Source organism: Mesorhizobium sp. CA15, assembly GCF_020165215.1.
Lineage (GTDB): Bacteria > Pseudomonadota > Alphaproteobacteria > Rhizobiales > Rhizobiaceae > Mesorhizobium.
Genome location: NZ_JAIUHQ010000001.1, coordinates 448,339 through 506,009, shown reverse-complemented (window position 1 = coordinate 506,009; position 57,671 = coordinate 448,339). Strand labels below are relative to the sequence as shown.

General features: G+C 59.2%; 42 protein-coding genes and 1 pseudogene (2 of these 43 only partly in view). 23 read left to right on the top strand and 20 right to left on the bottom strand.

Annotation, left to right across the window (positions count from 1 at the left end):
- The 5 genes from LB515_RS02470 to LB515_RS02450 form a co-directional block, all read left to right on the top strand.
- Positions 1–3,143: the 3' portion of a helicase-related protein gene (locus LB515_RS02470; protein ID WP_224706642.1), read on the top strand. 361 nt of this gene lie to the left of the window's left edge; 3,143 of the gene's 3,504 nt are visible here — the last part of the coding sequence; the start codon falls outside the window, past its left edge; it ends in the stop codon at positions 3,141–3,143.
- A 78-nt stretch (positions 3,144–3,221) separates the two neighbouring features.
- Positions 3,222–6,116: a DUF1156 domain-containing protein gene (locus LB515_RS02465; protein ID WP_224706641.1), complete on the top strand. Its 2,895-nt coding sequence runs from the start codon at positions 3,222–3,224 to the stop codon at positions 6,114–6,116.
- Between the two features lie 39 nt (positions 6,117–6,155).
- On the top strand, positions 6,156–6,905 hold the full coding sequence (locus LB515_RS02460; RefSeq protein WP_224706640.1) for a hypothetical protein: 750 nt from the start codon (positions 6,156–6,158) through the stop codon (positions 6,903–6,905).
- Between the two features lie 14 nt (positions 6,906–6,919).
- The gene (locus LB515_RS02455; RefSeq protein ID WP_224706639.1) at positions 6,920–10,258 is read left to right on the top strand and encodes a DUF499 domain-containing protein; all 3,339 of its coding nucleotides are present in this window, start codon (positions 6,920–6,922) and stop codon (positions 10,256–10,258) included.
- Between the two features lie 251 nt (positions 10,259–10,509).
- Positions 10,510–11,433: a PD-(D/E)XK nuclease family protein gene (locus LB515_RS02450; protein ID WP_224706638.1), complete on the top strand. Its 924-nt coding sequence runs from the start codon at positions 10,510–10,512 to the stop codon at positions 11,431–11,433.
- Between the two features lie 63 nt (positions 11,434–11,496).
- Here LB515_RS02450 and LB515_RS02445 read toward each other — a convergent pair whose 3' ends face one another.
- On the bottom strand, positions 11,497–12,810 hold the full coding sequence (locus LB515_RS02445) for an McrC family protein (RefSeq protein ID WP_224706637.1): 1,314 nt from the start codon (positions 12,808–12,810) through the stop codon (positions 11,497–11,499).
- 2 nt (positions 12,811–12,812) lie between these two features.
- Positions 12,813–14,993 carry an AAA family ATPase gene (locus tag LB515_RS02440; RefSeq protein ID WP_224706636.1) on the bottom strand — a complete coding sequence of 727 codons (2,181 nt, stop codon included), beginning with the start codon at positions 14,991–14,993 and terminating at the stop codon, positions 12,813–12,815.
- A gap of 204 nt (positions 14,994–15,197) precedes the next feature.
- On the opposite strand from LB515_RS02440, the gene LB515_RS02435 reads away from it, so the two are divergent.
- Genes LB515_RS02435 through LB515_RS02425 form a run of 3 tightly spaced genes read left to right on the top strand, consistent with a single transcriptional unit; the run spans position 15,198 to position 17,430 of the window.
- Positions 15,198–15,929: a hypothetical protein gene (locus LB515_RS02435; protein ID WP_224706635.1), complete on the top strand. Its 732-nt coding sequence runs from the start codon at positions 15,198–15,200 to the stop codon at positions 15,927–15,929.
- 47 nt (positions 15,930–15,976) lie between these two features.
- Positions 15,977–16,594 (top strand): hypothetical protein, encoded by a 618-nt coding sequence (locus LB515_RS02430; protein WP_224706634.1) that lies wholly within the window; start codon positions 15,977–15,979, stop codon positions 16,592–16,594.
- Between the two features lie 32 nt (positions 16,595–16,626).
- Positions 16,627–17,430 carry a hypothetical protein gene (locus tag LB515_RS02425; RefSeq protein ID WP_224706633.1) on the top strand — a complete coding sequence of 268 codons (804 nt, stop codon included), beginning with the start codon at positions 16,627–16,629 and terminating at the stop codon, positions 17,428–17,430.
- A gap of 43 nt (positions 17,431–17,473) precedes the next feature.
- On the opposite strand, the gene rmuC is transcribed toward LB515_RS02425, so the two are convergent.
- From rmuC to LB515_RS02410, 3 genes are read right to left on the bottom strand one after another with little or no spacing between them, the layout of a single operon-like run.
- Positions 17,474–18,985, bottom strand: a complete 1,512-nt coding sequence (gene rmuC, locus LB515_RS02420; RefSeq protein WP_224706632.1) for a DNA recombination protein RmuC — start codon at positions 18,983–18,985, stop codon at positions 17,474–17,476.
- Between the two features lie 47 nt (positions 18,986–19,032).
- Positions 19,033–19,296 (bottom strand): DUF4258 domain-containing protein, encoded by a 264-nt coding sequence (locus LB515_RS02415; protein WP_224706631.1) that lies wholly within the window; start codon positions 19,294–19,296, stop codon positions 19,033–19,035.
- 58 nt (positions 19,297–19,354) lie between these two features.
- Positions 19,355–22,717: a TM0106 family RecB-like putative nuclease gene (locus LB515_RS02410; RefSeq protein ID WP_224706630.1), complete on the bottom strand. Its 3,363-nt coding sequence runs from the start codon at positions 22,715–22,717 to the stop codon at positions 19,355–19,357.
- 78 nt (positions 22,718–22,795) lie between these two features.
- Here LB515_RS02410 and LB515_RS02405 point away from each other — a divergent pair, with 78 nt between their 5' ends.
- The 8 genes from LB515_RS02405 to LB515_RS02370 all read left to right on the top strand — a co-directional run bounded on the left by LB515_RS02405 (position 22,796) and on the right by LB515_RS02370 (position 33,621).
- Positions 22,796–23,791 (top strand): helix-turn-helix transcriptional regulator, encoded by a 996-nt coding sequence (locus LB515_RS02405; protein ID WP_224706629.1) that lies wholly within the window; start codon positions 22,796–22,798, stop codon positions 23,789–23,791.
- A 237-nt stretch (positions 23,792–24,028) separates the two neighbouring features.
- Positions 24,029–25,189 (top strand): hypothetical protein, encoded by a 1,161-nt coding sequence (locus LB515_RS02400; RefSeq protein ID WP_224706628.1) that lies wholly within the window; start codon positions 24,029–24,031, stop codon positions 25,187–25,189.
- Positions 25,186–25,833 carry a hypothetical protein gene (locus LB515_RS02395; protein ID WP_224706627.1) on the top strand — a complete coding sequence of 216 codons (648 nt, stop codon included), beginning with the start codon at positions 25,186–25,188 and terminating at the stop codon, positions 25,831–25,833. Before LB515_RS02400 ends, LB515_RS02395 begins: the two co-directional genes overlap by 4 nt.
- Positions 25,834–25,901: 68 nt before the next feature.
- Positions 25,902–27,149, top strand: coding sequence for an MBL fold metallo-hydrolase (locus LB515_RS02390; RefSeq protein WP_224706626.1), 1,248 nt, complete (start codon positions 25,902–25,904; stop codon positions 27,147–27,149).
- Positions 27,150–28,085 carry a hypothetical protein gene (locus LB515_RS02385; RefSeq protein WP_224706625.1) on the top strand — a complete coding sequence of 312 codons (936 nt, stop codon included), beginning with the start codon at positions 27,150–27,152 and terminating at the stop codon, positions 28,083–28,085.
- A 111-nt stretch (positions 28,086–28,196) separates the two neighbouring features.
- Positions 28,197–28,850 (top strand): hypothetical protein, encoded by a 654-nt coding sequence (locus LB515_RS02380; protein ID WP_224706624.1) that lies wholly within the window; start codon positions 28,197–28,199, stop codon positions 28,848–28,850.
- Positions 28,843–29,454, top strand: coding sequence for a hypothetical protein (locus LB515_RS02375; protein ID WP_224706623.1), 612 nt, complete (start codon positions 28,843–28,845; stop codon positions 29,452–29,454). The genes LB515_RS02380 and LB515_RS02375 overlap by 8 nt, the downstream gene beginning before the upstream one ends.
- A gap of 483 nt (positions 29,455–29,937) precedes the next feature.
- On the top strand, positions 29,938–33,621 hold the full coding sequence (locus LB515_RS02370; RefSeq protein WP_224706622.1) for an SIR2 family protein: 3,684 nt from the start codon (positions 29,938–29,940) through the stop codon (positions 33,619–33,621).
- A gap of 316 nt (positions 33,622–33,937) precedes the next feature.
- Here LB515_RS02370 and LB515_RS02365 read toward each other — a convergent pair whose 3' ends face one another.
- The 4 genes from LB515_RS02365 to LB515_RS02350 form a co-directional block, all read right to left on the bottom strand.
- Positions 33,938–34,405 (bottom strand): hypothetical protein, encoded by a 468-nt coding sequence (locus tag LB515_RS02365; RefSeq protein ID WP_224706621.1) that lies wholly within the window; start codon positions 34,403–34,405, stop codon positions 33,938–33,940.
- A 298-nt stretch (positions 34,406–34,703) separates the two neighbouring features.
- Positions 34,704–35,597, bottom strand: a complete 894-nt coding sequence (locus LB515_RS02360) for a hypothetical protein (RefSeq protein ID WP_224706620.1) — start codon at positions 35,595–35,597, stop codon at positions 34,704–34,706.
- 123 nt (positions 35,598–35,720) lie between these two features.
- Positions 35,721–36,437, bottom strand: coding sequence for a hypothetical protein (locus LB515_RS02355; RefSeq protein ID WP_224706619.1), 717 nt, complete (start codon positions 36,435–36,437; stop codon positions 35,721–35,723).
- Between the two features lie 196 nt (positions 36,438–36,633).
- Positions 36,634–36,888, bottom strand: coding sequence for a hypothetical protein (locus LB515_RS02350; protein WP_224706618.1), 255 nt, complete (start codon positions 36,886–36,888; stop codon positions 36,634–36,636).
- 92 nt (positions 36,889–36,980) lie between these two features.
- Between LB515_RS02350 and LB515_RS02345 the strand changes: the two genes are divergently transcribed.
- On the top strand, positions 36,981–37,154 hold the full coding sequence (locus LB515_RS02345; RefSeq protein ID WP_224706617.1) for a hypothetical protein: 174 nt from the start codon (positions 36,981–36,983) through the stop codon (positions 37,152–37,154).
- 198 nt (positions 37,155–37,352) lie between these two features.
- Here the strand turns inward: LB515_RS02345 and LB515_RS02340 are convergent, their stop codons facing one another.
- The 8 genes from LB515_RS02340 to LB515_RS02305 form a co-directional block, all read right to left on the bottom strand.
- Complete coding sequence (locus tag LB515_RS02340; RefSeq protein WP_224706616.1) at positions 37,353–38,609, bottom strand: tyrosine-type recombinase/integrase; 1,257 nt, start codon at positions 38,607–38,609, stop codon at positions 37,353–37,355.
- Between the two features lie 266 nt (positions 38,610–38,875).
- On the bottom strand, positions 38,876–39,415 hold the full coding sequence (locus tag LB515_RS02335) for a hypothetical protein (protein ID WP_224706615.1): 540 nt from the start codon (positions 39,413–39,415) through the stop codon (positions 38,876–38,878).
- Positions 39,416–39,544: 129 nt separating this feature from the next.
- Positions 39,545–40,300: an ABC transporter permease gene (locus tag LB515_RS02330; RefSeq protein WP_224543806.1), complete on the bottom strand. Its 756-nt coding sequence runs from the start codon at positions 40,298–40,300 to the stop codon at positions 39,545–39,547.
- A complete protein-coding gene (locus tag LB515_RS02325) occupies positions 40,297–41,070 on the bottom strand; it encodes an ABC transporter ATP-binding protein (protein ID WP_224706614.1) in 774 nt (257 codons plus the stop codon). The genes LB515_RS02330 and LB515_RS02325 overlap by 4 nt, the downstream gene beginning before the upstream one ends.
- Positions 41,070–42,122 carry an ABC transporter substrate-binding protein gene (locus LB515_RS02320; protein ID WP_224706613.1) on the bottom strand — a complete coding sequence of 351 codons (1,053 nt, stop codon included), beginning with the start codon at positions 42,120–42,122 and terminating at the stop codon, positions 41,070–41,072. The genes LB515_RS02325 and LB515_RS02320 overlap by 1 nt, the downstream gene beginning before the upstream one ends.
- A 67-nt stretch (positions 42,123–42,189) precedes the next feature.
- On the bottom strand, positions 42,190–42,624 hold the full coding sequence (locus LB515_RS02315) for a VOC family protein (protein ID WP_224706612.1): 435 nt from the start codon (positions 42,622–42,624) through the stop codon (positions 42,190–42,192).
- Positions 42,625–42,626: 2 nt separating this feature from the next.
- A complete protein-coding gene (locus tag LB515_RS02310; RefSeq protein ID WP_140840225.1) occupies positions 42,627–43,361 on the bottom strand; it encodes a FadR/GntR family transcriptional regulator in 735 nt (244 codons plus the stop codon).
- The gene (locus tag LB515_RS02305) at positions 43,358–44,794 is read right to left on the bottom strand and encodes an FAD-binding oxidoreductase (RefSeq protein ID WP_224706611.1); all 1,437 of its coding nucleotides are present in this window, start codon (positions 44,792–44,794) and stop codon (positions 43,358–43,360) included. The genes LB515_RS02310 and LB515_RS02305 overlap by 4 nt, the downstream gene beginning before the upstream one ends.
- A gap of 183 nt (positions 44,795–44,977) precedes the next feature.
- On the opposite strand from LB515_RS02305, the gene LB515_RS02300 reads away from it, so the two are divergent.
- A complete protein-coding gene (locus tag LB515_RS02300) occupies positions 44,978–46,156 on the top strand; it encodes a M24 family metallopeptidase (RefSeq protein ID WP_224706610.1) in 1,179 nt (392 codons plus the stop codon).
- Positions 46,157–46,245: 89 nt separating this feature from the next.
- On the opposite strand, the gene LB515_RS02295 is transcribed toward LB515_RS02300, so the two are convergent.
- Positions 46,246–47,526: a M23 family metallopeptidase gene (locus tag LB515_RS02295; protein ID WP_224706609.1), complete on the bottom strand. Its 1,281-nt coding sequence runs from the start codon at positions 47,524–47,526 to the stop codon at positions 46,246–46,248.
- Positions 47,527–47,824: 298 nt separating this feature from the next.
- Between LB515_RS02295 and LB515_RS02290 the strand changes: the two genes are divergently transcribed.
- Positions 47,825–48,826, top strand: coding sequence for a sterol desaturase family protein (locus LB515_RS02290; protein WP_224706608.1), 1,002 nt, complete (start codon positions 47,825–47,827; stop codon positions 48,824–48,826).
- Positions 48,823–49,959, top strand: coding sequence for a GNAT family N-acetyltransferase (locus LB515_RS02285; RefSeq protein WP_224706607.1), 1,137 nt, complete (start codon positions 48,823–48,825; stop codon positions 49,957–49,959). The genes LB515_RS02290 and LB515_RS02285 overlap by 4 nt, the downstream gene beginning before the upstream one ends.
- Positions 49,960–50,000: 41 nt before the next feature.
- Here the strand turns inward: LB515_RS02285 and LB515_RS02280 are convergent, their stop codons facing one another.
- Positions 50,001–50,468 (bottom strand): peroxiredoxin, encoded by a 468-nt coding sequence (locus LB515_RS02280; protein WP_140840217.1) that lies wholly within the window; start codon positions 50,466–50,468, stop codon positions 50,001–50,003.
- A gap of 95 nt (positions 50,469–50,563) precedes the next feature.
- On the opposite strand from LB515_RS02280, the gene LB515_RS02275 reads away from it, so the two are divergent.
- Positions 50,564–53,962 carry a DUF3971 domain-containing protein gene (locus LB515_RS02275; RefSeq protein ID WP_224706606.1) on the top strand — a complete coding sequence of 1,133 codons (3,399 nt, stop codon included), beginning with the start codon at positions 50,564–50,566 and terminating at the stop codon, positions 53,960–53,962.
- A gap of 272 nt (positions 53,963–54,234) precedes the next feature.
- On the opposite strand, the pseudogene tyrS reads toward LB515_RS02275, so the two are convergent.
- Positions 54,235–55,476 (bottom strand): annotated as a pseudogene (tyrS, locus tag LB515_RS02270) (tyrosine--tRNA ligase); the annotation flags it as partial.
- Positions 55,477–55,765: 289 nt separating this feature from the next.
- Between tyrS and LB515_RS02265 the strand changes: the two are divergent.
- A complete protein-coding gene (locus LB515_RS02265) occupies positions 55,766–57,409 on the top strand; it encodes an ArnT family glycosyltransferase (RefSeq protein WP_224706605.1) in 1,644 nt (547 codons plus the stop codon).
- Positions 57,410–57,451: 42 nt separating this feature from the next.
- A protein-coding gene (locus LB515_RS02260; RefSeq protein ID WP_224706604.1) for a phosphatase PAP2 family protein crosses the window boundary here: on the top strand, positions 57,452–57,671 show its start. The gene runs 644 nt beyond the window's last position; only the first 220 of its 864 coding nucleotides appear in the window; the start codon lies at positions 57,452–57,454; its stop codon lies off the right edge, out of view.

Sequence of the window (57,671 nt, the reverse complement as noted above, 5' to 3'; positions counted from 1 at the left end):
CCCTGCGTTTCCTGCTGGCAGACGATCCAGGCGCCGGCAAGACCGTCATGGCTGGTCTCCTCATCAAGGAACTTCTCATACGCGGCGACCTGGAGCGATGTCTGATCGTGGCACCAGGCAGTCTGGTAGAGCAATGGCAGGAGGAGATGGCCGAGAAGTTCGCCCTCCATTTCGACCTACTCACGCGTGACCAGATCGAGGCCTCCGTAACGGGGAATCCTTTCGTCGAGGACAACCGACTGATTCTCCGGCTCGACATGGCCGCACGCTCCGACGAGCTAAAGTCGAAGCTCGAAGCTGCTGCCGACTGGGACCTGATCATCTGTGACGAAGCGCATCGGATGGCCGCCTCCTATTTCGGCGGTGAGGTAAAGGAAACCCAGCGCCACAAGTTCGGCAAGCTCCTCGGAACCCGAACCCGCAATTTCCTTCTGATGTCTGCCACGCCGCACAACGGCAAGGAAGCCGATTTCCAGCTCTTCATGGGGCTGCTGGACGCGGACAGGTTTGAGGGGCGCTTCAGGGAAGGTGTCCACAAGGCCGATGTGTCCGACATGATGCGCCGGCTCACCAAGGAAGAACTCTACCGTTTCGATGGCACTCCGCTGTTCCCCGAGCGCCGCGCCTACACAGCCAGTTATGAACTGTCGCCGACTGAGGGGGATCTGTACCAGGCAGTCACGACCTATGTGCGGGAAGAGATGAATCGCGCGGACCGCACGGGCGATGACAAACGACGTTCGAGCGTCGGCTTCGCCCTTCAGATTCTGCAGCGCCGTTTGGCTTCGTCCCCCGCGGCAATCCATCGGTCCTTGGAACGGCGCCGCAATCGCCTTGAGGAGCGATTGCGGGAGGAAAAGCTGATGCGGCAGACGGGCTCCGCTCGGTTGGCTGCGGGTCCGAGCCTGCCTTCCTATGACCCTGACGACGCCGACGACGTTCCGGGTGTTGAGGCAGAGGCCGCCGAAGACCAGATCGTGGACCAGGCCACTGCGGCTGCAACGCTCGCGGAGTTGGAGACCGAAATCGCGATCCTGTCCGACCTGGAGAAGCGTGCACTGCGCCTCAAGCTATCGGGCCAAGACACCAAGTGGCGGCAGCTGGAATCGATCCTCGACGAGCCGATGATGGTCGACCCGATGAGCGGCGCCCGGCGCAAGGTGCTGATCTTCACGGAGCCCAAGGACACGCTCGAATATCTGCAGCAGAAGATTGCCGCAAGCATCGGCGATCCGGCCGCGGTGGTCGTGATCCACGGCGGCATCGCCCGCGAGGCGCGCCGGGCTGCGATCGCGGCGTTCAATTCGGATCCCGTGGTTCGGGTCATGATCGCCAACGACGCAGCTGGCGAGGGTGTCAACCTCCAGCGTGGCGCGCATCTAATGGTCAACTACGATCTGCCATGGAACCCGAACCGCCTGGAGCAGCGCTTCGGTCGCATCCATCGCATCGGCCAGACTGAGGTCTGCCATCTGTGGAATCTGGTTGCAGCGAACACCCGTGAGGGCGAGGTCTATCGCCGGCTGCTGGAGAAACTGGAAGAGGCACGCACGGCGCTAGGCGGCCGCGTCTACGATGTCCTCGGTGAGCTGTTCGAGGGACAGGCTCTCCGCGACCTCTTGGTCGCCGCGATCCGTTACGGAGACCGGCCGGAAAAGAAGGCCGAGCTGTTCCGCAAGGTAGAAGGCGCGGTCGATGTCGAAGCCATCGAGAAACTAGTCGCGGATCGGAAACTCACCTCGGAAGGAATGTCAGCAGCGGCCGTCGCGGAAATCCGCGAACAGATGGAACGGGCCGCGGCGCGACGCCTCCAGCCGCACTTCATCGGTGGGTTTTTCCGTGAGGCGTTCATAATGCTCGGAGGTCGGATTGCGGAGCGTGAGAAGGGCCGATATGAGATCCTGCGGGTCCCCTCCATTCTCAAGGAACGCGACCGGCTGATCGGCCGCTCCGATCCCGTCCTCGACCGCTACGCGCGGATCACCTTTGACAAAGCCTTCATTGTCGGCCAGCCGCAGGCCGAGCTCGTGGCTCCGGGCCATCCGCTCCTCGAATTCTTGGTCGATGTCATTCTCGAAAGGTTTCAGCCGCTCCTTGCCGAGGGCGCGGTGCTCGTCGACGATACCGATGAAGGATTGGAGCCGCGGCTGCTCGTCTATCTGGAACATGCTATTCGGGACGGGCGCACCGGCCGGTCCGGCGAACCACGCGCGATATCGCAGCGCCTGCAGTTCTTGTTCCTGAAGCCGGACGGGATGGCGATCGACGGTGGACCGGCGCCTTATCTCGACTGCAGGCCCGCGACCGAGGAGGAACTGAAGCTGGCTGCCGACCAGATTGCCGCTCCCTGGTTGTCCGGGAATATCGAAGAGCAGGCGCTCGGGTTCGCGGTGCGCACCTTGGTGCCCGAACATCTGAGAGAAGTCCGCGTCCGGAGAGTAGCGGAGATCGACAAGATTGACCGCGAGGTCCGTGCGCGCCTGAATCGCGAGATCAACTATTGGGATGCTCGTGCGGCACGGCTGCGTGAGGAGGAGCGCGCCGGCAAGGAGCAGCGCCTCAACGCCCAGAACGCAGAGGCGATGGCGGCTCGGCTCGTCGAGCGCCTGCATCTCAGGCAGTCAGAGCTCGAGCGTGAGCGGCAGATTTCAGCTCTCCCGCCGGTCCTCAAGGGCGCGGCGCTCGTCATTCCGGGTGGTCTGCTACGGGCGAAACAGCCTGCGCCTCCTACCACGCCATCGGAATTTGCCGAGGATCCGATTCAACGCGCCGAAAGTGAGCGCTTGGCCATGGAAGCGGTATTCGAAGCCGAGCGTGCGCTTGGACACGAGCCGCGGGACGTGTCCGCCGAGAAGAAGGGCTGGGACATCGAGAGTCGACACGGCAATACTGGCCGCCTCCGCTTTATCGAAGTGAAGGGCCGTCATTCGGACGGTCGCGAAGTAATCCTGACCAAGAACGAAATCCTGGCCTCGCTCAATGCGGCTGACGCTTTCATCCTCGCCATTGTGCGGATCGACGCAGGATTTGTGCGCAAGCCTGTTTATGTCCGGAAGTTTTTCAACAGGGAACTGGGGTTTGCCGAGACGGCAGTGGTGTTCAACGTCGCCGATCTGCTATCGATCGGCACCGGGCCGAACTGAGGCCCCGATTCCTTGGAGGATTCCGTGAACGCGTAAGCCGAACCGGCCGCCCAACAGGGAGAGCATGAAGGTTTCGGTATGATGACAACGGCTCCGCGTAAGAAGCTCATCGAGGTCTCGATCCCGCTCGAGGCCATCAACAAGGCGTCGGCGCGGGAAAAGTCTATCCGACACGGACATCCTTCGACACTGCATCTTTGGTGGGCGCGGCGGCCATTGGCGGCTTGCCGCGCGGTGCTGTTCGCCCAGCTCGTCGATGATCCGTCCTCCTGGCCTGAGAAGTTCGGCCACGACGAGGAAAAGATCGAGGCCGAGCGTCGACGGCTGCACAAGGTCATTGAGGAAATGGTCCCTTGGGAGGCGTCGAACGACGAGCACATCCTGAATGGAGCGCGTTGGGAGATTGCGCGCTCAGTCGCTTGGGGGCTAGGCGAAGAACCGCCGGCCAAGAGCGACGGTAAGGCGCTTCTTGCCTATCTGCAGGAGAAGGCGCCTCCGGTCTACGATCCCTTCTCGGGCGGCGGCTCAATCCCACTGGAGGCTCAGCGACTGGGTCTGCGCGCCTATGGTTCGGACCTCAACCCTGTCGCGGTATTGATCGGCAAGGCTTTGGTGGAGATCCCGCCGAAATTCGCTGGCCTTCCGCCCGTCAATCCGAAAAGCCAAGCGGAGCTAAAACGCGGCGGACGTTGGAACGGAAGGGGTGCCCAAGGCCTTGCCGAGGATGTGCGCTACTATGGCCGGTGGATGCGTGACGAAGCTGAAAAGCGCATCGGCCATTTCTATCCAAAGACGAAGCTGGAGGATGGTTCCGAGGCGACGGTTATTGCATGGCTGTGGGCGCGCACTGTGCGTTCGCCTGATCCGGCTGCCAAGGGCGCAATGGTGCCGCTAGTCTCCTCCTTCATGCTGTCTACGAAGGAAGGTAAGAAGGCATGGGTCGAGCCCGTGCTCGACCCGGCAGAGCCAGATGGCTGGCGTTTCGAGGTAAAGACCGGAAAGCTGGATAAGGCGGATGAGGATCGGCTAAAACTCGGCACCAAGGCAGGCAAAGGACAGGGCTTTGTCTGTCTACTCACTGGTTCGACTATTGAACGGAGCTACGCTCAAGCTGAAGGTAAATCCGATAGACTAGGCTCAAAGCTTATGGCCGTCATAATGGAGGGCGATCGTAGGCGAATCTATCTTGCCCCGGCCACGGCTGACGAGCAGCTTGCACGATCCGCAGGCGCGTATCCTGTCGTCAGTGAGGCCCGCGCCTCCTTTCTTTCACCGGAGACGCCAACGCGAGCACTAATCACCGGCGGTGTGTGCTCAGCCTATGGGCTTCGCACCTGGGGGCATCTTTTTACCGATCGTCAGATTCTAGCGCTCGTGACACTTAACAAGCTTGTCGAAGAGGCACGTCAAGTAGTGGGGTCAGATGCCAAGAACGTTGGAGCTTTGGCTGACGCTAACGGATATGCCGACGCAGTGGCGACGTACCTCGCACTAAGTGCCAGTCGGCAAGTTAATCGCAGCTGCACGCTAAATTTCTGGGACAATACTAGCCAAAAGATACAGCAAGTATTTGGCCGACAGGCTTTTGCAATGACATGGGATTTTGTAGAGACGAATATTTTTAGTAATTCTACTGGAAATTTCTTAGATCAGCTTGAATTTCCTGCAAAATCAATAGAGAGCTGGGTGAATGGAACCAGTCAATGCTATATAGAGCAACTAGATGCTGCTAAGAATAACTATCCGGTAAGACCCGTTGTCGTTTCAACCGATCCTCCATACTATGATAACATAGGTTATGCGACACTGTCGGATTTCTTCTATGTTTGGCTAAGGGTTTCGCTCGGAGGCATCTGGCCTGATCTCTTTCGAAGGCTCACTACTCCGAAGGACCAGGAGCTGGTTGCTACACCTTTTCGACACGGTGGGAAGGCTGAGGCTGAAGCGTTTTTCATGAAAGGCATAGGCAATGCGCTCATCGCCATTCGTGGCGCTGCAACAAATGATGTCCCCATAGCAATCTACTACGCATTCAAACAGTCAGAGGCTTCGGACGATGGGATAAGTTCGGCCGGATGGGCATCTTTCCTTCAAGGGGTTGTGGATGCGGGGCTGCTGATTGATGGCACTTGGCCTGTAAGAACGGAACTTACGGGTAACCTGAAGGGCAAGATCAATGCCCTGGCATCCTCAATCGTGCTCGTTTGCCGCAAACGCTCTGACACTTCCCAGACGGTGGACCGCGCAGGCTTTACGGCAGCGCTGCGTCGCGAACTCCCCGACGCCATTGCCAAGATCCGCGCCGCTGGCGTTGGCCCCGTCGACATGCAGCAATCGGTGATCGGTCCGGGTATGGGTGTTTTCACGAGGTTCTCGGAGGTGCTGGAGGATGACGATAGCGCCATGTCGGTGAAAACCGCGCTATCCGTTATCAACCGCGTCTGGGAGGAGATCGACAACGAAATTCTCGCCACCTTCGATGCCGAAACTCAGGTTGCGCTCGCTTGGTTCGCCTCCTATGGCTTAGATCCGCGCTCGTCCGGCGAACTGATTATGCTCGCCAATGCCAAAAACACCTCGACCGATGCGTTGTTCGACTCAGAAGTCTTTATCGATTTGAGGGGTAAAACTGCACTGAAGCCGCGCGACGAACTGAGCCCGAGTTGGTCGCCTCGAAAGGACAGACGCCTGACCGTTTGGGAATGCGTGCAGCATACGGCGCGCGCGCTTGACCTGAAGAACGAGCAAGGTGGTGCCCAGGCTGCTGCGCAGCTTGTCGCCGAGATGGGACCGAAAGCGACGGACGCTCGCGCGCTGCTGGACCGATTGTTCCAGATCGCGACCGACAAGGGCTGGGCGGCGGAGGCGCTGGTCTACAACCAGCTCGCGGAGGAATGGCCGCATCTCGTCGACCGCGCGGCGAACATTTCCGACGAACTGAAACCGACCGAAATGGGAGACCTGTTCGCGTAGCGACCGTTACGATGATGCTCGGGCGCGGGGGAGAACGCCATGGGCTGCAATGCCTGGAATCATCCGAAGAATTGTAGTTGCGGCTGGGGCGGCGTCTGGCACGGCAATACGCCGTATGGCAGCGGGCGGGGCGCAGCGCCGCCAAAGCCCGTAGAGCGGAGCTATCCTCGGGCGTTGCCACTCTCCATGCGCAGCGCCTCCCTCGACCTGCGCAGCCTGACCGTTCCCAATGCTCGGTGTCCCGTCTGCGGGATGTCGGTGTTCTTCTACAGGAATTCCCATGGCAGCCGCGTGTTCTTCGACGATCTCGGGCCTCCATGGCCCAAGCATCCCTGCACGGACACGAGCACTTGGCGTGAGAACAGATCAACGCAGATCACCGCTCCAGCCAAGAAGCCCAAGCACCGCGCGGACTGGCTCGGCCGCTGGCTTCCCTTCCTAATCGTTGGCTCCAGCAGACAGCAGCTCGATCTGCTGGGTATTGGAGACGGCAAGTCGATAACGCTGCGCCTCGATCGGGATTATCGGGGTTGCGCGGTCAATGTCGCCTATTTGCGAAGGGACCAATCCGGCAAGCTCGATGTGTCTATTCTCAGTGAGACGGGCGCACCGGAAACGTTCGCTGGGACAAGAATAAAGCAACCGGGCGCGAAGACACTGACAGGTTTCCTGCTCTATTGTCAGCGCGAACGCGAGATATGCAGGGCGATCGACGCCCGGCGTGAGCTTGCAGAGATCAAAGCTAACCGTCATTCCAACAGGAAGACGAACGGCAGACTGAACGGTTGAGAGGAAAAACGAGCGTGACACGCGAAAAGGATACCCTCAGGCGCGTCCAGGATGGATTATTCCATCTGCAGAAGGCGATCCAGCCGTTCATTGCCGAGCGCATGGAAGCCAAGTTCGGCAAGCGCTGGATCATGTATGCGAGCAAAGCTCAGGGGTCGAGCCAGCTCGATCCGCTGGACGTCTACGGCCTGCTGAAGACCATGATCGATCAGTGGCGAGACGCGTTTGATGACGCCTTCGCTCGCAATGAAAAATTCAAGGTTCGAAACTTCCTCTCGACGGCTTTCGACGCTCGCAACGCCACGGCTCATCTTGCCCTCCCGCTCATGGATGCCGAGGCGCTTCGATATCTCGACGCGATGGTCTGTCTCGCCCGGGCTGTGAAGGGACCTAAGAAGGAAGTCGATGAGCTTGAGCGGCTGTATGAGGCCCAACGTCGCGATGGAGTAACTGCGCCCGAAGGGGTCGCACCCACAGCCGCTCCCGCGCAACAGCCCCAGGCCGGCACGCTGTCGCTCGGTCTCGAAGACACGGCGGCGTCCGGCGGAAGTTCTCGCCCGTGGATCGAGGTTGCCTTTCCGCATCCGGATGTGCTGGCCAACCGATACAAACAGTCGGAATTCGCTGCCGACCTCGCCGCCGTGGACATGGGGCAAGCGAGCGAAGATTACGCGACGCCAGAAAATTTCTTCCGCATTACCTTCCTGACGGAGGGCTTGCAGCGCGTGGTGCGCACCGGCTTGGAGCGGCTGACTGGTGCCGGCGGCGATCCTGTTCTCGGTCTCCAGACTTCTTTCGGCGGTGGCAAGACGCACACGATGTTGGCGCTCTATCACCTCGCTAATGCAACTGATCTCAGAGTGCTCAAGGGCGTTGCCGAACTCGCCGAGACGCTCGGTATCAAGAATTGGCCCCGGATCAAGACCGCTGTGTTCGTAGGCACCGCAAAGGGAGTGGATTCTTCGCTGGTGCTGAGCAACGGGCCGAAGGTCCGAACTCTATGGGGCTACATCGCCTGGCGGCTGGCGGGCGATGATGGACTTGCGCTGGTTCGAGAGGCGGAGGATGCCGGCACCAATCCCGGGTCGGAACTCATGGTCGAGGTCTTCCGAAAGGCGGGATCGAGCCTGATCCTGCTCGATGAGGTGGTCGCATTCGCGCGCCAGCTTCCGGATGACCGCTTCGAGGCATTTCTGTCCTTTATCCAGTCGCTCACCGAAGCCGCCAAGATGGTTCCCGACGTCCTTGTGGTCGGTTCCTTGCCGGAAAGCGCGCAAGAAGCCGGCGGCGCAAAAGGACTAGAGGCGCTGCAGCGCCTGGAAAAGGTCTTCGGCCGCACCGGGTCCCCCTGGCTCGCGGCACACGGCAACGAGACCTACGAGATCGTGCGCCGCCGGCTCTTCCAGGAACTGGACAGTGAAGGCGAAAAGGCGCGGGACGAGACGGTTAAAGCCTTCCACGGACTATACAAAAGCAATCCAGGGGAGTTTCCAGCCCACGTGCGCGAGCAGCGCTACGCCGACTTACTACGTCTCTCCTATCCTATTCACCCCGAGCTCTTCGAGCGTCTCTCCAAGGATTGGTCGAGCCTGCCAAACTTTCAGCGCACCCGTGGCGTGCTGCGGTTCATGGCCAATGTCGTGAGCGTTTTGTGGCAGCAGCGGGCTCGTGACCCCCTGATCCTCCCCGCCCGTGTGCCGATTGCTGATGAGCGGGTAAAGGCCTCTGTCATTTATCCACTCGATCCGGCCTACTCGGCGGTGGTGGACAGCGAGGTCGACGGAGACGGATCCTTGCCGTCACGGATGGAAGCCGTCACCACGCGCCGCATCTCGCAGACGCGCGCCGCCACTCGTTCGGCGCGCGCCGTTTTCCTGTGCTCGGCGCCGACAGTAGGTCAACCCCATCATGGTGTCACTGGGCAAGGAATTCGACTTGCCTCCGCCGAGCCCGGCGACCAGCTGGCTATTTTCGGTGAAGCGCTCCGAGAACTGCATGAGCGGGCGACCTACCTCTACGAGGATGCCGGACGCTATTGGTTTTCCACTCAGCCGACCCTTAACCGTCTGGCCGACGAGCGCGCGAAGGCCTTGCCGCCCCACGGAGTCGACGCTGAGATCGTTCGGGTGCTTATGACCGAGGCAAACCAGCGCGGCGGGACAGGGTTCGCAAAGATTTACGCGGCGCCCGATGACCCTAGCGCTGTGGATGAAGCGAACGCGCTTTCCCTCGTCATCTTCGGTCCCAGTCACGTCCATAGCCGCGGAGCTGCCTTCTCGGCGGCAGTCGATCAGGCGACTAGTGCTCTTACCCGCTGTCGTACGTCGCAACGCAGATACAGAAACACTCTGGTTTTTTCCGCTCCGGACGAAGCAGCTCTAGAAACCGCCCGGGAGGTGGTCCGAAAAGCGCTGGCGTGGAAATCAATAGAGAAGGAAGCCGATAAAGGTGACCTTCGCAAGCAGCTCACTCAAGGCCAGATAGATGATGTAAAGGACCGGGCCAAGACGAGCGGAGACGCAGCCGAGAAGGCCATCCGGTCGGCCTGGACTCACATCCTCTACGCAGAAAAAGATGAAGCGGCGCTTGATGGTCGTCCTTTCGAGATTGCACAGACGACATTGCTGTCGCGCGAGCGCCCGTCAATCGCAGCTTCCGTGTACGAGAAGCTTTCATCGCGCGGTGACAGCATCATCAAGGATACGCTCGGCCCAAGAATGCTGATGGCGAAGCTGGCGAGCTTGTGGCCCGAACACGTCGATTTCCTGCCAATTGCCGATCTGAAGGAGTGGTTCGCCTCCTATGTCTACCTGCCGAAGCTGCGCGATCCGGCCGTGCTGGAGAGCGCGATTGCAGAAGGCGTTTCTACCTCTGATCCATTGTTTGGGTACGCGGATCGATATGATGAGGCAGTGGGAAGGTACGTGGGGCTGATCTTCGGCAAGCTCGCTCCTACGGTATTTCCTGCGAAGGGGGTCATTATTCGCAAGGAAGTCGCCGCCGAGGCTTCGCTCCCGTCTGACAACAAGGGAACCGCGGCGCCAACGCTGGGATCGAACGAACCTAGTAACCTTGGTGTTGGTGCCTATCAAACGACCCAGCCAACCAACCGCAAGCCGCGGCGCTTCTTCGGCACGGTCGAGATCGACACCGTGCGTCCTATCAAGTCATTTGAGACGATCGTAAATGCAGTAGTGGCCGAGCTGCAACGCCATCCGGGCGCCAAGGTTACGCTAACGCTGGATATTCAGGCTACCCACGAAGAGGGATTCGATGACAACGATGTCGGCGTGATCAGGGATAATACCAGGCAGCTGAAATTCAGGGTAGATTCGACCGGTTTCGACGATTAGTTTTTTTAGGGGCCGCCTGAACTCTTTGTTTTCAAGGTTGATACGTACGGATCATCCCTCAACGTAAAACACCATTTTCACACTGAGAGGTTCTCCAGACGTGAACTCGCTGTACTATTCTAGCCTTAAAACTAGGTCACTTCCCACTGGTTGCTGTTATTGTCAAACCGTGATGCGAGTGGGCTGAATGGGGAGGGGACGTGTCTAGCGTTTATGTGAGCAGTCGAACATTGAACCGAGTGGAGGAGGTTATGACCGACCTCGTCCTATGTGAACTGGCCGGCACAGAGCCTGAGTTTATCGTGGGTCTAGCTCACCATCTCGGGCTGGATGACACCTATCCAGTGCGATCAGTACGGCGGAGTGTTCATGAAAGCTCTCTCGGAGAAACAGATGTGGAGATCGTATTCGCAAACCAAGGGACGAGCCTAGCGGTCCTGATTGAAAACAAGATCCGCGCAACTAGGATGATCCGCCAATTTGAAAGATACCGGCTGCGTGGTGAAGAGGGTATCGCGAAATCCCTTTGGGACAAATTTCTCGTCGTTCTCGCGGCACCTCAAGGATACATCGACTCGTTGCCTTTACAGGAAAGGGAGCTTCTAGACGGGTGTCTGTCATACGAATGGATCGCCGATTGGCTTGAAGGTCACAATAGAGATCGGCACGCGTTCAAAATCCACATATTGCGCGAAGCGATCTTTGACTCTCACGCCGGCTACGTGAAGAAGCGCGACACGTGTATGACGGCGTTCCACCAAGGCGTGTACAAGATCGCAAATTCGGAGTTCCCAGGATTAAGGATGGCATGGGTCGACAAGGCTGGGCACGACGATTCTATCATTCATCTTCCTCATGCATTGCCAAGACGTGGCGACAAGCTCCTTCTGAAAGCAAAGATGGGAACGGCGGAGTTGCGCGTCGACACGAGAGATCCGATTGGTGCCGAAAGCGCTCTTCGTGAACTCATTGATCCGGGTTGGCGGACGACAATTGCAAAGAGTTATGCCGGCGTTGAGATCCCTGTCGCACATGTTGATCCGACCTTGGATTTCGTCGAAGTCGAACCGCACGTACGTCATTTTCTAGGGGCGCTTATCAAGCTTCAGGAATTTTACCTTCGGAGAGAGGTAGCGGAAGCAATTGAGGCAAACCGCGGCATGCGACGACCGTAGTATGGTCTCTGGGATGGCGATCGTTTCAGTTAGCGGACTGGAGGAGAAGGTTTGTTCAGCGGTTCATGCAGCTAGGAGATGGGGCAAGTTCACGGCCCCTGCCTCGTTGAAGATCAATCCATGGCATTGCTCTGCCGCCGATCGAGGCTGGGACAGAGAGAACGTAGCGAAGCCGAGCCGAGTATCAAGTGTACCAGCTATGTGGTGTGTGGCGATCAAACCTGCCTCTCGACCTAGCATATTGTGATGGGGGTAGAGCAGCATAAGGCGATCGCATCGATAGACGTGAGCATAAGCCATTAACTGATAAACATCCGCTTGGCTCACGCCGTGCTTCTGATCATCAATTTCGCTACTCAATCTTTTCCATTTTGTGTCGATGATAAGCACAGGGTTACCGTCACGAGAGACTATGATATCAGGGCGAGTCAAAAACGAGCGCCTCCCGCTATGGTAGTCGGTCAACGCGTGATCCGTTGGGCCTTGCAAAGAGACGGCATATTTCGTTTTTGAAAGCGCCTGCCTGACCTTACGACCGACGAACTCCTCGAAAAGAGTGTGCATTTCGAAGAGAAGCGAGAAACCTCGACCTTCTCCGCCGCTGGTATTTTGGTAGCGTCGACCAAGGAGTAGTTTGGCTAATTCTAGTGGCTGCGCCCAGGCGCGATTTGTCCTGTCAATCGCGACACGATCCCACGGCAATTGGGCCACGGGAACCGTAGAGATTTCTGAGAATGCGAAAGCGAGCTCCGCCAATCGTCGTTGATTGAGGGGCGATCTCGCGATGCTAGAGAGACGCGAGAGCGCGGCCTTCATTATCCTGTTAAGGGCGATATCGGGACTCAACTCGTCGAACCGACAAGCAAGCTTCTGTGGAGTGACGGACAACGTCGTGAATTGCCGCTTGAGGACGAGCCGACCACGGATAGCTGCGAGGTCATCTTCGTGTTCGACATATTGTCTTGGCATACCGCGGTGCAGCGCTTTGAACAGCTGATCGCAGAAGAGGCGAATAAGGATCTCGAGCAGATCGTCTTTCTGCCAATCAAGATCCGTGATGGCTCCGTCCGCGATTTCGAGATCGATGACAGCTGCAAGCATATGGATGAGGCTGCGACGCGTAGCGCCATCACTATCGGCCCCATCTATTTTGGGGAGAATCTCTAATGTGACTCCCGGGGCCGCCAACATTCCGACCACCTGTTGCGCCCGCAGCCGATGAGGATGATTAGTCAGGATACATTCGCCATCTTGACCGCCCAATGGATTGGTTCGACTAAGTTCCAGGAGCCTATCGGCGACTGTGCGGGTGAACTCTCCCTCACCAGATCGGTCGATTGGGAGGTATCCCCATTCGCGAATGGTTCGTCTAATCATGCCTAGAGCTGTTTGTATGCGGCCAAAGCAAATGCTGGCTGTAGCGTGTAGCGCCAGCGGTCATTGCCAAAATCGCCGTTGTTGCCACTAACCGGGGCTATCTTGCGGCGTCTGACGAACCCACCATCGTCGACGTTTTCTGCTAGGACGAGGCGAATTTTCTCCCAATCCTCATAGAAATATTCACCTAGGAGTGGGATGACCTTGGTTCGCATTACGTCGTCGAGATCCGCTTTGGACCGACAGCCCATGAAATAGGCATGTCCGATTTGATGCTCACGATCAAAAAGGCTCTCAATCCTTTCATTCAAATTGGACAGAACGGCACTGACGTTTATCCCGTCGAGGTTTGTGGGCAGTAGCTCGGGTTGAGGCATCATTTCGCGAAACTGAAAACGCCGCCTCAGTGCTGTATCCAACAGGGCGATCGATCGATCTGCGGTGTTCATCGTTCCAACGATATGCAGATTAATCGGCACTCCGAAACTCTTCCCGGAATAGGGTAGTGTGACTTTGAGTTCGTTATTCGCCCCGACTCGCTTGTCCGGTTCGATAAGGGTGATCAATTCCCCGAATACCTTAGAGATGTTAGCCCGATTGATCTCGTCGATCACCAAGACGTACGGTTCCGGCGTGCCGCCCGAAACATTGTCTCCGCTGCTTGCGACCAGCTGTTCTAGCGCGGGCCAACGGATCGCCTCTGAGTCCAACTGATAAAGCGACTGACGTCGAAACATCTTTCCGTAGATCAGATCCCGCTGTTGGCTTTCGTTCCCGTGCCACAGCCATCGGACGGTGCGACGGTGTGGATGGTAGTCGGCGTTCTTATCAAAGTAGTAAGGCCCACTAACCTGTGCGATCGCCCGAAACTTGTGCGCACCATCGGAGATGACCACGAGATCACCGTCTCGCATCAATCGGCGCAAGGCGTTCAGCTGTTCTATGTTTGGATCCTTGCCGGTTGCCTCCGGATGGTCGCGTTGCCACCGGTTCTTGATGGCCTCAAAGGATTCATATTCTTGGCCGGCCCAGTCGATATCTCCTCCCCAGCCCAGCGCGATAAAGCCGCCGTCAAGACTATCCTGTAGATATAGGTCGCCTTCCTCGCTCCAACTCCGGCCAAGAGCCATCTTGAAGACCTTTGTGGAGCCATCCATGGTTGGGGCATTGGAGGATCGGCCGCGGTTTTGTCCTGCCATCTCGGCGATGCGCCTGAAAATTCCTGGATGGACTTTGAGCCCGAAACCAGCGCTTGCAGTTGGCCCGTCCTCCGCTCCATCCATCGACGGTGTTTCAGGACGAAGCCCTTCGACAAAATCCTCGTACGAATATGACTGGTGAAATGTGACGAACGCGATGCGACCTCGCTCGACAAGCTCACAATATCTTGTCATGACGCTTCCTCGGTCCTGTGGAAGCAGGCCGTCGCATAGGTTCACAGCAGCGTTTGCCGTTTCGAACGTTTTTCCGGTACCTGGTGGGCCATAGAGGATAAGGTTAGTGGGAGCCACGGCGCTCATCGTCTGATCATTCTTTCCGTTTTGACTGTCATCCGATGCATCGCCAGGTACGAAGCCCCTCTCATACCAATCCAGAAACTGCGGCAGCTGTAGAGCTTCATTGATTCTGACGCTAACAACCGCCTTCGGAAAACCCTGTCTTCGATACTCATCCGACGGATTGTTCTTTAGCCTGGGGGGCAGGTTGGAGTGCCTTCCTTTTTCCGCGGAGTAGTGTTGCAATTCGGCGACTGGAGGGTCGAGCTGCCTATCACTCTGCTCGATCCAGAGCTGCACCTTTTCGATGTCCTTCTGCAACGCGATCGATCGGCCGTCTCGCAAGGAGAAAGCAACCATCTTATCGGTCTCCAGTATTGGCGACCCGTAGCGCTCCCGTAGCGCGGCCTCAGCTACATCCACGTTCAGAACAGCAGGGATAAGTTCGTAAAAGAACTCGGTGGTGGAGCTGTTACTTGGTCCGACTGTCCTGAGAAGGCGAGCGCGCGATGCCTCAAGAAGTTTGTTGCCCCCAAGCACGCTGCACACTGCAGGGTGGGCGTTGTCGAGACGCATGTCGCGGTGGACATCACCAGCACGTATTCTCAATGTCTGCCCGGGGTTTGCGCGGGCCTTCGAGAAGTACTCTCGAAGTACGAATTCCCGAATGTCGTCGGCTTGGGTCATCAAAGGCAGCCGCTCGTTTGGGAATTAGCGATGTCACAGGTCGCCCCCGAAGGACCGGTCTCAAAGGCCGCTGTCATTGATCCTCCAAACAGGAATAGCTTTCAGAACAAAAGCAGGTGAATTTGCCGATTTGATCCGTTCGACGTCAACCGTATGATGAGGTTTCCCTCAACTTATCGGAGTTGACGGGGAGGGGGTGTTTCGATGCCACAGTGGACTTTCGTTGCCCTGGGCTATGAGAGATGGGGTGGAGAGAAGGAAGTCTTTGTCGCAAGCGCTGATACGGTATCCGTCAATTCGATCAAGATCGTCCGCGCGCCAGACAAGGAGCGCCAGAATTTCTTCCAAGATAAGCTGGTTGCGATCGCATGGCATCTGGGGACTTATGAGGTGCCGGTCTTTGTCGATTTCAACGGCGAAGAGCGGCGGATGGACTGGGATTGCGTCGGGCATGCGCTTGCCTCTTCATTTTTGGGTCCTCTCCAGGACGGCCCCGAGGGTTACCTGACCCACGTAGCGATCAGTTCGCTGATGCCATCGGCCGGGAAGATAGACGCGAGGCCATCGATTTCGTTCAAGGATCATGTCGCCTATACAGATGCGCGACTACAACCAATTCTGCGCCAACTGCGGCAGCATATCCTTGAGATAGATGGCTGCCTCCATGAAGGCGAGGCCGTGACACCGGCGCAGCGGATTGCGTACACAGTTCCCGGAACCAGGCGAGGCTTCCTGGAGATCAAGGTTCAGCGGAACGCGATTCTGGTTCGATTGATCGACACGGGACTAGCCGATCCACGAGGCGCAATTCACAGAATTCCCGACAGCCACGGTTGGGTGGTGAAGGATGAGTTCAGAATCCTCGGCAAGGAGGATGCTGAATATGTCAAGCCGTTCATTCGAGCGGCTTGGCGTTTGGCTAAGGCAGAGAGCTAGGCCGCTAGCTCAATGCGAGGGTCGTTTAGTGGATGGTGGTGAGATTGATGCCAGAATGGACGTTTATCTCTTTGGACTACGAGCTGCTCTATAGCGATCCGGATAGGGCCGGCACAGAGGTTTTCGTGAAAAGTGCCAGCACTTTCAGGGCAAATTCGTTTGGGAAAATCAGCCGCGCGTCCGATCAGCGTCGTCAAAGATTCTTCGAGGAAAAACTGCAAACCATCGCGTGGCATTTGGGATCAGATACTATTCCGGTATTCATCGATTTCAACGGAGACAGAAGGCGGATGGATAAAGGTTGCATTGGTCATGCACTCGCGCCACCCGCTTTCCTCGCCCCACCGACAGATGGACCCAACGGTTTTGTCACTCACGTCACCATCGCGCAGCGGCAACAGGAGAGGGTGACCGGACAACAGGATCAGAAGGAACTCAAGTCGCGCGTCTTGGAAGCCTTAAAGGCCCGGGGAACGGTTACGGTGGAAACATTGATGTCTTTGCTCGATGCTGACGAAAAGCCAGTGCGTTCGGCTATAGATCGGCTGCGGAGCGAAGGTCAGCCCATCTGGAATGATGAGGCGAGGGGCTTTTGGTGGCGTGACGACATGGCGCCGAAAGAGATCCCGTATTCACGTTGGAAAAGGGCTTACGTCCCTGAATGATGAGGCTCGCCTAGTCGCCTGGGGAGGTCAACGTGCCGGAATGGACTTTCGTGTCCTTGGAGTATGAACCGTGGACGAAGGGGGAAGAGGTGTTTGTTCGGAGCGCCGACACCTTTGCGGCGAATTCCTTTGAAAGGACGACACCGGCACCGGATCAAGCGCGCCAGCAATTCTTCGAGAATATGCTTATTAACATCTCATGGCACCTCGGCTCCGAGGCTATTCCAGTTTTCATCGATTTCAATGGAGATCGCAGACGGATGGACCCCCGGTGTATTAATCATGCGCTCGCTGAACCGCGCTTTCTTTTGACTCCCCAGAACGGCCCTGATGGATATGTAACCCACGTATCGATCGCGCCAAAGGTCGCGTTTCAGGCCGCTGGCCAAGAGCCGGATGACATGACCACGCTGTGGAAGCGGATCTATGAGACCGCGAGCAAAGAGCACCCAGAATTGGCTATGAAATCGCCGGGGTCCAAAGGGGCCGGATCGAACTGGGTTATTTTCAAAGCCGATCTGCCGCCGAAAATTACGATCGATTGGAAGATTACCAAGGCAACGGTCGACTTGTCGTTTTGGCCGGGAGCTTCTGCGATGCCAAGTGCCGACATGGATCTTAATGCACTTGCGCAAGCCACGTCGACAAAACCATCCGTGCTAACGTTGGGCGCCACCAAAGTGATCACGGTGCCGGTTTCCGCCCCAGGTCCCACCCTTGCGCAACTAGGCGAACAAAAAATAAAGGAGGCTCTGCAAATCGCCTCTGCGTTGTACAAATTCTATCGTAAAAACAGTGAGATACTTAAAATCGATGGAGGGGAGGGTGGCGGCTAGTCGCCCTGCGGCGATGCCGAACATCTCGCGGACAAGCGGTACCTCAGGCCGTTTCTTCAGACGGTTCTACCTCTTGTTCTTCTTCTGCGCCGTCATAAAGCTCCGAGTGGAAATCCGGCAGCTCCACCGTCTCGACGTCGCGAAGCTTGCGCTCCAACGCTCTGGTGCGGCGGCCGGCATCCTCGACCGTTCTCTTGGCGGTATCGAGCTGTTTGCCGAGCTTGTTCCAGACTTCTCCGTATTTGCGGAATTCAGCCTTGGCGGCGCCAAGCACCTGCCAGACTTCGCTAGATCGCTTCTCGATCGCCAGTGTGCGAAAGCCCATCTGTAGGCTCGTCAGTAGCGCGGCGAGCGTGGTGGGGCCGGTCAGAACCACACGGTATTTGCTCTGGATGTCTGCGCCGAGGCCGGGGCGCCGAATGGCCTCCGCGAAAAGCCCTTCCGTTGGAAGATACATGATCGCGAAATCCGTTGAATGGGGCGGGTGCAGATACTTATCTGAAATCGTTTTGGCCTGGAGTCGAATGGCGCGCTCGAGACCTAGGCCGGCAGCCTCTATTTCGACCGGTGTTCCCACGTCCTGGGCCGCCAGTAGCCGCTCATAGTCTTCTTGCGGGAACTTTGCATCGATCGGCAGATAGACCGGAGCATCATCGTTCTTGCCCGGGAGCCGGATTGCAAACTCGACAACTTCGTTGGAGTCGGGGTTGATGCGGACATTCTTTGCGTACTGGTCGACGGTGAGCAGATCCTGCAGGATCATTTCCAGCTGCATCTCGCCCCATCCCCCACGAGATTTCACGTTGGTGAGTACCCGCTTCAGGTCGCCCACGCCCGTTGCCAGGGTTTGCATCTCGCCCAGGCCTTTGTGGACGAGCTCCAGCCGGTCGCTCACGATCTTGAACGATTCGCCGAGTCGGGTCTCAAGCGTGCCTTGCAGTTTTTCGTCAACCGTCAGCCGCATCTGCTCGAGCTTCGCTTCGTTCTCCTTTCGCAAATGTTCCAGATTTGAGTTTAGCGCCTCGCGGATGGACTCCTGCTTTTTCTCGTTTGAGTCTGTCAGCGACTTGATCTGCGTGGCCACGGCCTCCAGGCCGTCCTTTTGATCTCTCCGAGCTTCGACGTGCGCTTTTTCGAGGCGCTCGGCCAACTCCTTCATGGCTTGGTTTGTCTCGCCAAGCCGCCTTGCCTGAATGTCTGAAAACGCATCGGTGCTCTGCTTTAGGCCGGTCTCCAACGCCGTCCGGCCGTCGCTCGCTTCCTTTCTCAGTGCCCCGAGCTGTTCATTTTGCTGGGTCCCCAGAGTTGCCAGGCGGCTTTCAACCAACTGAAGAAACCGGGCTAGTATCTGGTGCAATTCCTCTCGGCCATTGCGACTGTCCTCACGGGACGCAGATTGCAGCTTCTCAATTCCTTGCTCGAATTGGCTCGGCTCCAAGGCGAAGCCTTTGAGGTGATTGATCCTTATGCCGAGATAGAAGAGGGCAATCAGGGAAAGGACGCAGGCCAAGGCGGATGCTATGGCTGCGAGCAAAGGAACATCTATATTGTACACGGTAACACCCCCCAACAGTTACAACCTGCCGTCCGGAATTTTAAATGCTAGAACTTGAGTCGCCCAAGCCTTTTTGCTGCGGTGATCATTTCCCCGCCGTCGCTCATCACGAGATACGTGTCGAGTCGATCTGAGAGCTTGGCGTACTGGCACCCCAGTTCGGTCCTGGCGCGCGCCTTCGCCTGGTGGTCCATGAAATAGACATCTGCGCCACGACGACGGCGGCGGCATCCGTAGGCGAGAATGGCGTCGATGACGTCGGCCCGGACGCCTCTTTGTTGGCAACGCGTTTGGGCATGGCGGGTGAACATCGGTTATTCCTCCTTCCTTCGATGTCTAGAAGGTAAGGGGCTGGGGTGCCATTTCCTGTCATGCCGTATGCCAGGCCGTTTTTGTCTGAAGCTCGCTTTGAGCGCGGCCATATTGCCTCAACGCGCACAACGTATTCACAAGCCGCATTTCGTGAATGTTGCTGCAGGGGATATCGAGGAGCTTCGGACTCGCAAAAACCAGCGCCAACACTTGCGCGCGCGAGACTGCGACGTTGATCCGGTTCAAGCTGAACAGGAAATCAACCCCGCGCGGGATTTCCTCGTACGATGAACTCGTCATCGAGATCAGGCAGACGGGCGCCTCCTGGCCCTGGAATTTGTCCACGGTTCCGACACGAGCCCCTGCGGGAAGGACCCTTTTAAGGGCGTTAACCTGCGCGTTGTAGGGCGCCACGACCAGGAGGTCATCGAGTGTTATTCGCCGTTGCCGTCCGTCGCGGTCGCGAAATACGTTTCCCACCAGACGCGACATCTCGTGGTTGATCGCTTCTATTTCTTCTGGAGAGGTTTGCCTGTTGCCAGTGTGCACGATTTCGCAAAGGCGAACGCCCGAAGCGGGTTCTTCGACGACAATCGCCTGCCTGGCTGCATGCTCGTTTGATCTCAGTCTGCCATCATAAACCGTGTCGGAAATGAACCGGCAGAGGTCGGGATGCAACCTACGCGTGACAGGCAGGAAAATGCCAACGTCAGGGGGAACCGTGTTGTGGCCGGCAAGCCGATATTCGAGCGCTGAGAGACCGCTCTCGTCTGGATGTGCGCCTTGCACGGGTTGCGGCAGCTGCATCGGGTCACCCACAAGGACGATGTTCTTCGCGCATGTGCCCATGGCGATGAGGTTCGCAAGCGAAACCTGGCCAGCTTCATCGACAAACAGATAGTCGAAGGTCTGTTCGAAGTCGGGCCTGGCGAGAAGCCAGGCTGTTCCGCCCACCACGGATGCCGAGAAGAGCTGCCGGTCATTGTTGCTCGTCGCAACATAGATGGATCGGTTGTAGCCTTCATCGCCGGCGTGGCCATTCTTCTTCGCGATGCTGACCGGCCTCTTGAGTTCGGCTGCCCCGTCCGCGACCGCAAAAAGAAGATTGTCGATTGCTTTGTGGCTGTTCGAAGCGACTGCGATGCGCTTGCCGCGCCCGACCAGGTCCAGGATGGCGCGCGAGCTGACGTAGGTCTTGCCCGTCCCTGGCGGCCCCTGGATCACTAGGGTGGTCCCATCCATGTCAACAATGGCGGCGACAGCTTCCTGAACAAGGTCCCGGTCCGGATTGACTATGCTTGCTGTCCTGTTGCCGGCGCGGAAGCGAGGCTTTGATCGGTGCAGCAGGTCAAGGATGGCTGGGTATTGCCGATCATAACGAATGATGGAGTCCACCACCCGATCCACGGCCCCCTCTATGGCATCGGTTCTTAGCGGACCCGGAGGAACAAGTGAGATTGCTGCTGGGGCGCCATCGAACCATTTCTTGGGAAAACGAACCTCGGCCGTGTTCTGGGCGAGGTCGATCTCAGCAGAAGCCGGAGCGGGGGCTCCGTTCAACTCGATGTGGCAGTCTCCCGACTGAAGCTTGCTTTCCTGTTCCGGGAAACGATAGGTGCGTACCCAGTGATTGCCGTTGCTTTTGGCCGACGACGTGGCCTCTAGCGCGCCAAGGCAATCCAGATCATCAACGAGCCTTTCTGGCTCCCGACCCATCTTGTCGAAAACCGACCACCAGGCCGGTTTCCGTTCGCGCCGGTGAAAATAACTTAGGTCAAAGAGCAGATCGGCAAAAGAGTCGCCGAATTGCTGCCGTACAGGAGTCAATCTATCGCGCAACTCGTCAGCAGAAGACTGTTCAACATTGACTTTTTCAAGATCGAAGACCTTCTCATCGGCAATCACCTTTTCTGCTCGCCAGGGCATATCGGCTGGACGTACGGCAGCAATGAGCCAGTCCCGCAGCTTCTGGGTCGAGATGCAGTCGATCCGGTTGTAGTCACGGATCTCGTCGAGGATGTGCTGGTCACCGCTTTCTCGCCATCCCTCGTAGGCCACGACGCTACCGCCCGCGGTCTTTACCTCTCCTGTACGCTCTTCCATGTAGAAGACCTCGAGGTTTTTCAGTGAGTATCGCGGCTCCGAGACGATGATGCCCCCGGAAACCACTCGATAAAGGTCGACGAAACGGCATTCTCGCAGCATCTGGTCAAGCAGTGATTCACCGATCCCATGAATGCCGGTGAGCCGTCGCAGTGCGGCGACTTCATAGTCTGCATAATGGTAGATGTGCGCGCTGGGGTATCGACGTAGCCGTACCTCGAAGAACGCCATCAGCTGGCGCAGGGCTTCCTTTTCTTCCGCCCGGTCGTGGCCCCAGAAATCCTTGAAGACACCAGTCCCGTCGTCCTCGAACCAGAGGCCGTGGAGATATTCCAGGCCGCCTTCGTAGAATGGGTCGCCCTCGATGTCATAGAAGAGGTCACCCCGATCCGGCCGGGGGAGTAGGGCCAGTCCGCGCTGTGAATCGAAGACCTTCAGCTCGAAAGCGGGTGGACCGCCCGCACGCCGATCCGTTTGAAGGCGGGCCTGTATCTTCAGCCTGGCAAGAGTGTCGTCGGCGAGCTTGGGAACGCGCTTGTCGAACTGCCCGAGAGCGGTCATCGTGGTCACGCCCGCGGCCGTCAGCTTGTCTCGTTGGGTTCTGGATATACCAGCTACGAGCGCCAGGCTGTCGGTCTCCCCCCAATGCGCTTTGCAGTGCTCGCGCCAGCGGCAGAGATTACACATCCTCACCGGGTCAGGTGAGGTGTCCGGCGCGTCGGCGACAAACCCTTCGAGCCGCTCGCGCGCATGCCTTGCATAGGCCGCGTATTCGTTCAGGTGAAATGAAAAGCGTTCGCCGTTGCCAAGCTCAAGATGCGCCTGCTCCGGTTCAGTGCCCTGCAGCCGCGCCAGAAGGTCAGAATACAGGACGAGCTGGAGTATGTGCTTGGGATCGGGTTTGCGCTTCAGCTTGGTGTCGATGACCTCGTAGGAAAACGGGCCCAGCAATGAAGGCCGCTCCACCCTAATGAGGAAATCCGACCAGCCTCCCCAGGGCGCGTCAAAGAAAGCTCCCTGAAAAATGACGCCGGCGCCATCGAAGAGCTTTTCGCGCGTGAGTTCTGCCGCGACCGGTAAAGCGATATCACGGTTGAATTCGAGAACCTGCTGGCCGTCATTGCGCAATTTGGCGAGATAGCTCGCCTCGTGCTGATCACCATACTTCTGGAGAAGCTGCGCGTCCTCGGAATCCTCCGCCGGCACCAGAGGCTCTCCCCTGGCGTAGCGAAGGTCCATCGCGGTGGCGTGCTGACATCCCATGAACCGCATCAGATCGGATGCGGAAAGCAGGATCTTCCCACCTTCAAGTTTCATACCCACACCCCCAAGCCACGGATAATAAAACCGTAAGCAATGGTCATGACAATAGCTGACACCGGGGGTGGCCAAGGCATGTCATTCGAAAAGGCACAGGAGCTTATCGGGCTCGCAACCTTTGTGGCTGCGCGCCGGACGGGCGTGACGCTTGGCGACGTGATCGATCAGCTTCAGGTTTCCAAGCGAACCGCGCAACGCATTCTTCACACCCTCGAAATCCAGTTTCCCGATACGGAGGTCTTCTTCGACGATGAGGGAAGGAAGCGGTGGCGCTTGGAGAGCGGTGCGCTGCGCGATCTCATCACCCTGACTCCTGACGAATTGGCGGCGCTGGACCTTTCGATCGAGATTCTGGAACGGAGTGCTCAGGGTGCAGAAGCTGAACAGCTCAAATCTTTGCGCGAGAAAATTGTTGCGCTTGTCCCGCGCAAGCGTTTGGCACGTCTGGAAACCGATCACGACGCATTGCTCGAGGCGCTCGGTCTTGCAGCGCGCCCGGGTCCGGTTTCACGCATCGCGCCGCCGATCGCCGCGACGATTGCGACCGCTCTGAAAGCCTCGGAACGGCTGCGGATTGTCTATCAATCCCGGCAGTCGACCGAGCCAACGGAACGCATCGTGGAGCCCTATGGCGTGCTGATTGGCATCAGGCGCTATCTGATCGCCAAGCCGAAATCCGACCCAGCAGGACCGTTTCGTCACTATCTCGCCGAGAAGATCGAGGCTGCTCAACTGACCGGCGAAATTTTCGAGCGGGATCCCAGTTTCGATATTCATCGACATGCTGATAAGGCCTTCGGGGCTTTTCAGAATGATAGCGAATTCGCCGAAGTCGTGTGGCGATTTGCGCCGGAAGCGGCCTCCCATGCCCGGAGCTTCCTGTTTCATCCAGGCCAAATGTTAGAAGAATTGCCCGACGGGTCACTAATGGTTCGCTTCCATGCCGCCGGTCTTCTCGAGATGTGTTGGCATCTGTACATGTGGGGCGACAAGGTCGAGGTGATTGCTCCGTTGGCCCTACGTGAGATGGTGCGGAACCATCGGCGGCCGGATTTCCCTTCGCTTCCTTAGGAAGCAGACCGACCGTCACTGTCCAGTGACAGGTTTTGTCACTTGGATGTCGGACAATATCGCCAGCCGGATGCCTGGCTATCAAGGAGCGTTGAACTGATGGTGTATGAGAGCTGCTAACCCGCACGGCCATCGCCTCAGGGTGAAATTCCAGTTTCACACTGAGAATGTCCTGGCGATATCCCCGAGTGAATTGTTGAGATGGTAAAAAGAGACCTCTGGCGGGGTGCGAAGGGCATGTTCCGTATCGTTCGTCTGGGTGGACGGGCAATGAGTGGGGTAGTGCTGACCGCAACACTTGTTGCCTTCTTCTCGTCAAACCAATTCGCCGCGCTGGAGCTGGCATTTAATTTTTGGGATCCGTTCTCGATCTCACAATATCGGCTGAGTCGCCTTTCCGCTGACGACTACGTCGAGCAAGCGCTCGAAGAGGGCGATGTTTCTGAAGCCCAAAGCTTGGTGGAGCTAGCCCATGACAACGGACGCGAATTGCCGGCGGATCTGGTTGAGCGGACACGCGAAAGCTCCCTTGGATACGGGCTACGAAATATCAAAGATTTCCTAGATGGCGTGACTACCGGGCAAGTGACGACTCCGGCGTCCATCGGAGGCGTGCTGGCGGCCGATTACGTCGGTGTCGGCGATGTCCGCGATGCAGTCGTTCAAGGCAACCTTCTGATCCGGGGAGAGGGCTATGACAAGCTCACCCTCGGCCTTTCCCTGCTTGGTCTGGCGACGAATGCTCCGGGTACCGGAGCGATAGACATCGGGCTTTCGCTGCTGAAGAGTGCCAACAAAGCTGGAAGGCTGTCCGAAGCTTTGATCCGACGCCTCGGTATTATGTCGACTCGGCTGGTCGATCTGGAAGGCTTGAAACGAGGACTTTCCCGTATATCCCTGCCCACATTCAATGCCCCTTCAGCAGCCGCCGTTCGCGCGACGCTCAGCGAAATCGACTGGCAGCGCGTCGCAAAGGGCGACTTCTCGGGATTCAGAAGACTCATCTCAGAAATGATGCCAGTCGACATGACGGCCGCAAAGGACGCCTTTAGGGGCGCCGTTCGCGAAGAGGTGATTGCTGAGGTCGGTTTGCTTGCGAGCTCCGCAACCGAAATATGCTCGACCGGCGGAATCAAGGCGACATTTCGTGCGCTGGAAAATGCCGATGATGCCAAGGAGCTCTACCGGTTCCGATCACTGGCAAGGGATATGGGTGAAAAAACCTCTGCGGTCGTGAGAGTGTTGGGTAAACGCGCGATCAAGCTCGGGGAACTGGTTTATTTGGTCGTATCGATTCTGATTGCGGCGATTAGTTGGGTCGCCGGCGCTCTGTGGTTCGTGTTTTCTTTGATGCGAACCTCATTCAGCTTAGTTATCCGTAAGAGGGCGGGCACATGAGTGTGAACGGGCGTTCACGACTGGCGTTGGTAGCGGCGGGGGTTGGTGGGACAGCTGTCGCGGGTTTCGGATTCGCGTTCGGCAGGGACATCTACAAGAAAACAAGGAAGAACGCCGAGTTGATCGCGGTCCTTGCTGCCGCGGTTTTTTGCCCGTTCATCGGCGGACGGGGGCTCGTCCGAGGACATGATCGAGGGATATTCGGGACTATCTTCGTGACCCTTCTTGGAAGTCTCCTTTTGATCGTGGCGGGCTTTTGTGCTGCCGCGCTCTTGATGTTCATGGTCCTCCTTTTCGTCAATCATGGTAATGCTGATAGTCCCCTCCCTCTTGCGCTATTCGGCGGATTCATGGTGACCGCGACCATCGCTGGGATCGGTGTCGTCGTTGGGGTTTGCCAGCGACCCAGACGGCTGAAGGCGATCGCCGTTGCCAAATTCAATGAACGGTTCCTGAAGGAAAACGGCTTTCGAGAAACCGATGGGGACGACATCACTCACTATGACGCCTATGACCAATCATTGCGCTTTCTGGAGGCCCACCCGGACCGTCTCGTTTTCATGGCTGTTGGGCGGCGCGGAAAGCGGGCCTTCATCGATTTAGACCAGGACGGCCGAATGGTGAGCTATTCGGGCGTTAAATAGCCAACATGAGGCCGAGGAGCGTGGTTCCAAGCCGAGGGGCTAGATTTGGGCTGGGGGCCTGAGCCAGAATGAAGCTCTGTATCCATCGCGGCAGTAAGGAAATCGGAGGAAGCTGCGTCGAACTGGAGCAGGACGGTCACAGGATCTTGCTGGACTTGGGACTCCCACTCGACCTCGAATTCGAAAGCGCAGCCCTGCCAGCTATCAATGGCCTGCAAGAACCTGATGACGGGCTGCTGGGGATTGTTCTTAGTCATGGCCACCGAGATCACTGGGGCCTTCTTCCGAAACTATCACAGCCGATCGACGTCTATGTCGGCGGCAAGACCTTGTCGATCATGCGAGCTGCACAGCCGTTCGTTCCTGGCGGTTATGCTCCAGAACGCGCCGCAGTGTATAGCGATCGTAAGCCTTTCCGCATTGGCCATTTCAAGGTTACGCCATACCTGATGGATCATTCGGGTTTCGACGCCTACAGTCTCCTGATCGAGGCTGGGGGCAAACGGCTGCTCTATTCCGGTGACATAAGAGGACACGGCCGAAAGGCCGCCCTATTCGAGCGCTTTGTGGCAAATCCACCAAATTCCGTCGACGTGATGCTGATGGAGGGATCGAGCCTTGGTCGGCTCGCTGAAAGCGACCGGTTTGAGACAGAAGGCCAGATCGAGAACCGATTGCTCAATTCAATGAGCCAGACGACAGGCATGGTGTTGGTAGCATGCTCGGTCCAGAACATCGATCGCGTTGTCAGTGTGTACCGGGCGGCCAAGCGCTCCGGTCGCCAACTGATTGTTGACGCCTATGGGGCAGAAGTCCTGAGAGCGACGGATACTGCTTCCATCCCCAAGCCCGCCGAAGGCTGGGACGATGTGAAAGTGTATATTCCAAAGTACCAGCGACGGCTTTTGGTGCAGAACGAAATCGCCCATGTCGTCGACGGTTATAAAGGACGGCGAATATTCCCCGAGAAGCTGCCGACGGAAGCCAGCAGGTCGGTGATGATCGTCAGACCCTGGATGCTGGGCGATCTAAGTGACTTTGGGGCGCTGAACGGGGCGCGGGCAATCTGGTCTCAATGGGATGGGTATCTCGCCCAGGAATCGGGCATCAGGTTTACGCAGAAGTGCCGCGATTTGGGCGTTCCGATGGAGACGATCCATACCTCAGGCCACGCCGATACCCAGGATCTCCAGCGATACGCCAAGGCGGTCAACCCGGGCAGGCTCATACCGATCCACACCTTCTTTCCGGATCGGTTCGACAGCTTGTTCGACAATGTCACACCAACAGAAGATGGCCAGTGGGAGCAGATTTGAATGAGGGCGGTTTCGGAAGATTTTCTTCACGATTTGAAGGACGGGATTCTTCGACATCTAACAGAGCGTGTGCGCGTGGACGACACCCTCATGCTTGCTCTGAGAGGAACGTCGATTAATATTTACTACAGAGGCGGCAATATTATGAGAATTGCGAAGAACCACAGTGGCTACCGAGCGACGTTTGACGAGAATTACGCCGGAAAGAATGCCTTCCCTGAGCACTTGGCGTTGCTCGAACAATTGCCTAAGTCGATTGGAGCGGAGGCAGACTGCCAGCTTTGGCTGAAGTCTTTTCCACATCTCAAGGAGATCATGAACGGCCACCGTGCCAAATATCCCAAGTTGGAACGCGAATTCCAGCAGCTTGTTGCATGGGAAAATAACCGTTCGCGAAATGCGAATGGAACCGAATACTTCATAACGGACATCGAATACGATGGCGGCGCTGGTTCCGGGCGGTTTGATATGGTTGGCCTTAGATGGTTGGCCAAGGACAAAAAGACAGGAAGAAAATGTGGTCCAGTCTTCATAGAGATGAAGTACGGAGATACCGCTCTGGACGGAAAATCAGGATTGAAGAAACATCTTAACGACTTAAGCAAAGCTCTCCACGACGAGGAAAAACGCAAGAACCTGAATAATATGATTGAGAACCAATTTCGTCAGTTGGATCAACTCGGCTTGTTGAGATTCAATCGTGCCAGGACATTTGACGGAGTTACGGTATCAGGCAAACCGGAGGTCGTAATTATTCTTGGGAACACAAACCCAAACAGCGTCATCCTTCGCAGGTTGATCGGTTCCATTGAAGAGCCGGTCGATTTCGAGCTGCGGTTTTTCGTTGCAAGGTTCGCTGGCTACGCTCTGCACAGCAAATGCGTCGTGGGTCTGCGAGAGTTCCAGGCGCTCTTGGACAGTGGTGAACTCCAGTGACCAGCACTCATACGCCACCATAGATGTAGCTTCGGCAAGATTTTTTCGCGGAGCAAAGGCTGAATTAGGCGCTCAAGAAAGGTTCTGGCTTGGCAAGACCAAGGAGAACCTATGGCCCACGTTGAACACAGAGAAATCCCGCGATCGACCATTATCAAGCTCGCGGGTCTATTGCCCCTGGTAGGGGTTGACTACGCCAGTCGCGACTATGACGCAGACCTTTTTAGAGCCATCGACCCTCGCCCCGTTCGGCGGGGCGCCGTCATGAACAATGATGTGACGTTGAGCGCTTTGCCTCCGGATGCACTTGATGCGGAACTCAAGTTGCGAGAACTGCTGCCCGCTGTCCATGAAGACTGGGTCAGCGAAACGCATATATTCGAAGTCGACTATGTTGAGGACGACGGCATCCATGTTGTCGAAATGGGACGTCACGGCTACTTCCGCCCCGACGGTGAATTCATAGAAAGCCCCCGCCTCGAATTGATCCCTCACTTCACCGCGAAAGTGGACGACGCCTTGAAATTCAAGGATCGAGTCTTCGGCTCTTACCTCCGCCTTACGATCAACGAGGAGGACAACGTCAATTGGGGAACGGATTATCGCGTTTGTCTCATCGATAGTCAGCGTAAGGTCGTCCATGCACACAGCGCGTATGATCCTCCGCACGCTATCGTTGGAGCTGTGCTAGGAGCCATGCTAGCCGGATGGACGCACAAACTGCTGCCCTTTGAAATCAAGGAGGATGGGGACGACAATGTTTGAGCCGTGGGTGGGGGAACGATTTGGTGCTGCCGACAACATCGTGGGCGGAAGACGGGTGCTCTGTGTCGGTGAATCGCACTATGCAGGCGAACATCCGGTAGGCAGCAAAGTTCCTGAGATGACTGCTGATGCGATGAGGCTCTACCGATCGAGGCCGCCCGGTGAGCGCTGGGTCCGGACCTTTGACAACGTCGCATGGGCCGTATCTGGCAAGAGTCGTGAAGAACTCGAGTGCGATGGCAAGCGGGGCGAATTTGAAGTCTGGAGCTCACTAGCCCTGTATAACTACATCCCAAAATTGCTCGCCAAAACGCCTCGATCCAACAGGCCTACCCCCGAGCAGTTTCAGGACGGCAAGGCCGCCTTCGAGGATGTGCTTCAAGCGACGAACCCCCAAGTGCTGTTGGTCTGGGGTTACGAGCTTTTTCCATGGATAATCAGGAACCACTATCCTGAATACGATGGACACCCATGGTCGTTCGCCGGCGAGTGGATCGATCTGCCCCGAAATCCATCTATGCGCGCAGTGCGGATGCAGCACCCATCGACCGGATACTCGCCGAAGGCGTGGCACGACGTTATCCAACGCGCGCTTTGTCTGTAGCCTTCGTCAGACAAGGGGTCGGCAGCAAGGGACTTTTCAGTGTGAAATACCCATTTCACACTATTAGTCGCTCCCTAGGATTTGCAGGCCACGCCACTGGCTCGAACTAGGTGGAACCTCCCGAGGTGAAACAGCAGCTTTGCGCCTCGTTTTGGTCGCTCTCGATCGCCAAGCAGAGTGCCGGAAGCGCTCATTTTCCCAGGCCAAGGCGGCCAACGCTGTCTGGGACGATACTCTCGCGAACATGCTGAGTGTTCCCCCGACCTGCACCACTACGCGGCGGTTCAAAAATCGCCAATCTCATTCATTTTTATTTGACCGGTCTCTAATTCTCGTTGCTATCAGTCGTCTAAGATCTAGCGACCGCTCAAATGTTCAATCTTGTGTTTGCGGAGTGTCGCCGTTTAAGCATGAACATGGTCAACACCTCCGCAAGCGGAAAGGATTCACTCGCGATGGACCAGACAAACCTATCAAACCGCCATGCAGTTTGACGATAGAGGGCCGGACGTTCCCATTTCCCTGCTGCGCGCGCAGCGAGCAGGAAACTTGCTATTCATCGTCGGCGCCGGGGTTTCCAAGGCTGCCGGGCTTCCACTTTTTGGCGAGCTCGCTGATCTCGTCTATGCTCGCCTTGGGCAAGCGATACCCGGCGCTCCGGGCAGTCTTGCTAGTCGGGCGGAGTTGGAGGCACGCCGGGACGGGCAGTACGATCGGCTGATCGGGCTTCTAGAACAACGTTTGGTGTATCGCGGCGCCGATTGGCGACAGCCGCACAACAGGGTTCGAGAAGCCGTCGCAAGCTTACTTCAGCCGGGTCCGAGAGCTCGCGTCGCCGCGCATACCGACTTGCTCGATCTCTCCCGCGCAACCGATGGTCGACCGCGGATCATTACTACAAATTTCGACACGCTCTTCGAACGAGCATGGTGGCGACGCACCGGCCAGCATCTATCCAGCAGTGCCGGACAGGGTATGCCGGCAGTTGGCTCACACGACTTCAGCGGCGTGCTTCATCTCCACGGCCGGGTCGGCGACCGTCGCTATGGTCTCGGCGAAACCGATCTCGTGTTAACCTCGGCAAACTTCGGCGAAGCTTACATGCGCAGCGGCTGGGCCTCGCGCTTCGTGTACGATCTCCTGCGACGGTACACACTCGTGCTTGTGGGCTACTCCGCGGACGACCCGCCGATGCGCTACATGCTTGAGGCGACTGAGGAAGGGCGTCTCAACTTTCCGGACCTGAAGCCAGCGTTTGCGCTCGTCGGCGACACCGCCAACGATGCGGGAACCTTGCGTGAGGCATGGCGCGGAAAGGGGGTGCAACCTCTAGTCTATCACGCGCCCAATCATGATCATGGTGGCTTGTATCGCACGCTGGACGCTTGGGCTCAGCTAGCGCGCGAGCCCCTGGAATGGCCCCAGAGGCAGCTTGCACGTATAGCCGCTGTCAGCCGGAAGGATGCGACGGCGGAGGATCGGGCGACCTTCGCCTATCTGACCAAGGAAGTTTCCAGCGTGACGGTTGCCGCGGTGCAAAGTAATGATCCCGCGTGGATTGAGGAAATCTTGCCGCCCGATGCCAATGAAAGTTGGACGTTGATTGCTTGGTTCCGAGACCGACTGCGATCGGCGGATGCAGCGCGCTACGCGGCTGCTGCTGGCGAGTCCATCAAGCCACGGATCGCCCGCGCGGTCGACATTTTGCTGCGCTCCCAACAGCATCCCTTGCCCGAACCTTATCAGCGCTTCTGGCTGCTTTACGTCCAAGCAAATCTGCGAACAGCACCCAGTCCATACGGCAGGATGCGTGACGGCACGGCGGTCACCACCAACCGCATTCAAGAGCTTGCAGGCCTAATCGAACCTCGGTTGCGGGTCGAGCGTAAGTTTCACTGGCCAGAGACGGACGAACCCGAAGCCGAGCCTACCAATGTTCACGACCTGGCCCAGTTCAGCTTTCGGGCTAGCGACCGCGATTGGCGTCGCCACCTAGACCGCTGGCCACCGGACGTGCGAGCCGAAGAACGCTTGCTCCTCGCGCTCGATCGCAGCCTGTGTGAAGCGATGGAACTCGGGAGCGACGTCGGGCTGGTTCAGGCGGATGGCGACCTGATGTCTTTCGACCTTGCACTGGTTCATGCGCCCGAGGCCGACGAAGGGCTCGTCGATCCAAATGATCGACACAAGAGTAGTTGGCGGCTTAATGAGCCTGACGCCCATAACGACCACTTCGCGCCGCTCGTTCGCATGATGACTGGGCTATGGCGACGGCTGGCTGGCCGCGACGCGCGACGCGCGAGCCGGATTGCGACAGTCTGGATCGAACGCGACCCACTGATCTTCAAGCGGCTCGCAGCTTGGACTGCGAGCGAAGGGGACAGCGCTTCGGCTGTCCTAGTTGAACGTTATCTGCTCGACACGAACCGAAGACGATACTGGCAGTCTGACAATAACCCCGAGGTTGTGCGCTTCTATTGCAAGCGTTGGAATAACCTCGCGCCGCAGACACGACATGCAATCGAGCGTGCGATTTTGGCCGGCATGCTCCCCGAAATCATCCAGCGGATCGCGAGGCGCAGACGCCGAGATCATGCGCGGGCGCTCTACACCACGCGCGAGCTCGTTCGTATCCGGACAGCGGGCGGCCGACTGTCTCGCGAAGCGAGCCGGCGGCTGAATGGCTACTATCGCGCCTTTCCCGACTTGCCCCGCCAGATGCCAATCTTCGCCCATCTTTACAATCCGAGCTGGTCAGGATCGGGCTATTCGGCCGACATTCGGGTACTCGATGAAGTCAGCGATTCCCAACTACTCGAGAGCGCTGAAGCGTTCGAGACCAACGATCGCATTGAGCAGGCCGACTTGTGGAGCGTATTCGCCCGAAACGAGCCCGTCCGTGCCTTTGCAGCGCTCCGGGATGCGCAGGTTAAAGGGCAGTTCCCGTCGCATCGCTGGCAGCCCTTCCTGAGCCTCTACGCTTCCCCCGAGGCCGAGCATGCGCCAGAGACATGCCCGCCTTTAAACAATGTCTTGCAAGTCCTCGCGCAAGTGCAAAGCGACGCGCTTGCTCCCGTCACACACCAACTTGCCCGTATCATCGAGCGCCACGCGCATTCGATTGACGATCTCCTCTTCCCACAGGTCCTTGCGCTATGGGACCAGTTGGCACCCGTCGCCGCCGCTCAAGAACAGGACGAGCGCGACTCCCCCCTATCCGAGTTGGTGTTCTCACACCCGTTAGGTATCATCGCCGACAGCCTCGTCAGCATGCTCGACGAGATGCACCTTGCACCTGGCAGCGGCATTGCCTTGGCGCTTGCAGGGCGTTTCGATATGTTGGCAAAGCTAGCGGGGCGGGCCGGACTGATCGCACGCGGTGCCCTCCTGCAGCAACTGGCGTTCCTTCGCACGATCGCACCAGCTTGGGTCGACGCCAACCTGTTACCAGGCCTACTTGAGCAGAACGACGATGCGATCGATCTGATGAGCGTGGTCGCGCGCTCCGTCGCGCCGCGATATGCCGAGTTGTTCAATCTCCTGAAGCCGGCGATTTTCCACGCGCTCGAGCATGAGCGCACTGACGAAGCGATCCAAGAGCATCTCTCAGGCGCGTTGATCGGCGCTGCCTTCGCGATCATCGAAGGACAAGGCGGCTTCGATTTGACCGGGTTGGAGTGCCGGCAGACGCTGACCCGTATGCCCAATAACGTGCTCTCTCGCATAGCGTGGGAGCTTGGCTCTCTGCTCCGCGACAAGAAGGATGCGGATGCGAAAGCGGCCTTTTGGGATGCGTCCATTGTGCCTTTCTTGCGCGATTATTGGCCGAACGACGTATCGGCCCGGACATCCGAGGTGTCGGAAAACCTTGCGCGCCTGCCCGCGCTGGCCGGTGAGGCCTTCGAACGCGCGGTTCCCACAATTCTTGACCTGGTCTGCCCGATCCAACGATACGAGCTGCGCTATGGGCTTGGGCTTGAGGATGAGGTGGATCTCCTGACACAACAGCCGCGCGCCTCGCTGCTGCTGATCAGCTCCATTCTTGATCGTTCTGCGCCGCCACCGCGCGATATCGGCGAGGTCATCGAACGGTTGCTCGCAGCCGATCCCGACATTGCATCGGAGCCTGCATTCTGGCGCCTGCGGCAGATGCGGCGTGCTGACTGAAGCGAAATTGACGGCATCGAGACAGACAGCTGTTAAGCGAACATGGTCTTTTCTCTGCATCCGAATGCGCCCTGCGTGGATCGAATTCGCCGATAGTTTGCTCGCATCTCTGCTTCGCACGGTATCAACGTGGTGAGTGCGAAAGTGTCCAATGTCCGCTTTAGGAGCCTGCTGTAGAAAGGCGGATGGGGCAGCTTACGGCCCCAAAGACGACAAGGTCGCTTTCTGCACCTTACCTGGATCGACGCCCCGCCGCCACAGTTGTCCTATCGGGGCGACGGGACTCGATCTGCTAAACCGCGATGGGCTCAGGCCGCTAACATCGTGGCAATGCTACGTCGATCTTGAACCCCCACTGTGCCAGGAACTGACGCGTGCTGGTGATCCTTATGGTCCTGTCAGTCCGGTCTACATCTAGCCAATTGAGGCCTGACAGATTCACCAGCAACGCGACAAAATCTGCTGCTGAGACCTGCCCGTGGTTGTTCATCGCGCGCGAAAGGGTGTCAGCGATCGCAGCTGTGACATCCTCGTTGCAGAGCTGCGTTGCTCCGTTCTCATCGACGACCGCACAGAAAACGAGATTGTAGATCTCATCGAACCAGCCTTCACCGTTCTCGATGAAATCCTCTTTCTTGAAACGCCGCACCAGATAGTTGAAATAATTGACGAACGCGACGGGTACCTCCTTCTGTCGATCCCTTCGCTTGATCTCGTGGGATAACCAATCGATCAAAGCGCTCTTGGTAGTGATGTCAGGACGGGTCCGAACGACACTCGGCATGGTAGTCTCCATAGGTTGTGAGGGTGGGGAGGGCACGCAGGTTTTAACCTGGTCCTCGTGCAACCAACGCGGTGACAGCTAAAGGATGGAGGAAGCGATCGTTGTCTTCCGCCGGTCGTGTCGGTTGGTCATCAGTCCTTTACGGCAGGATTCTTTCGTGTCGGGGTCGTGCACTCACCAACGCCCTTCCAATTGGGGAGGCTGTCTCCGATCGAACTGGGGCTAACAGCGTCCGATCAACGTGATGGGCGGTCATAACCACTACGACTTTGGCCCAGCCGCGGAACGAACGTACGAGCTACTTGAAGAGCCGGGCGAGGCGTGTCTCGGTTTCCCGATCTTCCTTCTCCAATTTGCGTCTGGCGGCCTTTTCAGCCCATTCCAGAAGCGCCGTACCCTTACCGCCGGCGAAGACTAGGTCAGGGATCGTTCGAGTTCCCATGACCCCAACCATCCGAACGGCATTACCCGGGCGGATCTCTCGTTTCTTCTGCTCGAACCACCCCGTCGGGACCGTGATAATCTCCCCGGTCTTCCAATCGAAATGCTCTGTCTTCCTAGGGTAGACGTTGTTCTCAGAGCATGGGGCTTTGAGCGAGTACCAGACCCGCCCAAGGATTTCGTCAGCGGTGAAGGTCGCAACGTGGCCTGCCGGTACGCCTGGAAGGAGAGAGGGGCATCGGTTGGTGACTTTGTCCACGCGCTCTTTAACGGCTTCGCGTTTGGCCCCCCAGACGATGGCGTGAACGTGCCAAGAGACCATTATCTCTCGGGCGATGCCCGCCTTCGCAAGGTTCGGATAGATTGCAGCCTCTACACAGGCGATGAAGTGACATTTCCGAAGGTGACGCCTGGCCCATTTGACTATGCGCGCGACATCCATGTCTGAGGCTTGCGAGATCGGGATAGCGAACTTTGCGGGCGCCAAGGTGACGAAATGATACGCAGCCTTCTTGGCCTTTCTGTGGATCAGGCGCTTGAAGGTCCTATGCATGGATTTGGCGAAGGCGATACGGGACCTTTTGTTGATGGCGTATAACTGTTTGGCCTCCCTTTCGAGCATCGCATCGCGCAAGTCGAGGTTCAGAAGCTCTTTGCCTCGCGGGGTAAGAAGTTTCTTGGTGATGGCCTCATCGATTTTATCATGTGTTTTGATAAAAACGCGCTCGGTTAGAATCGGCTCTCGTTTCATTGCGGATGCCTTACAAAAAAATAATAGCTATATAATCATATAAACAGTAACTACGGTTTATAGATACATATAGCTATATTACCAATATTATACATGTTATGTAATTAGTGTATTACAACACCTTTATGTCGCTTTGAAGTTGTAAATTCTAATTTCGATCGCGCCGCCTTTTGCTTTTTTCGCCTTAGCAGACAACCTGAATTTTGTGCCTGGGGTCATTGCCGCGATTTTCTTCGCCATCTTCTGGTTCTTCAGCGCAAACCGGCAGTTCGGAGTCTTTGCTGATTTCGGCGCTCCCTTTTTTCCTTTTTTCAACGTCGCACCCACCTCAGCTAAGCGCTTTAAGCCGCCGTCATTGATGATGGACGCAACTTTTCGCGGGGAGGTATTGCGGGCGAAAAACGGCTCCAGAAGCCGGTAGAGGCGGCTGGCCCGTCTAGTTGCTCCTTTGCCGCCAAATCCAACAGCGATCCTGGCGGCGGCGCGCAGTGCGTCTTCTGGGTGACCTGCACGTGGTGCGAGTCGCTTCCAGTCTTGCCACTCGGGGTGCCGACAAAACTCGGCCCATGACGATTTGTCCTCGACGAGGAATCGTGCCGCCGCGTAAACGGCAACCGTCGATCCCCTGACGTGGTCATGATATGCATGCGAGAGTGCGTTGAACTCTGACCGAAACTTGATCAGCACATTCGCGACGCCGTCCTGCTTTTTCAGGCGTTTGCCAAGCTTCTGAATATCGTCCTCGTTTCGAGCATTTTTTGAGGTCCCAAAGACGGACCTTGCGAAGTTTGCTTCCGCGTTGATCGGCGCGAGACTGATTACCTTCTGACGTGATTTCACGGCAGTTTCCTTTCGTTGATGTTGGTGACTTTTTGACAAAAGTTGGAGATCGCCGAACGAGCGAATGTCGTTCGATGTGATTATTTACGATGGGTGGAATTGCTGTCGGACTGAGCTATCGCTGAAGCGAATTGCGCGTTGCAGTGCGGACGCGCGTGTGCGGCTCAGTGACCGACATACCTGATGTGAATGCTGATCAATTTGCGTCCGAAAAGTCTGATGTCGATAAACGCATTGCGGCGTTCTCGAATGCGATCACATCGCTCATGCGATATCTCACGGATGAGCTGATTTTCAGAAATGGGATTCCATTTCCGGCGACGCGTTTGTTCTGTAGCGTCCTCGTTGAAACGCCCCAACGAACTGCCAGTGCTTTCTCGTCAATCAGGCGATCGGACAACGCATTTTCAGCTGCGTCGATCTCAGCCTTTTTGGATTGAGTTTGCTGCACAACGTGTACTCCTTTGTTCGAGTGCACACGTCCTTTACGGCGGCGAAAATCGTCGAAATCACGCTCGGAAATTCGCGCGCGCATAAATGCACATGACGCGGGTCATCGCGGAATTGCGCGCACCAAGTTTGGATTTCAATTTTCGTTGTTTGCTAAATTCCGCGCGCGTCGAAGTTCGCGCGATTGATTTTCCATCCCATGAAAACGGCGGTCTTTACGGCGGCGAAAATCGTCGACGTCACGCGCAGAAATTCGCGCGCGCATAAATGCACACGATGTGAGTCATCGCGGAATCGCGCGCTCCAAATTTTCCATGCCAAGTTTTCTTTGTCTGCTAAATTCCGCGCGGGTTCACATTCGTGCGATTCATTTTCATCGAGGCGGAAACGGCGGTCTTTACGGCGGCGGGAATTAGGGAAGTTGATTGATAAATTTGCGCAGACACAAATTTCGCGCAAACCGCGTCAGCGCTGAATCTCAATCAGCATTTTTTTTGAAATTTCAGCTGCCACCGCCTCTGCAGCAGATGCTAGCGCAGCGTCTGGCCGATGAATGTATCGAGAGGTTACTCCGCGACCTTTGTGACCGAGTAGTCCGGCAATTGTGGAATCCGAATACCCCAATCCTGAAGCGACCGATGCGAATGTGTGACGGAGGACATGACATGTCACGCCTACCAGCGCTGCGGATGCGAAGAGGCGCGGGACTTCTTTGTTCAGTCCTTGGTAGTTTGAAATCCCCTTGGCGCCAGGGAACACGAAGGGAGACGACTCAACGACGGCTTGCTTGCTAATTAAGTCCGAGGCCGGACTCCCGATGGCCCGCAAACTGTATCCCGATTTCGTATCAGAGAGTCGGAGGCAATGCTGGTCGAGGTCAAACTCGGACCAAACGAGTTTGGTGATCTCGCTTGATCGGCAGCCAGTCAGGCAGAGTAGCTCGATAATTACCAGGGCATAAGGATGAAAGGCTTTGTCGGCTTGGTCTTTGCCTTTTCGGAGTTGGGCTCCCAGCGCAGCTAGTTCGTCATCGTTGAGGAAGCGCTGTTTTGCCTCGCTGCGGAACCGTCGGACGCCATGGACTGGGTTCTTGTCAATGATGGCTTCGTCGACGGCCCACGTCATTATTCCGGACAAAAGGTCGGCCACCCGGGCTGCGGTGGCGGCTCCGCCTGTAACCCTTGCTCGACCTCTTGCCTTTGTTTTGACGTCAATTGCCGACTTGCCCAGGGCAACGTCTTGGATCAGGCGCTTAACGACCTTGGCGTCGACCTCAGTGACTGCTGTAGTGCCGATCAGCGGCTTGATGTGTCGCTCGATGCGGCCGATATCAATTTGCAGGGTAGAGCCTTTCTTGGGCCTATTGAACCTTGTCAGAATGGCACCCGCGTTTGCCACTTCCATATACCGGTCGCAAAGGTCCGAAACCGAAAGTACAGGCGTTGCGTCTTTGGCATCGCGTTTGGCTTGGCCAGGATCGACTCCGGATGCGACCTGACCAAAAAGCCTTTTGGCCTCTTGGCGCGCCTGGTCGACAGTCCACGGAGATCCAAACCGTCCGATCGTATACCACCGCTGGCGGCCGTCGATCGCGTATTTGATCACGAACACCGCATCGCGCCGCTGTTTACGAACACCGAAACCGACAACGCTTCCCTTTCCCGAGTCCCAGAGGACGGAGTTCCCGGGCAGTGTGTCTACATCCGTCTTCGTGATGGCCATGATTGCCCCCCTAGCTACAAACTAGCAACTAGTATCGCGGGAAATAGCGGGGGCCACAAGGTAGCGCGGCATGAAATAACTGAATGAAAACAGTATCACAGGGGAGGCGGAGGGAGCGTAGAGTAACCAGTCCTCTTCGTTTACACCGAAGATGTCGGCGGTTCGAGCCCGTCATCGCCCACCAGCCTGCCGGACAAGCTGAAGCAGAATGCGGCGACGGCCCTTGCTGGGGCCGTCACCTTATTGCGCGCCGGGTTCAGGCACGGCTACTGCCTGACGTAGCAGCGCTTGTGAGCGCCAGGAGCGGGGTCATCGCCAAAGGCGTCGTTGCCGCATCTGACGCCGTTCCTGAAAACATCCTGCGTGTACTGGCCGCGTGCGCCGTATCTGACCATCGCGCGGCCGCTGAAATCGCAGAACTCACCCTCCCTGGCGCAGGCGACCCATTCGCCACGGTAGGGGCGTGAGCCGTAATCGTCGTCCCCGTAGTCGTCGTCATCGCCATAGCCGCCACCGCGCGCCACGAAATAACAGGCCTTTTCGCGGCCGGGAGCAGGGTCGCCAAAAAGGCGATTCGAGCAGGGCACGGACCGACGGTCGAAAAACCGAGCGGTGGTTCGGCCCCGGGCGCCGTAGACCACTTGGGTGGGGTAGGGCAAGCGGCATATGCCGCCTTCATTGGCGCATCGCCGCAGTTGCTGCGCCGAGGCAGTGGCGGGGAAAAGGGCGGACGCCACGGCGACCAGCCCGGCCAGACATATGAAGGCCAGCATCGTTCGGATCGAGACGTGAAAAGCTTTTGACACGAATTGTCTCCCGGTTTGGTTGCACGCCGGCATCCTACCGCAGGCCGAATAAATGCGCGATGAATGCCTGCTCGGGAGGATGTTCCTATCTCGATGCGTGAGCACACGGCGCGGGGGCCGCCGTCTTGCTCAATATTTGATGATTCGCCGCTCGATCAGGACGACGAGGCAAAACAACGCGATCGACAGCGACGACGACAGCACGATCGCCGCATAAAGCCGATCGGACTGATAGTTGAAGGTCGCCTGGATGATCAGCGCGCCGAGCCCTTTGTCCGAGCCGATCCACTCGCCGACGATGGCGCCGATCACGGCGGTGGCCGACGCGATCCTCAGCGAAGAGAACAGCATCGGCAGGGCACGGGGCAGACGCAGGCTCCAGAAAATCTCCGAGTGTGTCGCTGACAGCACGCGGAACAGCTCGTGCTCGTTGTCGCTCGCCGAATCGAGGCCGCGGATCATGTTCACCAGTGTCGGGAAGAAGCAGATTACCGCGGCAATCACGATCTTCGGCGTCATGCCGAGTCCGAAGATCAGGATGATGATCGGCGACAGCGCCAGGATCGGAATGGTGTTGAAGAAGAGCACGATCGGGAAATAGGCGGCTTGCAGGACGCGGCTGTGGACGAAGAGCACGGCGAGCAGCACGGCGGCGAGATTGCCGATGACGAAGCCGGCCAGCGCCTCGATCAGCGTCGGCCTCAGATTGTCGATGAGGAGCGCAAAATTCTTTTGGAACACGCCGAAGATCGCTGTCGGCGTCGGCACGATATAGGCCGGCACGCCGAGCAACGGCAAAAGATATTGCCAGGCAAGCAGGATCGAAGCCGCGCCCAGGATGGGAAGCGCGACCGTCATTTGCGGGGAGAGCGGCGCCTGTCTCACGATGCGCGCTCCAGCGCAACGCGCAGGTCCGCCATGGCGGCGACAATCGCCGGATCCTCGCGCTTGCAGCGGTTGCCCTCCTGCTTGAAGGGCCGCATGTCGAGGTCCTTGACCACGCGCCCAGGATTGGCGGCCAGCACGATGACGCGCTCACCAAGATAGGCGGCTTCGGCAATCGAATGGGTGACAAAAAGGATAGTTGTGCCGCTGCGCCGCCAAAGGGACAGCAGTTCGTCGTTCAACCGGTCGCGCGTGATCTCGTCGAGCGCGCCGAAGGGTTCGTCCATCAAAAGCAATTTGGGCTCGCCGAGCAAGGCACGCGCGATTGCCACGCGCTGGCGCTGGCCGCCGGAGAGCTGATGCGGCAAGCGCTCACTGAGGCCGCCGAGCCCCATCAATTCCAGCAGTTCCGTGCTGCGATCCTCGATCTTGCGCGTCAGGCTGCCCTGACCGACGCCGAGCGGCAGGCGCACATTGTCGCGCACCGTGCGCCAGGGAAGGAGGGTCGAATCCTGGAACACGAAGCCGACATCGCGGCGCGAGCGCACCGTATGCGGCGTTTCGCCCAGCACGCTGATCGAGCCGCCAAGCGGGTCGAGCAGGTCGGCCACCACTCTGAGCAAGGTCGACTTGCCGCAGCCGGACGGCCCCAGGATCGACAGGAAGGAACCGGCCGCGACGGTGAGGTCAAGGCCGGCGAGCACTTTGACGGCTGTCTGCCGGCCGCCATAGCCGACATCCAGCTGTCGCGCTTCGATCGCGTCCGGCATCACGCGGCGGGCGCGTCGAGCTTGGGCCGGTCGGCGGCCGAGAGTTCGAGTATCTTGGTGGTGTAGACATCGGCGGTCGCCGGGCGGCCGTTCGGATATTGGCCAACCTTGTCGAGCAGCGCCAATTGCTCCTCGATCGAGGCCGGGTCGAACGTGCCCCAGCCATCCTTGGCGGTTGCGCCGTCGAAGGAGAGTTTCAGCACCAGGTTGACGGTCTTTTCCTCCCAGCCGAGATCCATTTCGGGATAAGCGGCGACCATCTTCTTGACCGCCTCCTGCGGATTGGCGTGGACCCAGCCCCAGCCTTTGCCGACGGCGCCGATGAACTTCGCCAGCGTCTCAGGATCCTTTTCGATTGCCGCGTCGGTCGCGAAATAGACATCGGCGTAGGAGCTCAGCCCGAGGTCACGCGTCAAGAGGTCGATGCGGTCGTCGCCGACGACGCTGAGCGCCTGCGTGTTGGTAATCCAGCCGCCGATCGCGTCGACATCGCCGCGAACCAGCGGCGCCTTGTCGAAGCCGACATTGACGATGGTCACCTCCGACGGATCGATGCCGTTCTTGGCCAGGATCTCGTCGATGACGAAGCGCGCCGTCGGCTGGATGCCGATCTTCTTGCCCTTGAGATCGGCGACGCCGCGAATCGGTTTTGCGGGCTTGGACGTCAATGCATAAGGACCGGTGCGGAAGCCGCAGGCGATGATCTTGATCGGCACGCCGCTGGCGCGGGCCGAATAGAGCTGCGGCGTTTCCGAAAACTGGCCAAGCTGCGCGGCGCCCGAGACCACCGGCGGCACGGTCGACGCATTCGGACCGCCGGGGCTGAACTCGACCTCGAGCCCGGCGTCCTTGAAGTAGCCATTGGCGACGGCCGCGATATCGCCGATCTGTCCGTTGGACATCAGCCAGTCATACTGGATGACGACCTTGCCGGCGGCCTTGGCGCCGGGCGTCAGCACCAGCTGCATGCCGGCAGATATGGCCGCCACGGCAGCCATGCCGCCTTTCACGAAAGCGCGGCGATTCAATTCGAAGTCCCTGTTCCCACTCATTTTTCGCTCCTGTTGCAGACTTTTCTCGTCTCTTCTCCAGGCGCCGTTCCCTTCGGCTCGGCGTCGTCTACGGCTGTTCGTCGTGGTAGTCGCCAGGGCCGCCGTCGAGCCAGGCGTAAAGCTCCCAAAGCGTGTCGTCCGGGTCCGTGAAATAGGCGCAGCGCGCGTTCCAGACGTAGTTTTCGGGCGGGCCGTAGAAGGGCACGCCCTTGGCGCTAAGTTCGCCATACAGCCGGTCGATATCGGCCGGCGTGTCGAGCTGCACGGCGACGCAGACCTTGTGCGCGTGGCGCGGCGATCTCAGGTTGGACACGCTGGTATGCCGGTTGATGTGGTCGAGCTCCCAAGCGGCGAGCGTCACGCCCTCGGCATGGAAATCGGCAAAGCCTTCGGCGCGGCGGCGCAGGCGGAAGCCGAGCTTTCCAACGTAGAAGTCGACCGTCCTTTCGATGTTTTCGACCAGAAGGCAGACATCGGAGATGCGGGTAATGCTCGCCGGCATGGCTATTTCGCTCCGTTGGCTTTCGAAAGCGGCAGCTTGACGCCGACGCGGTTGGCGGCGCCAACGATATGCGCCCGCATCGCCGCTTCCGCCGCCGCCGGATCGCCCGCCACCAGAGCCTCATAGATACGCACATGCTCGCCGACATTGATCTCGACGAGATCGTGCAGCGGATTGGTCATGCGCGCGTAGTGGATCGAGTGGCGGATCTGCTCGCAGACGAACGAGATGAAGGTGTGGATGTAGCTGTTGCCGGTGGCGCGCGCGATCTCGCGGTGGAAGAGCAGATCGGCGTCGATGCTGCCTTCTTCCCAACGCTCCTCGCCGCCCATGCGGTCGAGCGCAGCCTTGATCGAATCGAGATGGCCCTGATTGCGTCGCGCCGCGGCAAGGGCTGCCGATTCGGCCTCGAGGATGCAGCGCAGCTCGAACAGCCGCTCCATGTTGTGCGTGTCCTTGAGCGCCTCGCGGTCGATGCGGATCGCCGCCCGCTGCTCGGGGGCCAGCACGAAAGCGCCGATGCCTTGCCGGGCCTCGATCATGCCGTCGGCCCTGAGCTGGGCGATCGCCTCACGCACCACGTTGCGGCTGACGCCGAATTTTTCGGACAGTTCCTGCTCGGTCGGCAGGCGCGCGCCGGGGTTCAACTCGCCGGATTCGATCTCGCGGCTGAGGAAGGCGGCGACCCGGTGCGGCAATGTCTCGACGGTGCCGATGGCGGCCAGTCTCTGCTTCATGGAAAAGTCTCCGTCGCGGGTAACAGACAGCCGGGATTCATCACGCCCTTGGGGTCGAGGGCGTTCTTCAGCGCCGCGACCATGCGGCGATGCGTCGGCGATAGTCCGGCCCAGAACTCCTTGCGGCGGCTGCGGCCGATGCCGTGTTCCGCGCTGATCGAGCCGCCGAGGCCGGCGGCGATTTCATAGAGCCCGGCGATAACCTCGGCGCCACGTGCACGAGTCTCGGCCTCGGCAAGGTCGGCCGGCGGCAGCACGTTGAAATGGACGTTGCCGTCGCCGGCGTGGCCGTAGGCGAGGGGAATCCAGCCGGGATGATCGTTTGCGACGAAGCGGCGGGCCTGCTCGATCAGGGCCGGGATGTCGGAAATCTTCACCGACAGGTCGGTGCGCACATGATAGCCGCGCTTGGCCTGGCCTTCGACCAGGCCTTCGCGGATCGCCCAAAATCTCCTGGCCTGCGCGGCGCTCGCGGCGAGAACCGCGTCGGTCACCAGGCCGCTCTCCACCGCATCGCCGAGGAACCCGGCCAGCAGGCCGTTGAGATCGATGGCGGCGCTGGACGACAATTCGATCAGCACCTGGACGGGTGCCGGGACCGGCGCTCTCGTTGTGGGGTCGACCAGCCGGGCAAGCTCGATGCATTCGGCGCCGATAATCTCGAAAGCGGAGATCAGGTCCGAACAGTCGCGGCGTGCCCGGTTGAAGAGCGTGACGGCCGCTTCGAACGAGGCCAGGCCGAGATAGGCGGTCTCCGTCTTGGCCGGCTTCGGAAACAGCTTGACCTCGACACCGGTGATGATGCCCAGCGTGCCTTCCGAGCCGATGAAAAGCTGCTTCAAATCATAGCCGCTGTTGTTCTTGCGCAGGCCGGAGAAGCCGTTCCACAGCTCGCCATCCGCCAGCACCACTTCGAGGCCCAGGATCAGGTCGCGCGCCATGCCGTAGCGCAGCACGTTGACGCCGCCGGCGTTGGTGGCCGCATTGCCGCCGATCTGGCAGCTGCCTTGCGCGCCGAGCGCCAGCGGGAAGAGGCAATCCCGCGCTTCGCAGGCGTCCTTGATCGTCTGCAGCACGCAGCCTGCATCAGCACGCAGCGTGAAATTATCCGCATCGATCTGCCGGATGGCGTTCAGCCGCTCCAGGCTTAAGACAACCAGGCCGCCGCCTTTGCTGTCGATCGCGCCTGAGACCAGGCCGGTGTTGCCGCCCTGTGGAACGACGCCGAGTCCGAGCTCATTGCACAGGCGCATCAGCGCCTGCACCTCGGCTACCGAACCAGGTCGCAGCACGGCAAGAGCGTCACCCTGATAGTCGCCCGCCCAGTCGCCCAGATATTTCGCCATTCCAGCCGGCTCGACGGCAATGCCGTTTCGGCCGACGGCACCTTCCATGGCGCTGAGGATTTCCGGCGAGAGGCGATGAACGGTCATGAAGGTTCATGTCTGGATATCGGGTGATACATATCATCCTACAACTTGCTTCGAGTCAATCGCTCCCCGTTCGGCTAGGCCCTGCCCATGCATCGTCCTGGCCGATTGTCGCCGGTCAAAACCACCGCAATGGTGGACGACAGGGCTTCGTCCCGACCAGATCGATCCCGATGAGGAGAAAAGATGATTGAACTGCCTTTTGCCCGCGAAGAGTACCAGCAGCGGCTCGCAAGAATCCGCGCCGAGATGGCAAAGGGCGGCATCGAGCTCCTGATCGTCAACGACGTCGCCAACCAGCACTACATCACCGGTTATGACGGCTGGTCGTTCTACACGCCGCAGGTCGTGCTTGTTCCCATCGAGGATGCCGAGCCGGTCTGGATCGGCCGCGCCATGGATGCGGCGGGCGGCTTGCTGACGGCCTGGATGAAGCCGGAAAACGTCGTCGGCTTCCCGGAGGACCATGTTCAGCGCGCCGATCGTCATCCCATGGACTGGATCGCGGCCTGGATTGTCGCCAAGGGATGGGGAAGCCGCAACATCGGCATCGAGCTCGAAGCCTATTATTTCTCGCCGAAGGCCCATGCACGGCTCATCGCCGGGCTGCCCAATGCAAAATGGCACGATGCCGATCTGCTCGTGAACTGGATCCGCGCGGTGAAGTCGGCGCCGGAAATCGCCTATCTGCGCAACGCATCGAGGCTGGCCGAAGCGGCGGTCGCGCGGGCCTACGAAGTCATCGCGCCGGGCGTGCGCGAGTGCGACGCGATTGCTTCCATCCAGGCGGCGCAGATCGCCGGCAGCCAGGATTTCGCTGGCGACATTACGGCGCTGCCGCCGACGATCCTCGGCGGCGAAAACGCGTCCGCACCGCACATCATGTGGAGCGACAGGCGGTTCGGGAAGGACGAAACGATCGCGCTCGAGCTTGCCGGCGTCTGCCGCCGCTACGCCGCCGGGCTCGCCAGGACCATGCAGCTCGGCAGGATGCCGACCCGCGTCGCAGACACGGCAAAGGCGGTGATCGAGGGCATGGATGCGGTGCTCGAAACCGCACGTCCGGGAACGACCGCTGAGGCGGTCGAAGCTGCATGGCGCAAGGTCATAGAGCGCCACGGGCTGAAGAAGGAATCGCGTATCGGCTATTCCATCGGCGTCGCCTATCCGCCGGATTGGGGCGAGCATACGATCAGCCTGAGACCGGGCGACAAGACGGTGCTCCAGCCCGGCAATGTCGTTCATTCCATCCTGGGCATGTGGATGGACGGCTGGGGCATCGAGATCAGCGAAACCATTCTGGTGACCGATGCCGGCAACGAGACGCTGACGAGATTCCCGCGGGATATCCATGTCAAAGCCTGACTGGCCGGCGCGAGCCGCGGCCGATATCGATGCCGGGATTGTCGATCGGATGATCGAGATCGGGCACGGCGCCGGTTTGGATCAGCCGGTCAAAGGTACTGCGCGACCTTCTTGCCAACGGTGAGGAAGCGCAGCGGGTCGACCGCTTCGCCATCGTGGCGCACTTCATAGTGCAGGTGCGGACCCGTCGAGCGGCCGCTGCTGCCGGTCTTGCCGATGACGTCGCCGGCGGCGAGCTTCTGGCCGACACTCACATCGATCTCGCTCAGATGTCCGTAGCGTGTGGCAAAGCCGTTGCCGTGGTCGACCTCGACCATGCGGCCGTAGCCGCCGGCCCAGCCGGCTCTTGTGACGACGCCGGCGGCGGTGACCTTGGCCGGCATGCCGATCGGCGCCCTGAAATCCATTCCCGTATGCAGGGCGGCGCTGCCCAGGATCGGATCGGTGCGCACGCCGAAGGGGCTGGTCACCGTGCGACCCGGGGCGGGATTGGCGAGCGGCAGCTTGCGCGCCTCTTTCTTGACCTGGTCGAGCGCATCGAGCGCCTCGTCCAACTCCTTGACCTTGCTGTCGAAACCCGTGGAGGGATCAAGCGGAACCAGCGGGCCGCCGACATCGCTCTTGTTCAGTTCGCCGTCGACCGGCAGGCCAGCCGCTTCCAGTGCCTGCGCTATGGCATCGGCATTCTTGTAGGCATTGTCGGCAAGCGTGGCGATGCGCGAAAGCTGCTGGCCCTCGATGGCCTTCAACGAGGCATTGATCGAGACGAACAGCTTGTCGGCGCGATCGGCCGCCGTTTCGCCGTCAAGCGGATCGGACCGTGTCGACCAGAGCGAGAAGGACCTTGTATCGCCGGCGTCCAAGGATGCGACGGAATAGGTCGGCTCCTGCGAAAGGCTGCCGGTGACCTCGGCGTGCTCGTCGGGCTTGGGTGCCGTTGAGCCCGTCGCGGGCATGTCGCCGACCTCGTTCTCGGCGCGCTCGAGGATCGGCCCAAGCCGTCCGTGCCGCTCGCTGAGCTGGGTCTGCCTGGCCAGCAGCTCGCTGACCTTGGTCTCCATCAGCTGCTGATCGAGAAGCTGGCGGCTGGTGATGCGGTCGACCTGGGCACGAAGGGCCGAGATGCGGTCCTCATAGGCCTGCTGCATGCGCGCCTGCCTTGCCGTCGTGGCGCCGATCAGGTCGTCGCGCAGCACCAGATAGGAAGTCGCGAGCAGATAGCCGATGGCGATCGCCGCCAGAGCCGAGCCGATGAAGGCCGCGACCCAGGGGCGGATGGTGAAATGCCTGATCTCGTCGCCCCGGGCGATGATGACCGTGTGCGGTTCCTTACGCCTGCCGAAGACAGCTGACTGACCGGTTGGTTTCACGGGGACCAAGCTTTCGTTACGGACCAACGACAAGCCTGATTACACATTATTAGGGTTAACAAAGGCTTGCCGTGTCGACCGCGCGGCGCCGGATGCACGCAGTGCGGGCACGAGGTTGCACGAAAATCTTTAGGACGCGGTCGCCATGTCGCGTTGGCGATGAGCACCAAAGTTCTGCCAGGAGCAGCCTGGAGCTCGCAGAGCAAGGCTCGGGTTTCTTAACTGTCTTCGATTGCGTTTAGTTGACGTTTTTAGAGTAAAGGCGTGTTGGTATTTGGGATTCAACGTGGCGGTGGGAATGCTGGGCGATCTGGTTGGCAAGATCCTCGACAAGATTTCGGGCACCAGTCTGCTGGCGACCGGGCTTTTGCTGCTGACTGCCTTTGTCAGCGCGCTTGTGGCCTATTGGCGCGCGGTCGAGGAGAAGAGCTGGAAGGAGTTTTTCGAGTTCGCCATCCCGCGTGAGGTCATCACCCATCCTTCCGCGAAGGCCGACCTGCTGTTCTGGATCACGAAGAAGGCCCTGATGCCTTTCCTGATGCTCCCCGCCGGAATCGTCTTCGTCACGGTGGTGGGGTACGGGACCAACTGGCTGTTTTCGACACTGTTCCACTTCCAGCCGCCTCTGACCGAGGGGCCGGCAGGGCCGGTGACGGTTCTGATCTTCACCGTCAGCATGCTCCTCGCCTACGACATTTCCTATTACCTCTATCATGTCGCCCAGCATCGCTATCCGCTGCTTTGGGAACTGCACAAGGTGCATCACTCGGCCGAGGTGATGGTCGGGATCACCAAGGACCGGGTCCATCCGCTCGACGAGTTGATGAACCGAGCTTGGGACGGCATCGTCGTGGGGCTCTGCTTCGGCATCTGGTCGCTGATTTCGCTGAACCTTGTCGAACTGACCGTTTTTGGCGTCAACGTCTATGTCATGCGTAACATCCTGATGATGGATTTCGTCAGGCACACGCATTTCAAGATCTCGTTCGGCCCGCTCAACAATTTGATCCTGTGTCCTCACTGGCATCAGTTGCATCACAGCGTCGATCCGCGCCACTACGACAAGAACTTCGGGCTGCTCTTCTCGTTCTGGGACCGGCTCTTCGGAACATTGTGTGTGCCGAGGCCTGACGAGGACTTCAAGTTCGGACTGGTCGATCGCGATGTGCGCGACTATCAGTCGCTCGCAGGCCTTTACCTCATGCCGCTGAGGCGGATGTGGGGACATATCGCCAGGCGCATCCGGCCCGGAAAGCCACGGTCACGCACCTCGCGAGCCTCGGAGGGGACACGGCCATGAATGCTCCTGTTGTTCTCGCAATCCCGCGGACACGCACCTTCGAAGTCGTGACAACGGCGGCGCGCCTTGCCGAGATCGCACCGGCCTGGAGCGCGCTCTGGCAGCGGGCTGGCGGGCTTGTCTTCCAGCACCCGGATTGGATCGCGGCCTGGTGGCGCACCACCCCGCAGCAGGAGCGGCGCGCGCTCAGGATTGGGCTTGCCTGGAACGGCGACCGGCTCGATGGCGTGATAGCACTTGCGACCTTCAGGCGTTCCGGCATCCGCGTACTCGAATGGGCGGCGAAGGATCACAGTGACTATGGCGACGCGCTGGTTGCACCTGACAGCGACCCGCGGGCGATCTTCCGCCTCTGGCAGTATGTTTTTGACCAGGGTGGCTTCGACCTGATCTATCTCAACCGACTGCTACCGGATGCCGGTGTTCATGCCCTGCTGGAACCGGCTCATGGCAAGGCGCTTCGGCCCAACCACCGCACTGAACTTAGCTATCGTGTTGCTGGCTCCTGGCAGGGTGGCGCGGAATGGTTCGAGACATTGTCCAAGAAGGGCCGGCAGAATTATCGTCGCGGCCGCAAGTTCATGGAAGAAAGCGGTGCATTGCGTTTCCGGCTGCTGGATGCGGAGGACCCGCGCGAACCGGTGCTCGAGCGCGTCGCGACGCTGAAGCGCCTCTGGCTCGCTCGCCATGGTCGTGCCTCGGATCTGTTCGACAAGGGCTCGCCGGTTCTCGCCGCGCTTATTTCGGTGCTGGCCGACCTCGGGCTGTTGCGCATCTTCGTGCTGGAGCTTGACGACACGATCGTCGCCGTCTCGATCAATTTCGAGCAGCACGGCACGATGATGGCTTTCGTCACCACCTATGATCCCGAATACGAGCGCGCCTCGCCGGGTATGGTACTGATGATGGACTATATCCAATGGTCGTTCGACCGCGGCCTTGCCACGATTGATTTTCTCTGCGGCGGCGAGGATTTCAAGCGGCGCTTTGCCACGCAATCAGTCACGCTGTCGTCCATGATGGGCGCGCGCGGCTTGCGTGGCCATCTTGCCGCGCTGGCCGATCAGGTGAGCCATCGTTCGAAATCCTGGAGGACGCGGCGGCAGCCGAAGCCTGAGGCATCTGACGAGTAACGACCATAATTGTCGATTGCTTTGGCGGGCTTTGGCGACGCTCAGAGCGCGCGAACGGCTTCCAGCACGGCCTCGGCATGGCCCTTGACGCGAACCTTGCGCCAGATACGGGCGATCCGCCCGTCCTTCCCGATCAGGAAGGTGGCGCGCTCGACACCCATATATTTGCGCCCATACATCGTCTTTTCGACCCACAAACGGTAGGCCTCGATCACTTTGCGCTCCTCGTCAGCGATGAGATCGACCGTGAGATCGTGCTTCGCCTTGAATTTGTCGTGTTTCTTCGCGCTATCAGGCGACAGCCCGATCACCACGGCACCGGCCTTCTCGAACTCCGGCTTCAACTGCGAGAAGCTGATGGCCTCGGCGGTGCAGCTTGTGGTGTCGTCTTGCGGATAGAAGTAAAGTACAACTGGCTTGCCCAGGAACGCCGCGAGGCTGAGAGAGCCGCCGCCGTCACGCGGAAGATCGAATTGCGGCGCTGCGTCGCCCACCTCGAGGTCAGCCATATCGATGCCCTTGTTTGCGGTTACGCGCGGGAAATCATCGATATAACGTGAGGCGGGGATTCGTCCACGACGAGTTCGTCACAACGGAATATTGCTTGGATCAGGAAGAACCGCAGCACGAGAAGATCAGGTTCAGGCGTGACGAGATCACCGACCTGGCGAGGCTTCCGTCCGCGTGCAGCGTGCCGCCGCGCGGCCGGGCAGCCGTGCGGCGGCGTTTCCGCGTCCTCGGCCGGGTGTTTGCCGGGTTTTGCGCGCTCATGCTTCTGGCGGCGGCGGGTGTCTATGTCCTCGGCGCCTCCGGCATCGGCACGGAGCGCCTGCGGACTGAGGCGGAGACAGCCATCGAGAAGCTGGCCGGCATCGATGTCAACGTCGCCGTCGGCCCGGCTCGGCTGACGCTCGACGGGTCGAGCTTCGTCGCCCTGCAGGTGAACGATGTCAGCCTGAAGACGGCCGACGGCAAGCCGATGGCCGATATCGGACGCGTACGTTTCGGCATGCGCCTTCTGCCGCTGCTTTCGGGCGACGTCCGGCTGACGAGCGCCAGATTTTCCGATGCCCATATCGTGGTGGGGGCCATGCCCTCCGGAGGCAGCGACTGGACGGCGGCGCTGCGCAACGCGGATGGCCTTATCGACCCGGAGAAAGTGTCGGCGGCGGTGTTTTCAGGCGTCAACGGCGCGCTTGATGCCGTGCGCGAGGACTCGATGCGACAGATCGATCTGCGCAATGTCGAGTTCAAGCTGCCGGACGCCGGACCGGTCAAGCGCGTGACCATCGCCTCGGCGACCGTCGCGCAGACAGGCGCGGGACGCATGCAGGTTTCCTACGATGCCGATGTCGATGGCCGGCACGCGACTTTGACCGCCTCGGCGACGCGCGATGCGACGGCAAGGCGCATTTCGTCGCTGGACGCCAATCTCGAGATAGAAGGCGCCCCCGGCAAGGGCAGTTCGACCGAGGCCGCCCCGGCCGATGGCGCCAAGCTGGGTTCGATCGCATTGAAGCTTTCGGGCTCGGAAGCGTCGGGCGACAACCCGTCGCGCCTCGCGGCTTCGCTCTCCCTCAACGGTTCGGTGCTCGACCTGGACGAGCGCGGGCTGCTGCCGACCGATGTCGATGCCGATGCCACGCTGGTCGCCGGTTCGAACAAGATCTCGGTCGACCGGCTGCTGATCAGGAGCAGCCGCTCTAGCTTCAACTTTGCCGGATCGATCGGGCCGAAGCCGGCAACTGCGGGGGAGGAGCCCGCCTACCGCTATGATCTCACCAGCGACGGCTCGACGCTGGCGCCTTCGGAATCGCCGGAACCGGCGCTTCAGTTCCTGGCCCGTATCGCCGGGGTCTACCAACCGAAGAGCCGCAAGCTCATTGCCGAGCAGATCGGCGTGCGCTCGGGCGGACCGGGCGAGGTACTGGGCGCGGCCACCGTCGCCTTCATCGACAACGGCCCGCCAGGGGTATCGCTGTCGCTCAACGTGCACGACATGCCGGTCTCGCATGTCAAGCAATTGTGGCCGTGGTTCTCGGCCCGCAACGCGCGGCTCTGGGTGCTAGGCAACCTGTTCGGCGGCACGGTGACCGACGCCAATCTGCAGTTCCAGGTCGCGCCGGGGCGCCTCGGCAACGGCGTGCCGCTTACCGGTGACGAAGTGTTCGGCCGTTTCCAGATCGAAGGATCGCGCTTCGATACCGCCGGGCGCATCCCGCCGGTCCGCGACGCCGTCGGCGCGGTTGCGTTCCATGGCAACGATGTCGATATCGCGCTCTCCTCGGGCAGCGTCTATATGCCGAGCGGCCGCACCGTGGCGGCAAGCGGCGGCACGCTGACGGTCAAGAATGCAAACCGACCGATTGTCATCGGGGGGCTCGACATCGACGTGGCGGGCGAGGCGCCGGCGATCGCCGAGCTGGCCTCCTATGAGCCGATCAATGCCATGCGCCATGTCGGACTGGCACCGGAAGACCTGTCAGGCACCGTCACCGGCCATGTCAGGGCGGACATTCCGCTGACCAAGGGAATGGACACCTCGAAGCTCGATTGGCTGGTTTCGCTCGACTGCCGGGACCTGTCGCTGGCGAAGCCTTTCGAGGACCAGACCGTGACCGAGGCCGATGGCTCGATCACCGTCGGGCCAAAGCAGGCGGTGATTTCCGCCGAGGCCAAGCTCAACGGCATTCCGGCCGAGCTCGATCTCGTCGAGCCGCTCGCCGACGACGGGCCGGCGCGAAGCCGCAAGGTTACGCTGGTCCTCGACGACAAGACGCGCAACGCCAGCATGCCTGGACTGTCGGCCCTGCTTTCGGGAACCATCAAGGTGGCGATCGACAAGAGCGGCGAGGGCGCCCAGCAGGTTTCGGCGGACCTGACCAATGCCAGGCTCGACATTCCGTGGGCAGGCTGGAGCAAGGGCGCCGGCATTCCCGCCAAGGTCGCTTTCGACATGGCGAAGTCCGGCAGCACCACCACATTGACCGATTTCGCTCTCGACGGAAAAAGCTTCTCGATCGACGGCAATGTGACGTTGGTCAACGGCTCGCTGTCCGCGGCCCGCTTCAGCAAAGTCGCGTTGAACAGAGGCGACGACATCGCCGTTTCGGTCAAGCGTTCCGGCAAGAGCTACGCTGTCGATGTCAGCGGCGCGTCGCTCGACGCCCGCTCGCTGATCAAGCAGTTCACCTCGGATGTCGATACAGCCACGAAGGGCGCCGGCAGCGACGCGATCTCGGTGAGCGCCGATGTGGCATCGCTGACCGGTTTTCATGACGAGGTGCTTTCCAATCTCAAGCTCGAATACAGTGCCGCCGGATCGCGGGTGAATGGGCTAAACGTCACCGCCGCGGCAAGCTCGGGCGCCGCGATCGCGATCAACAACACCACCAGCGAAGGCGGCCGCGTACTCAGGGTGAAGTCTGCCGATGCCGGCGCGATCCTGCGTTTCCTCAATGTCTACGAGCATATGGAAGGCGGCGCGATCACGCTGTCGCTCTCAGGCGCCGGCGACGGGCCGATGAAGGGACAGGTGGATGCCCGCAACTTCTATGTGGTCAACGAGCCCAAGCTGGCCTCGATCGTGTCGACGACGCCGGCTGGCGATACACGCAGCCTGAACCAGGCCGTCAAAAGCAACATCGACACGTCCAGGGTGCAGTTCGAGCGCGGCTTTGCCGAGATCGACAAGGGTTCCGGCTATCTGAAACTGGCGAACGGCCTGCTGCGCGGCCCGCGCATCGGCACGACCTTCCAGGGAACGCTCTACGATCCGAACAACAACATGGACATGACCGGCACCTTCATGCCGGTCTACGGGCTCAACCGCATTTTCGGCGAACTGCCGCTGTTCGGGCCGTTGCTGGGCAACGGACGCGACCGCGGACTGATCGGCGTCACCTACCGGCTGCGCGGCAACGCCAACAAGCCGACGCTCAACATCAATCCGCTATCGGTGGTGGCGCCGGGCATATTCCGCTCGATCTTCGAGTATCGCTAGTCCGCTTTGCGCACAAAAAAGACCATTCCGTCGATCTCCACTTTGTGAGCATTCGCGACTGGGTCAAGCTCAGTCCACGGGACGAACCTATTTTCCTTCAGTGGTTTGCCGTTGATTTGCACGCCGCCCTTTGAAATTTTATCAAGGATTTCCTTCCTTGATGAGAACTGGCCAGTTGCAAAGATGATCTCCGCAGCTGATCTGCTTCTTAGGAACTGATTGTTTCTCCCAGTTCCTATTTCCATTATCCTCGCAGGTTCTTCCTCTGAACCCTTTAGTAAGCGATGCGTCTTTTTCCCAACCGACAACTTAAGAAGGTTCGCCTCGCCAAAATCAGCTGATGTTATAATCGTTCGCTCATCGTTGAGCGGCTGATCGTTTACACGCACACCTCGGCCTTTCACGAGCTGTCGGGCTTCGCTATTTGAGGTGGCAAGGCCAGCCTCAACAAGCATAGCTAGAATGCCCATTCGCTCTTTTGCACCTTCGTCGATCTCGACGCTAGGTAAGGTGTCAGCAAGCGCGCCTTCCTCAAACGTTTTGCGTGCGGTCTCTTCCGCTTGTTCTGCCGCTGGCCGGCCATGCAAGAGCATGCAGACCTCAGTAGCCAGAATCTTCTTGGCCTCGTTTATCTCAGATCCGCCGAGCTGCTCGAGTCGCCTAATCTCATCCAAAGGCAGGGTCGTGTAGAGCTTCAGGAAGCGCCCGACATCGGCGTCCTCGGTGTTGCGCCAGTACTGCCAGAATTCGTAAGGCGAGAGCATGTCGCCATCGAGCCAGACCGCGCCCGAGGCGGACTTGCCCATCTTGGCGCCGGAGGAGGTGGTGAGCAGCGGCGTGGTCATGGCGAAGAGCTGCACGCCCTCCATGCGGTGGCCGAGATCGATGCCGTTGACGATATTGCCCCACTGGTCCGAACCGCCCATCTGCAGCCGGCATCCGACGCGTTTGTAGAGCTCGACGAAGTCGTAGGCCTGCAGGATCATGTAGTTGAATTCGAGGAAGGACAGCGACTGCTCGCGGTCGAGTCTCAGCTTCACGCTATCGAAGGCAAGCATGCGGTTGACAGAGAAATGCCGGCCGACATCGCGCAGGAAGTTGACGTAGTTGATCTGCATCAGCCAGTCGGCGTTGTTGACCATGACCGCGTCGCCCGGGCCGCTGCCGAATTTCAGGTAAGGTGCGAAATTGCGGCGGATGCCGACGAGATTGTTGTCGATGTCCTGCGGGGTGAGCAGCTTGCGCGCCTCGTCCTTGAAGGACGGGTCGCCGATCATCGAGGTGCCGCCGCCCATCAGCGCGATCGGCCGGTGGCCGGTCTGCTGCAGCCAATGCAGCATCATGATCTGGATCAGCGACCCGGCGTGAAGGCTCTTGGCGGTGGCGTCGAAGCCGATATAGGCGCTCACCGTTTCCTTGGCGAAGAGCTGGTCGAGGGCGGATTCATCCGAAATCTGATGGATGAAGCCGCGCTCGCTCATGATGCGCAGGAAATCGGATTTGAAGGCGGACATTTTTTCTTCCTGGAGGTCGCCGGGCGCTTGGCCATGCTTGATATGAAGGCGCGCGTTTAGCATCCAAGCGCGATCAGCAAAAGTGGTTTCCGGTTTTGCGTCCGATCGCGCTTCAACCAACAAACACGCGATCAGCAAAAGTGGTTTCCGGTTTTGCTTGGAATCGCACGCGGCGCGGCGCGTCCTTGCTTCGCCCTTTTTGCTGGCGTAATGAAGCGCCGCGCAAAGACACGGCGCCATGCACCGCGACGGGGCCATCCCGCAGTTTCAGATCGGAAAAGCTCCCGCGATGAACAGGAACACCCTCTTCCTTTTTCTGTTCAGCATCGTGATGACCGTCAGCGGGCTTGCCAGCCTGCCGCCGGTGGACCGCGATGAATCCCGCTTCGTCCAGTCGACGAAGCAGATGGTCGAGACCGGCGATTATGTCGATATCCGCCTGCAGGATGTCACGCGCTACAAGAAGCCGATCGGCATCTACTGGCTGCAGTCAGCCGCCGTGGCGTTGAGCGGCGAGGGGGCCGGGGCGCCGATCTGGGTCTATCGCCTGGTCTCGATGCTGGGCATCGCGCTCGCTGTCGTCGGCATCGGCTGGACTGGGACAAAACTCTTCGGCGCCAATGCCGGGCTGGCCGCCGGCCTGATGATGGCGGCGATCTTCGCCACCGCCTTCGAGGGGCGCGACGCCAAGACCGATGCCATGCTTCTCGCCTGCTGCGTGATAGCGCAAGGCGCGCTGGCGCAGGTCTATTGGGCAGCCAAGCGCAACGATCCGGTTCCCGGGCATCTGCCGTGGATCTTCTGGATCGCGCAAGGCTTCGGCATCCTCATCAAGGGCCCGGTTTCACCGCTTTTGTCGCTGCTGACCGCCGCTGCACTCTTTGCCTTCGACCGCGACTGGCGCTGGCTCCTCAAGATGAAGCTGGTGCGCGGCGTCCTGATCGTGCTGGCGATCGTGCTGCCGTGGCTGATCCTCATCACCTGGAAGAGCGGCGGGGCCTTCTTCCAGGAAGCGGTCGGCAAGGACATGCTGAACAAGGTGGCGCAAGGCGAGGAATCGCACGGCCTGCCGCCCGGCTTCTATATGCTGACTTATTCGCTGTTCATGTGGCCCTTCGGGCTGATCGCGGTCGGCGCCGGGCTCCAGGCTATCAACCGGTTTTGGGAGGATCCGCGGCTGCGCTTCTGCCTGGCCTGGTACATCCCGTTCTGGCTGGTGTTCGAGGCGATCCCGACCAAGCTGCCGCATTATGTGATGCCGGCCTATCCGGGCATGGCGCTTCTGGTCGGCTGGCTGCTCACCTTGCCGGCGGACGAGGCCAACGCGCCACTGAAGCGCTGGCAGACATGGCTGTGGTGGGCGACGGCTTTCGGCCTTGCCGTGGTGGCGATCGGCCTTGCCGTGGTCTGCGTCGGCGCGCCGCTTTACCTCGCCAAGACCTTCTCCTGGTGGAGCATACCGGCGGCGATCGCCGCTCTGGTCACCGGCTATCTTGCCTTCCCCAGGCAGTTGCAGGTGCCGCTGCCGCGGATCGCGGCCATCGCCGTCGGCGCCGGCATCACCTTCAGCTTGCTGTTCGGCGTGATCGCGCCGTCGCTGAAACCGATCTGGCTGAGCCCCGCCGTCAAGGCCGCTGTCGACGCCAACCGCCCTTGCGACACCACGGTGCTTGCCTCGGCGAAGTTCCAGGAGCCAAGCCTGGTCTTCCTGGTCGGCACCAAGACCGTGCTGACCGACATCGAGGGCGTGGGGCAACATCTGCTCGCCGATCCATCCTGCGCGCTTGGGCTGGCGCCGATCAAGGACGAGCAGAAGCTTACCGACGTGCTGACCGCTCAGGGCAAGTCGGCAACGCGACTGACCGAGATCGACGGCATCAACTATTCGTCGGGAGACAAGCTGTCGCTCGGGCTTTACCGGGTGGCGCCGTGATGAATAGCGTCGGGCATCGAATGTCCCTATAAGCGCCCAGCCATGTCCGACGCGCCGCCCCTTGCCCTCTACCGCCGCTCGCTCGGCAATTTCCGCGACACGATGTCGATCGTGAGGCGACGCTTTGCCGTGCGGCCGGCGCGCTATCCGAGAATTCTGTGGAGCGTCTGGCTCATAGCCTGGATATTGCTCACTGTTGCGACTTTCCTGCGCCTCGATATCAGCGCGGGCGAGATGCGCGGCCAATGGTCCTCCGGATTTG

Excerpts from the sequence above, each read along its gene's own strand:
- LB515_RS02465 (WP_224706641.1), top strand. The coding sequence starts at position 3,222 with ATGATGACAACGGCTCCGCGTAAGAAGCTCATCGAGGTCTCGATCCCG.
- LB515_RS02320 (WP_224706613.1), bottom strand. The coding sequence starts at position 42,122 with ATGAGTGGGAACAGGGACTTCGAATTGAATCGCCGCGCTTTCGTGAAA.
- LB515_RS02370 (WP_224706622.1), top strand. The coding sequence starts at position 29,938 with ATGCAGTTTGACGATAGAGGGCCGGACGTTCCCATTTCCCTGCTGCGC.
- LB515_RS02305 (WP_224706611.1), bottom strand. The coding sequence starts at position 44,794 with ATGACCGTTCATCGCCTCTCGCCGGAAATCCTCAGCGCCATGGAAGGT.
- LB515_RS02310 (WP_140840225.1), bottom strand. The coding sequence starts at position 43,361 with ATGAAGCAGAGACTGGCCGCCATCGGCACCGTCGAGACATTGCCGCAC.
- LB515_RS02265 (WP_224706605.1), top strand. The coding sequence starts at position 55,766 with ATGAACAGGAACACCCTCTTCCTTTTTCTGTTCAGCATCGTGATGACC.
- LB515_RS02285 (WP_224706607.1), top strand. The coding sequence starts at position 48,823 with ATGAATGCTCCTGTTGTTCTCGCAATCCCGCGGACACGCACCTTCGAA.
- LB515_RS02450 (WP_224706638.1), top strand. The coding sequence starts at position 10,510 with ATGACCGACCTCGTCCTATGTGAACTGGCCGGCACAGAGCCTGAGTTT.
- LB515_RS02375 (WP_224706623.1), top strand. The coding sequence starts at position 28,843 with ATGTTTGAGCCGTGGGTGGGGGAACGATTTGGTGCTGCCGACAACATC.
- LB515_RS02405 (WP_224706629.1), top strand. The coding sequence starts at position 22,796 with ATGTCATTCGAAAAGGCACAGGAGCTTATCGGGCTCGCAACCTTTGTG.
- LB515_RS02435 (WP_224706635.1), top strand. The coding sequence starts at position 15,198 with ATGCCACAGTGGACTTTCGTTGCCCTGGGCTATGAGAGATGGGGTGGA.
- LB515_RS02385 (WP_224706625.1), top strand. The coding sequence starts at position 27,150 with ATGAGGGCGGTTTCGGAAGATTTTCTTCACGATTTGAAGGACGGGATT.
- LB515_RS02340 (WP_224706616.1), bottom strand. The coding sequence starts at position 38,609 with ATGGCCATCACGAAGACGGATGTAGACACACTGCCCGGGAACTCCGTC.
- LB515_RS02325 (WP_224706614.1), bottom strand. The coding sequence starts at position 41,070 with ATGCCGGACGCGATCGAAGCGCGACAGCTGGATGTCGGCTATGGCGGC.
- LB515_RS02395 (WP_224706627.1), top strand. The coding sequence starts at position 25,186 with ATGAGTGTGAACGGGCGTTCACGACTGGCGTTGGTAGCGGCGGGGGTT.
- LB515_RS02400 (WP_224706628.1), top strand. The coding sequence starts at position 24,029 with ATGTTCCGTATCGTTCGTCTGGGTGGACGGGCAATGAGTGGGGTAGTG.
- LB515_RS02460 (WP_224706640.1), top strand. The coding sequence starts at position 6,156 with ATGGGCTGCAATGCCTGGAATCATCCGAAGAATTGTAGTTGCGGCTGG.
- LB515_RS02300 (WP_224706610.1), top strand. The coding sequence starts at position 44,978 with ATGATTGAACTGCCTTTTGCCCGCGAAGAGTACCAGCAGCGGCTCGCA.
- LB515_RS02390 (WP_224706626.1), top strand. The coding sequence starts at position 25,902 with ATGAAGCTCTGTATCCATCGCGGCAGTAAGGAAATCGGAGGAAGCTGC.
- LB515_RS02445 (WP_224706637.1), bottom strand. The coding sequence starts at position 12,810 with ATGATTAGACGAACCATTCGCGAATGGGGATACCTCCCAATCGACCGA.
- LB515_RS02345 (WP_224706617.1), top strand. The coding sequence starts at position 36,981 with ATGACGCGGGTCATCGCGGAATTGCGCGCACCAAGTTTGGATTTCAAT.
- LB515_RS02430 (WP_224706634.1), top strand. The coding sequence starts at position 15,977 with ATGCCAGAATGGACGTTTATCTCTTTGGACTACGAGCTGCTCTATAGC.
- LB515_RS02410 (WP_224706630.1), bottom strand. The coding sequence starts at position 22,717 with ATGAAACTTGAAGGTGGGAAGATCCTGCTTTCCGCATCCGATCTGATG.
- LB515_RS02380 (WP_224706624.1), top strand. The coding sequence starts at position 28,197 with ATGGCCCACGTTGAACACAGAGAAATCCCGCGATCGACCATTATCAAG.
- LB515_RS02315 (WP_224706612.1), bottom strand. The coding sequence starts at position 42,624 with ATGCCGGCGAGCATTACCCGCATCTCCGATGTCTGCCTTCTGGTCGAA.
- LB515_RS02365 (WP_224706621.1), bottom strand. The coding sequence starts at position 34,405 with ATGCCGAGTGTCGTTCGGACCCGTCCTGACATCACTACCAAGAGCGCT.
- LB515_RS02280 (WP_140840217.1), bottom strand. The coding sequence starts at position 50,468 with ATGGCTGACCTCGAGGTGGGCGACGCAGCGCCGCAATTCGATCTTCCG.
- LB515_RS02360 (WP_224706620.1), bottom strand. The coding sequence starts at position 35,597 with ATGAAACGAGAGCCGATTCTAACCGAGCGCGTTTTTATCAAAACACAT.
- LB515_RS02415 (WP_224706631.1), bottom strand. The coding sequence starts at position 19,296 with ATGTTCACCCGCCATGCCCAAACGCGTTGCCAACAAAGAGGCGTCCGG.
- LB515_RS02290 (WP_224706608.1), top strand. The coding sequence starts at position 47,825 with ATGCTGGGCGATCTGGTTGGCAAGATCCTCGACAAGATTTCGGGCACC.
- LB515_RS02440 (WP_224706636.1), bottom strand. The coding sequence starts at position 14,993 with ATGACCCAAGCCGACGACATTCGGGAATTCGTACTTCGAGAGTACTTC.